Origin of the sequence: Methyloversatilis universalis FAM5 (genome assembly GCF_000214035.2) — a bacterium.
GTDB classification, from domain to species: domain Bacteria; phylum Pseudomonadota; class Gammaproteobacteria; order Burkholderiales; family Rhodocyclaceae; genus Methyloversatilis; species Methyloversatilis universalis.
In genome coordinates this window covers 57,179-110,023 of record NZ_AFHG01000044.1, presented here as the reverse complement: position 1 = coordinate 110,023, position 52,845 = coordinate 57,179, and the positions used below count along the sequence as shown (strand labels likewise).

The 52,845-nt window shown below is 65.8% G+C and carries 70 protein-coding genes (2 of these 70 only partly in view); 43 read left to right on the top strand and 27 right to left on the bottom strand.

The features are described 5' to 3' along the window. The 18 genes from METUNV1_RS08605 to METUNV1_RS08520 all read left to right on the top strand — a co-directional run. A protein-coding gene (locus tag METUNV1_RS08605; protein ID WP_008060830.1) for a DUF935 domain-containing protein crosses the window boundary here: on the top strand, positions 1–508 show its 3' portion. 1,079 nt of this gene lie to the left of the window's left edge; only the last 508 of its 1,587 coding nucleotides appear in the window; its start codon lies off the left edge, out of view; the stop codon is at positions 506–508. Positions 509–529: 21 nt separating this feature from the next. Next, on the top strand, positions 530–1,429 hold the full coding sequence (locus METUNV1_RS08600) for a recombination-associated protein RdgC (RefSeq protein ID WP_008060828.1): 900 nt from the start codon (positions 530–532) through the stop codon (positions 1,427–1,429). A 528-nt stretch (positions 1,430–1,957) separates the two neighbouring features. Continuing rightward, positions 1,958–3,277 (top strand): phage head morphogenesis protein, encoded by a 1,320-nt coding sequence (locus tag METUNV1_RS08595; RefSeq protein ID WP_081471345.1) that lies wholly within the window; start codon positions 1,958–1,960, stop codon positions 3,275–3,277. Between the two features lie 119 nt (positions 3,278–3,396). Then, positions 3,397–3,918, top strand: a complete 522-nt coding sequence (locus METUNV1_RS08590; RefSeq protein ID WP_008060824.1) for a phage virion morphogenesis protein — start codon at positions 3,397–3,399, stop codon at positions 3,916–3,918. 471 nt (positions 3,919–4,389) lie between these two features. After that, a complete protein-coding gene (locus tag METUNV1_RS08585; protein WP_051165250.1) occupies positions 4,390–5,475 on the top strand; it encodes a phage protease in 1,086 nt (361 codons plus the stop codon). Between the two features lie 45 nt (positions 5,476–5,520). Next, a complete protein-coding gene (locus METUNV1_RS08580) occupies positions 5,521–5,928 on the top strand; it encodes a hypothetical protein (protein ID WP_008060821.1) in 408 nt (135 codons plus the stop codon). Between the two features lie 49 nt (positions 5,929–5,977). Next, on the top strand, positions 5,978–7,015 hold the full coding sequence (locus METUNV1_RS08575) for a Mu-like prophage major head subunit gpT family protein (RefSeq protein ID WP_008060818.1): 1,038 nt from the start codon (positions 5,978–5,980) through the stop codon (positions 7,013–7,015). 90 nt (positions 7,016–7,105) lie between these two features. Continuing rightward, the gene (locus METUNV1_RS08570) at positions 7,106–7,573 is read left to right on the top strand and encodes a hypothetical protein (RefSeq protein WP_008060817.1); all 468 of its coding nucleotides are present in this window, start codon (positions 7,106–7,108) and stop codon (positions 7,571–7,573) included. 64 nt (positions 7,574–7,637) lie between these two features. Further along, positions 7,638–8,021 carry a hypothetical protein gene (locus tag METUNV1_RS08565; RefSeq protein ID WP_008060816.1) on the top strand — a complete coding sequence of 128 codons (384 nt, stop codon included), beginning with the start codon at positions 7,638–7,640 and terminating at the stop codon, positions 8,019–8,021. Beyond that, positions 8,018–9,505, top strand: a complete 1,488-nt coding sequence (locus tag METUNV1_RS08560) for an SGNH/GDSL hydrolase family protein (RefSeq protein ID WP_008060815.1) — start codon at positions 8,018–8,020, stop codon at positions 9,503–9,505. Before METUNV1_RS08565 ends, METUNV1_RS08560 begins: the two co-directional genes overlap by 4 nt. Then, the gene (locus tag METUNV1_RS08555; protein ID WP_008060814.1) at positions 9,505–9,936 is read left to right on the top strand and encodes a phage protein Gp36 family protein; all 432 of its coding nucleotides are present in this window, start codon (positions 9,505–9,507) and stop codon (positions 9,934–9,936) included. Before METUNV1_RS08560 ends, METUNV1_RS08555 begins: the two co-directional genes overlap by 1 nt. Positions 9,937–9,943: 7 nt before the next feature. After that, entirely contained in the window at positions 9,944–10,552 is a 609-nt protein-coding gene (locus METUNV1_RS08550; protein ID WP_008060813.1) for a phage protein Gp37, read from the top strand. Positions 10,553–11,378: 826 nt separating this feature from the next. Beyond that, a complete protein-coding gene (locus tag METUNV1_RS08545; protein WP_008060812.1) occupies positions 11,379–11,615 on the top strand; it encodes a hypothetical protein in 237 nt (78 codons plus the stop codon). A gap of 3 nt (positions 11,616–11,618) precedes the next feature. Then, a complete protein-coding gene (locus METUNV1_RS08540; RefSeq protein ID WP_008060811.1) occupies positions 11,619–13,043 on the top strand; it encodes a phage tail sheath C-terminal domain-containing protein in 1,425 nt (474 codons plus the stop codon). Between the two features lie 28 nt (positions 13,044–13,071). Beyond that, positions 13,072–13,446: a hypothetical protein gene (locus tag METUNV1_RS08535; RefSeq protein ID WP_008060809.1), complete on the top strand. Its 375-nt coding sequence runs from the start codon at positions 13,072–13,074 to the stop codon at positions 13,444–13,446. A gap of 3 nt (positions 13,447–13,449) precedes the next feature. Next, positions 13,450–13,800: a hypothetical protein gene (locus tag METUNV1_RS08530; protein WP_008060808.1), complete on the top strand. Its 351-nt coding sequence runs from the start codon at positions 13,450–13,452 to the stop codon at positions 13,798–13,800. Positions 13,801–14,008: 208 nt separating this feature from the next. Further along, the gene (locus METUNV1_RS08525; protein ID WP_008060806.1) at positions 14,009–15,862 is read left to right on the top strand and encodes a phage tail tape measure protein; all 1,854 of its coding nucleotides are present in this window, start codon (positions 14,009–14,011) and stop codon (positions 15,860–15,862) included. Then, entirely contained in the window at positions 15,859–17,124 is a 1,266-nt protein-coding gene (locus METUNV1_RS08520) for a DNA circularization protein (RefSeq protein WP_008060805.1), read from the top strand. The genes METUNV1_RS08525 and METUNV1_RS08520 overlap by 4 nt, the downstream gene beginning before the upstream one ends. On the opposite strand, the gene METUNV1_RS08515 is transcribed toward METUNV1_RS08520, so the two are convergent. Further along, the gene (locus METUNV1_RS08515; protein WP_157257854.1) at positions 17,057–17,926 is read right to left on the bottom strand and encodes a putative phage abortive infection protein; all 870 of its coding nucleotides are present in this window, start codon (positions 17,924–17,926) and stop codon (positions 17,057–17,059) included. The two genes, METUNV1_RS08520 and METUNV1_RS08515, sit on opposite strands and share 68 nt — an antisense overlap. A gap of 72 nt (positions 17,927–17,998) precedes the next feature. On the opposite strand from METUNV1_RS08515, the gene METUNV1_RS08510 reads away from it, so the two are divergent. From METUNV1_RS08510 to METUNV1_RS08475, 8 genes are all read left to right on the top strand, one after another. Then, on the top strand, positions 17,999–19,135 hold the full coding sequence (locus METUNV1_RS08510) for a phage baseplate assembly protein (RefSeq protein WP_008060800.1): 1,137 nt from the start codon (positions 17,999–18,001) through the stop codon (positions 19,133–19,135). Between the two features lie 165 nt (positions 19,136–19,300). Further along, complete coding sequence (locus METUNV1_RS08505) at positions 19,301–19,864, top strand: phage baseplate assembly protein domain-containing protein (protein WP_008060795.1); 564 nt, start codon at positions 19,301–19,303, stop codon at positions 19,862–19,864. Positions 19,865–19,937: 73 nt separating this feature from the next. Next, positions 19,938–20,285: a phage GP46 family protein gene (locus METUNV1_RS08500; RefSeq protein WP_008060794.1), complete on the top strand. Its 348-nt coding sequence runs from the start codon at positions 19,938–19,940 to the stop codon at positions 20,283–20,285. Further along, positions 20,285–21,343, top strand: a complete 1,059-nt coding sequence (locus tag METUNV1_RS08495; RefSeq protein ID WP_008060792.1) for a baseplate J/gp47 family protein — start codon at positions 20,285–20,287, stop codon at positions 21,341–21,343. The genes METUNV1_RS08500 and METUNV1_RS08495 overlap by 1 nt, the downstream gene beginning before the upstream one ends. Next, on the top strand, positions 21,340–21,897 hold the full coding sequence (locus tag METUNV1_RS08490) for a YmfQ family protein (RefSeq protein ID WP_008060791.1): 558 nt from the start codon (positions 21,340–21,342) through the stop codon (positions 21,895–21,897). Before METUNV1_RS08495 ends, METUNV1_RS08490 begins: the two co-directional genes overlap by 4 nt. 8 nt (positions 21,898–21,905) lie before the next feature. Continuing rightward, positions 21,906–22,637, top strand: a complete 732-nt coding sequence (locus tag METUNV1_RS08485; RefSeq protein WP_008060789.1) for a phage tail protein — start codon at positions 21,906–21,908, stop codon at positions 22,635–22,637. 9 nt (positions 22,638–22,646) lie between these two features. Then, positions 22,647–23,321, top strand: a complete 675-nt coding sequence (locus METUNV1_RS08480) for a DUF4376 domain-containing protein (protein ID WP_008060788.1) — start codon at positions 22,647–22,649, stop codon at positions 23,319–23,321. A gap of 61 nt (positions 23,322–23,382) precedes the next feature. Then, complete coding sequence (locus tag METUNV1_RS08475; RefSeq protein WP_008060787.1) at positions 23,383–23,709, top strand: hypothetical protein; 327 nt, start codon at positions 23,383–23,385, stop codon at positions 23,707–23,709. A 302-nt stretch (positions 23,710–24,011) separates the two neighbouring features. Here METUNV1_RS08475 and METUNV1_RS08470 read toward each other — a convergent pair whose 3' ends face one another. From METUNV1_RS08470 to METUNV1_RS08385, 18 genes are all read right to left on the bottom strand, one after another. Beyond that, positions 24,012–25,079 (bottom strand): site-specific integrase, encoded by a 1,068-nt coding sequence (locus METUNV1_RS08470; protein ID WP_008060786.1) that lies wholly within the window; start codon positions 25,077–25,079, stop codon positions 24,012–24,014. Between the two features lies 1 nt (position 25,080). Continuing rightward, positions 25,081–25,374 (bottom strand): DUF4224 domain-containing protein, encoded by a 294-nt coding sequence (locus METUNV1_RS08465; protein ID WP_008060784.1) that lies wholly within the window; start codon positions 25,372–25,374, stop codon positions 25,081–25,083. 9 nt (positions 25,375–25,383) lie between these two features. Next, positions 25,384–25,554: a hypothetical protein gene (locus METUNV1_RS08460; protein WP_008060782.1), complete on the bottom strand. Its 171-nt coding sequence runs from the start codon at positions 25,552–25,554 to the stop codon at positions 25,384–25,386. Further along, positions 25,551–26,687, bottom strand: a complete 1,137-nt coding sequence (locus METUNV1_RS08455) for a phage Gp37/Gp68 family protein (RefSeq protein WP_008060780.1) — start codon at positions 26,685–26,687, stop codon at positions 25,551–25,553. The genes METUNV1_RS08460 and METUNV1_RS08455 overlap by 4 nt, the downstream gene beginning before the upstream one ends. Continuing rightward, positions 26,680–26,934, bottom strand: a complete 255-nt coding sequence (locus METUNV1_RS08450) for a hypothetical protein (RefSeq protein ID WP_008060778.1) — start codon at positions 26,932–26,934, stop codon at positions 26,680–26,682. The genes METUNV1_RS08455 and METUNV1_RS08450 overlap by 8 nt, the downstream gene beginning before the upstream one ends. Beyond that, complete coding sequence (locus tag METUNV1_RS08445) at positions 26,931–27,305, bottom strand: hypothetical protein (protein ID WP_043359429.1); 375 nt, start codon at positions 27,303–27,305, stop codon at positions 26,931–26,933. Before METUNV1_RS08445 ends, METUNV1_RS08450 begins: the two co-directional genes overlap by 4 nt. A 62-nt stretch (positions 27,306–27,367) precedes the next feature. Next, positions 27,368–28,597, bottom strand: coding sequence for a DNA cytosine methyltransferase (locus METUNV1_RS08440; protein WP_008060776.1), 1,230 nt, complete (start codon positions 28,595–28,597; stop codon positions 27,368–27,370). Beyond that, positions 28,594–29,166, bottom strand: coding sequence for a DUF551 domain-containing protein (locus METUNV1_RS08435; protein WP_232416341.1), 573 nt, complete (start codon positions 29,164–29,166; stop codon positions 28,594–28,596). The genes METUNV1_RS08440 and METUNV1_RS08435 overlap by 4 nt, the downstream gene beginning before the upstream one ends. An 8-nt stretch (positions 29,167–29,174) precedes the next feature. Then, the gene (locus METUNV1_RS08430) at positions 29,175–30,371 is read right to left on the bottom strand and encodes a hypothetical protein (RefSeq protein WP_051165254.1); all 1,197 of its coding nucleotides are present in this window, start codon (positions 30,369–30,371) and stop codon (positions 29,175–29,177) included. Further along, positions 30,371–32,203, bottom strand: coding sequence for an ATP-binding protein (locus METUNV1_RS08425; protein WP_008060773.1), 1,833 nt, complete (start codon positions 32,201–32,203; stop codon positions 30,371–30,373). The genes METUNV1_RS08430 and METUNV1_RS08425 overlap by 1 nt, the downstream gene beginning before the upstream one ends. Next, complete coding sequence (locus METUNV1_RS08420; RefSeq protein WP_008060771.1) at positions 32,200–33,141, bottom strand: recombination-associated protein RdgC; 942 nt, start codon at positions 33,139–33,141, stop codon at positions 32,200–32,202. Before METUNV1_RS08420 ends, METUNV1_RS08425 begins: the two co-directional genes overlap by 4 nt. Before the next feature lie 6 nt (positions 33,142–33,147). Continuing rightward, positions 33,148–34,233, bottom strand: coding sequence for a recombinase RecT (locus METUNV1_RS08415; protein ID WP_197315202.1), 1,086 nt, complete (start codon positions 34,231–34,233; stop codon positions 33,148–33,150). Positions 34,234–34,244: 11 nt separating this feature from the next. Continuing rightward, entirely contained in the window at positions 34,245–35,195 is a 951-nt protein-coding gene (locus METUNV1_RS08410) for a YqaJ viral recombinase family nuclease (protein ID WP_008060767.1), read from the bottom strand. After that, positions 35,192–35,443 (bottom strand): hypothetical protein, encoded by a 252-nt coding sequence (locus METUNV1_RS08405; protein WP_008060763.1) that lies wholly within the window; start codon positions 35,441–35,443, stop codon positions 35,192–35,194. Before METUNV1_RS08405 ends, METUNV1_RS08410 begins: the two co-directional genes overlap by 4 nt. 93 nt (positions 35,444–35,536) lie before the next feature. Then, the gene (locus METUNV1_RS08400; RefSeq protein WP_008060759.1) at positions 35,537–35,749 is read right to left on the bottom strand and encodes a hypothetical protein; all 213 of its coding nucleotides are present in this window, start codon (positions 35,747–35,749) and stop codon (positions 35,537–35,539) included. Then, the gene (locus METUNV1_RS08395; RefSeq protein ID WP_008060753.1) at positions 35,746–36,138 is read right to left on the bottom strand and encodes a hypothetical protein; all 393 of its coding nucleotides are present in this window, start codon (positions 36,136–36,138) and stop codon (positions 35,746–35,748) included. The genes METUNV1_RS08400 and METUNV1_RS08395 overlap by 4 nt, the downstream gene beginning before the upstream one ends. Next, the gene (locus METUNV1_RS08390; RefSeq protein WP_139026330.1) at positions 36,135–36,476 is read right to left on the bottom strand and encodes a hypothetical protein; all 342 of its coding nucleotides are present in this window, start codon (positions 36,474–36,476) and stop codon (positions 36,135–36,137) included. Before METUNV1_RS08390 ends, METUNV1_RS08395 begins: the two co-directional genes overlap by 4 nt. Further along, positions 36,473–36,808 (bottom strand): hypothetical protein, encoded by a 336-nt coding sequence (locus METUNV1_RS08385; protein ID WP_008060749.1) that lies wholly within the window; start codon positions 36,806–36,808, stop codon positions 36,473–36,475. Before METUNV1_RS08385 ends, METUNV1_RS08390 begins: the two co-directional genes overlap by 4 nt. Positions 36,809–37,072: 264 nt before the next feature. Here METUNV1_RS08385 and METUNV1_RS08380 point away from each other — a divergent pair, with 264 nt between their 5' ends. After that, complete coding sequence (locus METUNV1_RS08380) at positions 37,073–37,339, top strand: hypothetical protein (RefSeq protein WP_008060746.1); 267 nt, start codon at positions 37,073–37,075, stop codon at positions 37,337–37,339. Between the two features lie 58 nt (positions 37,340–37,397). On the opposite strand, the gene METUNV1_RS08375 is transcribed toward METUNV1_RS08380, so the two are convergent. The 7 genes from METUNV1_RS08375 to METUNV1_RS08345 all read right to left on the bottom strand — a co-directional run bounded on the left by METUNV1_RS08375 (position 37,398) and on the right by METUNV1_RS08345 (position 41,124). Next, positions 37,398–37,892 carry a type II toxin-antitoxin system VapC family toxin gene (locus tag METUNV1_RS08375; RefSeq protein ID WP_008060745.1) on the bottom strand — a complete coding sequence of 165 codons (495 nt, stop codon included), beginning with the start codon at positions 37,890–37,892 and terminating at the stop codon, positions 37,398–37,400. Next, a complete protein-coding gene (locus METUNV1_RS08370) occupies positions 37,893–38,621 on the bottom strand; it encodes a hypothetical protein (protein WP_008060744.1) in 729 nt (242 codons plus the stop codon). Positions 38,622–38,720: 99 nt separating this feature from the next. Beyond that, on the bottom strand, positions 38,721–39,146 hold the full coding sequence (locus tag METUNV1_RS08365; RefSeq protein WP_008060743.1) for a thermonuclease family protein: 426 nt from the start codon (positions 39,144–39,146) through the stop codon (positions 38,721–38,723). Beyond that, entirely contained in the window at positions 39,143–39,376 is a 234-nt protein-coding gene (locus METUNV1_RS08360) for a hypothetical protein (RefSeq protein ID WP_043359421.1), read from the bottom strand. The genes METUNV1_RS08365 and METUNV1_RS08360 overlap by 4 nt, the downstream gene beginning before the upstream one ends. Continuing rightward, complete coding sequence (locus METUNV1_RS08355; protein ID WP_051165256.1) at positions 39,373–39,912, bottom strand: hypothetical protein; 540 nt, start codon at positions 39,910–39,912, stop codon at positions 39,373–39,375. The genes METUNV1_RS08360 and METUNV1_RS08355 overlap by 4 nt, the downstream gene beginning before the upstream one ends. A 52-nt stretch (positions 39,913–39,964) precedes the next feature. Then, a complete protein-coding gene (locus METUNV1_RS08350) occupies positions 39,965–40,426 on the bottom strand; it encodes a hypothetical protein (protein ID WP_008060741.1) in 462 nt (153 codons plus the stop codon). Next, positions 40,426–41,124 carry a S24 family peptidase gene (locus METUNV1_RS08345; protein WP_051165258.1) on the bottom strand — a complete coding sequence of 233 codons (699 nt, stop codon included), beginning with the start codon at positions 41,122–41,124 and terminating at the stop codon, positions 40,426–40,428. The genes METUNV1_RS08350 and METUNV1_RS08345 overlap by 1 nt, the downstream gene beginning before the upstream one ends. A gap of 73 nt (positions 41,125–41,197) precedes the next feature. Here METUNV1_RS08345 and METUNV1_RS08340 point away from each other — a divergent pair, with 73 nt between their 5' ends. From METUNV1_RS08340 to METUNV1_RS08290, 12 genes are all read left to right on the top strand, one after another. Beyond that, positions 41,198–41,419, top strand: coding sequence for a helix-turn-helix domain-containing protein (locus METUNV1_RS08340; RefSeq protein WP_008060738.1), 222 nt, complete (start codon positions 41,198–41,200; stop codon positions 41,417–41,419). 546 nt (positions 41,420–41,965) lie between these two features. Further along, positions 41,966–42,334 carry a hypothetical protein gene (locus tag METUNV1_RS08335; RefSeq protein ID WP_008060736.1) on the top strand — a complete coding sequence of 123 codons (369 nt, stop codon included), beginning with the start codon at positions 41,966–41,968 and terminating at the stop codon, positions 42,332–42,334. Beyond that, positions 42,331–42,459, top strand: a complete 129-nt coding sequence (locus tag METUNV1_RS20095; protein ID WP_008060735.1) for a hypothetical protein — start codon at positions 42,331–42,333, stop codon at positions 42,457–42,459. Before METUNV1_RS08335 ends, METUNV1_RS20095 begins: the two co-directional genes overlap by 4 nt. A 17-nt stretch (positions 42,460–42,476) precedes the next feature. Continuing rightward, on the top strand, positions 42,477–44,171 hold the full coding sequence (locus tag METUNV1_RS08330) for a class I SAM-dependent methyltransferase (RefSeq protein WP_197315201.1): 1,695 nt from the start codon (positions 42,477–42,479) through the stop codon (positions 44,169–44,171). Then, positions 44,168–44,326, top strand: coding sequence for a hypothetical protein (locus tag METUNV1_RS08325; RefSeq protein ID WP_008060732.1), 159 nt, complete (start codon positions 44,168–44,170; stop codon positions 44,324–44,326). The genes METUNV1_RS08330 and METUNV1_RS08325 overlap by 4 nt, the downstream gene beginning before the upstream one ends. Beyond that, positions 44,323–44,898, top strand: a complete 576-nt coding sequence (locus METUNV1_RS08320) for a hypothetical protein (protein WP_008060731.1) — start codon at positions 44,323–44,325, stop codon at positions 44,896–44,898. The genes METUNV1_RS08325 and METUNV1_RS08320 overlap by 4 nt, the downstream gene beginning before the upstream one ends. Then, complete coding sequence (locus METUNV1_RS08315; protein ID WP_008060729.1) at positions 44,895–45,809, top strand: YdaU family protein; 915 nt, start codon at positions 44,895–44,897, stop codon at positions 45,807–45,809. The genes METUNV1_RS08320 and METUNV1_RS08315 overlap by 4 nt, the downstream gene beginning before the upstream one ends. Then, positions 45,757–46,302 (top strand): hypothetical protein, encoded by a 546-nt coding sequence (locus tag METUNV1_RS08310; RefSeq protein WP_139026329.1) that lies wholly within the window; start codon positions 45,757–45,759, stop codon positions 46,300–46,302. Before METUNV1_RS08315 ends, METUNV1_RS08310 begins: the two co-directional genes overlap by 53 nt. A gap of 33 nt (positions 46,303–46,335) precedes the next feature. After that, a complete protein-coding gene (locus METUNV1_RS20210) occupies positions 46,336–47,040 on the top strand; it encodes an HNH endonuclease signature motif containing protein (protein WP_081471343.1) in 705 nt (234 codons plus the stop codon). 56 nt (positions 47,041–47,096) lie between these two features. Beyond that, positions 47,097–47,474, top strand: coding sequence for a RusA family crossover junction endodeoxyribonuclease (locus METUNV1_RS08300; RefSeq protein ID WP_197315199.1), 378 nt, complete (start codon positions 47,097–47,099; stop codon positions 47,472–47,474). Then, on the top strand, positions 47,471–48,052 hold the full coding sequence (locus METUNV1_RS08295) for a hypothetical protein (protein ID WP_008060723.1): 582 nt from the start codon (positions 47,471–47,473) through the stop codon (positions 48,050–48,052). The genes METUNV1_RS08300 and METUNV1_RS08295 overlap by 4 nt, the downstream gene beginning before the upstream one ends. Further along, positions 48,049–48,690, top strand: coding sequence for a hypothetical protein (locus METUNV1_RS08290; protein ID WP_008060721.1), 642 nt, complete (start codon positions 48,049–48,051; stop codon positions 48,688–48,690). The genes METUNV1_RS08295 and METUNV1_RS08290 overlap by 4 nt, the downstream gene beginning before the upstream one ends. An 18-nt stretch (positions 48,691–48,708) precedes the next feature. On the opposite strand, the gene METUNV1_RS08285 is transcribed toward METUNV1_RS08290, so the two are convergent. Continuing rightward, positions 48,709–48,987, bottom strand: a complete 279-nt coding sequence (locus tag METUNV1_RS08285) for a hypothetical protein (protein ID WP_139026328.1) — start codon at positions 48,985–48,987, stop codon at positions 48,709–48,711. 64 nt (positions 48,988–49,051) lie between these two features. Here METUNV1_RS08285 and METUNV1_RS08280 point away from each other — a divergent pair, with 64 nt between their 5' ends. The 4 genes in view from METUNV1_RS08280 to METUNV1_RS08265 are tightly spaced (at most 10 nt apart) and all read left to right on the top strand, a layout consistent with a single transcriptional unit that may run on beyond the window. Then, complete coding sequence (locus tag METUNV1_RS08280) at positions 49,052–49,588, top strand: terminase small subunit (protein ID WP_008060720.1); 537 nt, start codon at positions 49,052–49,054, stop codon at positions 49,586–49,588. After that, entirely contained in the window at positions 49,557–50,972 is a 1,416-nt protein-coding gene (locus METUNV1_RS08275; protein WP_008060718.1) for a terminase large subunit domain-containing protein, read from the top strand. The genes METUNV1_RS08280 and METUNV1_RS08275 overlap by 32 nt, the downstream gene beginning before the upstream one ends. Positions 50,973–50,982: 10 nt before the next feature. Next, on the top strand, positions 50,983–52,380 hold the full coding sequence (locus METUNV1_RS08270) for a DUF4055 domain-containing protein (RefSeq protein ID WP_008060715.1): 1,398 nt from the start codon (positions 50,983–50,985) through the stop codon (positions 52,378–52,380). After that, positions 52,380–52,845: the 5' portion of a structural protein gene (locus tag METUNV1_RS08265; RefSeq protein ID WP_008060713.1), read on the top strand. It continues 611 nt past the right edge of the window; only the first 466 of its 1,077 coding nucleotides appear in the window; it begins with the start codon at positions 52,380–52,382; the stop codon falls past the right edge of the window. Before METUNV1_RS08270 ends, METUNV1_RS08265 begins: the two co-directional genes overlap by 1 nt.

The following is a 52,845-nucleotide window of genomic DNA, read 5'->3' as shown; positions in this document are numbered from 1 at the left end:
CCTGCGCCGCTGCCCGCGCCTGGTGTTCGACGTCGAGCAGCCGGAAGACATCGAGCTGCTGTCGGAAGCGCTGCCCAAGCTGGTGGCCATCGGCATGCAGATCCCGACGAGCTGGGCGCATGCCCGGCTCAAGGTGCCGCAGCCGGAAGGCGATGAGCCGGTGCTCGCCACCGTCGCACCCGCGCAGCCGGAGCCGCCGCCCGGCACCCAGCCTGACGCCAAGACCGGCAAGCCCGCCGCGCTGCGCGGTGAGGTGCCGGAGGGCGACCCCTTCCCCGACCAGACCGCGCTCGATGCCGCCCTGGATGCCATCCCGGCCGGCGTGCTCGACGCCGACATGCAGCAGCTGCTCGCCCCGGTGTTCGAGGCGCTGGAGGGCGCGGGCGGCTTCGAAGAGGCGCTGGCAAAGCTGGGCGAGCTGTACCCGCAGATGACCGACCGGGCGCTGGAAGAGCGCCTGGTGAGTGTGATGTTCGCCGCCCAGATGTGGGGCGAGGCGAGCGCCTGAACCATCAGAAAGGAATCCGACGTGTTCTTCAAGAACCTGCAGATCTACACCCTGGCTGCACCGCTCGCCCTGAGCGCCGCCCAGCTTGCCGAGAAGCTGGCGGCCAAGGCGTTCCAGCCCGGCAGCAGCGTCGAGCTGCAGCGCATCGGCTGGATCTCGCCGCGCGATGACGACAGCCTGGTGCATGAGGTGGGCGGGCAGTTCCTGCTGGCGCTGCGCGCCGAGAAGAAGCTGCTGCCGAATGCGGTGATCAACCAGGTCACGCGGGCACGCGCCCAGGAAGTCGAGGAGAAGCAGGGCTACAAGCCCGGCCGCCGCGAAATGCGCGAGCTGAAGGACGCGGTCACGAACGAGCTGCTGCCGCGTGCCTTCCCGGTGCAGCGCGACACGCGCGTCTGGATTGACCCGGCGGCCGGTCGCATCGTGGTCGATTCGGGCACCAGCACCAAGGGTGACGAAGCGGTGCAGCTGCTGAACGAATGCGTCGAGCAGCTGGGCGCGCGGCCGTGGCAGACCGCGCTGTCACCGGTATCCGCGATGACCGCCTGGCTCGCGGCCGATGAGGCCCCGGAGGGTTTCACCATCGACCAGGACACCGAACTGCGCGCCAGCACCCAGTCGAAGGCCACCGTCCGTTACATGCGCCACGCGCTCGAAACCGACGACGTGCGCCGCCACATCGAAGCGGGCAAGCAGTGCACGCGGCTGGCGCTCACCTGGATGGAGCGCATTTCCTTCGTGCTGACCGAAACCCTCGCCATCAAGCGCGTGACGCCGCTCGACGTGCTGACCGAGCAGGAGGACGACGCGGGCAATGAGGGCGAGCGTTTCGATAGCGATTTCGCGCTCATGGCGGGAGAGCTGGGGCGGCTGCTGTCCCGGTTGGCCATAGCGATGGGTGACATGAACATCGGTTCTTAATATCCTGATTCACCATTTGCAACAGCATTTCCGGCGCAGTCGATGCCATTTGCTCTTATTCCTATATTTGCAATTTCTGCAGGGGTAATGCCAGCAGTTATTTTGATTTGAATTAAATCCTTCGATTGATTGCATGGTAATTCTAATTAGCTCGATCGAAATTCCTGCAATTGAAATAATATCTTGTAAACTCAGTCCTTTAATCATTTAAAAGTCCTTTTGGTTGCCTGAGAGAATCGCCACTCTTACTTGTTATACAACCGATTCCTTCGTTGTCAATAGCTGGCTAAAATATTTTCTTCCTTGTGTTTTGGGATTTTAAGCGCGGCAGTTTGACGTATGGTTTTCATATAAAGACCCTACCCCAGAGTCTGAGATTGTCAAGTCGGAGGGGCGATTGTTTGGCTCGTGGCCCAATTTGGCAGGCGATTCTTCGTGGTATGACTTTATGAATAAGCCGCTACTGAGGAATTTGCGGTCGTCGCGTTTCAGACACGCCGCGGCGTTATCGATCTGAGTAGGTATGCGATGTCTTCAGCCCGTTTCTCCCTCGCAATGAACCTCGCGCCCGAGCGCGCCGTCGAGTACTTCCGCTCGCGCGGCATGCGCATCGGTGCGGACTGGCGTGAGACAGCAGCGGCAGCGCGTGCCGGCGCGTTCTCGGTCGCGGCCGTGACCCGCGCCGACGTGCTGCAGGACATCCGGGCGTCGATCGACCGGGCCGTGGCCGACGGCATCACGTATCAAGACTGGCTCAAGACGTTGCGCCCGCAGCTGGCCGCGAAGGGCTGGCTGGGCAAGCACGTCACCGATCCGGCTACTGGCGAGATCCTGCCGGGCCGTGGTCTGCGGCCGCGGCACCTGGAAACCGTGTTCCGCACCAACACCCAGGCGGCCTATATGGCCGGGCGGTACAAGGCCATGGTGGAGAACAGCGACCGCCGGCCGAACTGGATGTATGTGGCGGTGCTGGACAACCGCACCCGGCCGCGCCATCGCAGCCTGAATGGCCGGGTGTTCAGATGGGATGATCCGGCCTGGGCGGCGCTGTACCCGCCGAACGGTTACAACTGCCGTTGCCGCGTGCGCGCCCTAACCGATGACGAGATGACGGCCGAGGGCCTGGCGCTGTCGCGGGGTGAAGGGCAGATGGAGACGGTCGATATCGACCTCGGCCCGCGTCGCGGCAAGCTGGCTGTCACCGGCTACCGCGACCCGCTGACCCGCGAGCTGTTCGCCCCCGACCCCGGCTTCGACCACGCGCCTGCCGGCAGCTGGGGCCGCGACGTGGCGCTCGCTCGCACCGTACAGGCCATCCAGTCGCCCGACATCCGGATGCAGACCTGGCAGGCGTTGAACAACAGCCCGGCGCGTGCCGGCGCCTGGCGCGACTTCGTGTCGCAGGTGACCAGCAGCCGTGGCGAGGCGGTGCGCCGCGCTGGCCACGTCGGCCAGGTGCTCGGCTTCGTCGATGACGGCATCGCCGACTTCGCCCGCCGCATGGGTGACGCGCGGGCCACCCGCGTGGCGGTGATGACCGAGAAGCAGCTGCTGCACGCCGACAGCGCGCGGCACGAGGCGGGCGGCATCCGGCTGGAGCCGGACGACTACGCCATGCTGCCGGGCATCGTGGCAAAGCCCGATGCGGTGTTCTGGGATCGAGACCACGGCAACATCGTGCTCGTGCGCTGGCTCGAGGGCGATATGGCGGTGTTCCTGCCGATCACAGCGGGGCGCGCGGAGAAGAAGGTGGGGCGGGTGGATGCGGTGGTGAATGCCTACCGGGTGCCGGCGGCGCGCTTCACGGATACAGAGCGCTTCGTGCCCATGGTCATGGTGGTGCGATGAAGGGCGGGGGTTCCGTGGCGGGTGGCCGGCTGTCCACCATCACTTTGCCCTTTGCGGGCTGCGGTCGCTGGCTCGCCGTCTGATTCCCAGCGGTCACCACGGATGTCGGGAGGATAGCGATGTTTGAAGTCGAGATACAAGCGGCCGACGCCCTGGCCGCGCTGCGCAACGTGGTCGACAACACGCGCCGCCCACGTGAACTGATGCGTGAGATCGCCGGCACGCTGGAGAGCGAGACGGAGGCGAACTTCGCCGCCCAGGGCAGGCCGGCCTGGCTCGGCCTGCACCCCGCCACGCGGGCGAAGCGAGGCGCCGGTGCGCAGATCCTGCAGGCCTCCGGCCGCCTGGCGGCAAGCGTGCTCGGCGACTACGGCGATGATTTCGCCCGCATCGGCAGCAATGTTGCGTATGCGGCGATCCACCAGTTAGGCGGGGAGACCGCGCCGCACGTCATCCGCCCGCGCTACAAGAAGGCGCTGGCATTCAATGGTCGCGTGGTGAAGAAGGTGAATCACCCCGGCAGCAAGATCCCGGCCCGCCCCTTCCTGCCGGCGGACAAGAACGGTCGCCTGCAGCCCGAGGCCGCGAGGGCCATCGACAGCGACGTGCAGGCCTGGCTGCGGACGATCACCGATGGCTGACCGCATTCCGATCGCGCCGACCTGCGCAGGTTGCGGCGCTGGGCTCACGCTCGAAGAGATGCACTGGTACGACCACGGAAACGGGTGCGCGACGTGCGAAGAGTGTGAATTGAAGTGGGGGCGGGAGGTGCAAGCCTGGTTGCTTGGGGCGGCCGGTGACGAAATGCCTGCACGGCCGTGCGATCAGCTCGCAAACCCGCGCCGTTGAGCCGCAATCGATTCTGAGCCGCTTTACAGCCCCGCCAAGCGCGTTTGCTACCCCGCGCAGCTATCGTCGGCCGTCCAGACATCCGATCGCGCAATGGCGGCCCGAGTAACGGGGGAGTAACGGGGCATTTTCGGGCGCACGAGGGTCGTGGTGCCGGGTTGAGTGTCGTGATACGTTGACCGCAGTCGCAGCCGCGCGTGGTGATGACCCTCTGAACCCGTTCATGGGGTAAGCCTCCCGGCCTGTCGCACACGATGTGCGACATGCCTCGCAAAGCCCCTTCCGCACCGGTCCCGCCGGCCCGTTTCGCCGCCCTGAGCATCACGCTCGGCGCGGACGGCCGCGCGCCCACCGAGATCATGCTGCTGCCGGCCGGTCGCTTCCGTGCCACCGACGGCAGCGGCCGCCCGCAGGACGTGCCGGCCGGCTGGCGCATGGATGCCGCTGCGGCTGCGCGGCTCATCGCACAGATCGGCGCCCGCGGCGCCGACACCGTTATCGACTACGAGCACCAGACGCTGGTCGCGCAGACCGCCGGCGTGCCGGCGCCTGCGGCCGGCTGGTTCTCCCGTCTCGAATGGCGCGAAGGCTCCGGCCTGTGGGCCACCGACGTGCGCTGGACGGATCGCGCCGCAGCGATGATCGCCGCCAGCGAGTACCGCTATCTCTCCCCGGTTTTCACCTACGACCCGGACGGCACGCCGAACCGGCTGTTTCCGGTCGCCCTCACCAACAACCCCGGCCTGGGCGCGCTGCCGGAGTTGTCTGCCGCCCTCACTGCGCTCATCGCCCAACACACGGAGTTCCCCGACATGGATCTGCTCGCATCCCTGGTGGCCGCACTCGGCCTGCCGGCCGGCACCGCCGAAGCCACCGCGCTCACGGCCGTGACCGCCCTCAAGACCAAGCACGACGAACTGGCGACGCGGGTCGCCGCGCTCACCGGTGAGAAGACCACCCTCGAAGGCCAGGTGGCCGCGCTGACCGCCGCCGGCCCCGACCCCGCCAAGTACGTACCGGTTGCCGCAGTGACCGAACTGCAGGGCCAGCTGGCCGCGCTGACTGCCCAGGTCACCGGCGGTGAAGTCGACAAGCTGGTCGCCGACGCCATGGCGGCCGGGAAGATCCCGCCCGCGCTCGAAGCCTGGGCGCGTGACCTCGGCAAGAAGGATGTCGCCGCACTGCGCGCCTACATCGGCGCCGCTGCCCCGGTGGTGGTGCCCGGCCAGACCCAGACCGGCGGCAAGAAGCCGGAAGGCGGGCGGGCCGCGCAGCTCGATGCCGGCGAGCTGGCCGTCTGCACGGCCATGGGTCTGGACCCGGCCGACTTCGCGAAGGCCAAGGCGTAAGCCGAGCCCTGCGACGCCTCTATCACCTCAACGGAGACCGCCCACATGGCCGCCCTCACCGAAGAACGCCTCACCCCCCAGCGCGACGCGGACCGCTTCGAGTTCCCCGTCGCCGCTGCGACCAAGATCTTCCGCGGCGCGCTGGTCTGCATCAACGCGTCCAGCCTGGCCACCAAGGGCGCGGTCGCAACCACGCTCAAGTGCGTCGGCATCGCTGAAGAGACGGCCGACAACAGCGCCGGCGCCGCCAGCGCGATCACCGTCAAGGTCAAGCGCGGCTGCTTCCCGTTCGCCAACAGCACCTCGACCGACCTGATCGCGCTGAAGGATGTCGGCTCCGACTGCTACATCGTCGATGACCAGACCGTGGCGCTCACCAACGGCGGCAGCACGCGCTCGGTCGCCGGGAAGATCCGCGACGTGACCGCCGACGGCGTCTGGGTCGAGATCTGACCCGCCCCCTGAACCGCATCGCCCCCTCGACCACCAGGAGCTCCGCCTCATGAAACTCGCCCAACTGTTCCGCCAGCCCGCACTGTGGCTGGCCGTCTTCGCAGTGGCCATCGTCGCCGCGATCATCCACATGCCGGTGCCCGACGCCTCGGCCGCCGCGCTCACCCTGGGCGACCTCGGCCCGCTGGCCGGCCTCGGCCTGCTGGGCGTCACCGTCGACGCCAACGTGCTGCGCAACCTCTTCACCGGGTTCAAGGCCGCGTTCAAGAAGGGCTTCGACGGCGTAGCGCCGCAGTGGGACCAGATCGCTACCCGTGTGCCCAGCACCACCAGTCAGGAGGACTACGCCTGGCTGGGTGACATGCCGGCGATCCGTGAATGGGTGGGTGACCGGGTGGTGCGCGGTCTGGCGGAATCCGGTTACACGATCAAGAACAAGAGCTACGAGCTCACCGTCGGCGTGAAGCGCGACAAGATCGAGGATGACCAGTACGGCATCTACACCCCGCTGATGCAGGACATGGGGCAGCGCGTGCGCCAGTTCCCGGACAAGCTCGTGTTCGGCCTGCTGAAGGACGGCTTCACCACCCTGTGCTACGACGGCCAGTACTTCTTCGACAACGATCACCCGGTGGGCCAGGGCGTGGTCAGCAACGTGCAGGCGGGCGCCGGCAACCCGTGGTTCCTGCTCGATACCCGCCACAGCCTCAAGCCGCTCATCTACCAGGAGCGCAAGCCCTTCGAGTTCATCCCGATGGTCAAGCCGGATGACGAGATGGTGTTCACCCGCGCCGAGTACCGCTATGGCACCGATGGCCGCTGCAATGTCGGTTACGGCTTCTGGCAGATGGCCTTCGCCTCGAAGGCCGCGCTGGACGCGACCAATTTCAATGCCGGCTACGCCGCCATGGGTGCCTTCAAGGACGAAGCCGGCGAGCCGCTGGGCGTGCTGCCCAATCTGCTGGTGTGCGGCCCGAGCAACCGCGAAGCCGCGCTGACCGTGGTCAAGGCGGAGCGCAACGCGAACGGCGCCACCAACATCAACCGCGACGTCGTCGACGTCCTGGTCGTGCCCTGGCTGGCCTGATCCACCCCATACACCCCGCGAGAGCCAGTACGCACACCCGCCGGGCAAGAGGTACCCGGCGGAGTGGGCGGGCAGACAGGAGATCAGAGCATGGCCAAGACCCCCGCAGAAAAGAAGACCGCCGCCCAGCAGGCCGCCACGCAGGCGCCGGGCGCCAGTGCCGGCGACACCACGAAGCCGGCTGCTCCCGTCGCCGGCGCGGAGGCCGTTGCCGGCACCGCCCCGATGGCGACCGGCGAAGCGGCCGCCGAAGGCGCGCCTGCCGCATCCACCGACCCGGTTACCGAAACCGCGCCCGCGACGACGGGCAAGCAGCTCGACGCCGAGCCGGGCACGGGCGGCACCGTGACCGCCGACCCCGACAGCGAGATCAAGGGGGGGGAGGCCGTGCGCATCTCCGGCTGGGTCATCGAATGCAAGCGCCGCGACCGCGGCCTCTGGCGCGCCGGCCGCTTCTGGCCGCCCGAGCCGACCGCCGTGCCGGCCGATGAGCTGACCGACGATCAACTGCAGGCGCTGCTGGCCGAGCCGCTGCTGTCGGTGCTCGCCATCGAGTAGTCCGCATCACGTCCCCGACACACCAGGCCGCCATAAGGCGGCCTCACACCATCAGGAGCCGCCCTTGAAATACGTGGACAACTTCGGCGGTGCCAAGGCCGTAGGCCTCGGCGCCGCACTCAGCCTGGTGCGTAGCTTCGAGGTCGCCAACCTCGACGTGTTGTCGCTGCGCCTGGCCAACACCGGCGCCTCCCCGCTCACTGGTTTCGAACTGCGCGCCGCGGTCGCCAAGGGCGCGCCGGCCGACCCGCTGCCGGTCGGCAGCTGGACGGTTGAGGACGGCCTGGTCATCTTCCGCCCGGCTGCGGTTGCACTGAACACCCTGGGTGCGGGCGTGGCGGCACGTCTTGGCGTGAATGTCTCGGACAGCGCGGAACTGCAGGTCTGGGCAAGTGGTGCGGGCGCTGTGCTGAGTGTCGAGGCGGGTGGTTATGAGGTGAAGTCGTGAGCGGGCTGGATCGGTTCGGGCGGCCGGCGCTGCGTAGCAGCCCGCGACAAGCTCAAGATGTAGTGCGCGCTGCAGGCGCCACCCCGCAGGGCGCAGACCGGAAAAGGCTACTGATCTACGGGAACAGTATTGCATCGCAGTCGACGTCATCGCTGGCACAGCAAACCACGTACACGACCGCCGCAGCCAATGCCGGCTCAAATGTGTTGGCGCTCGCATCAGTCGCGGGTATCACGGATGGATCGAAGATTGCTGTCGGTTTGTACGAAGGCAGTGTGTTTGCCACGACAGTTTCCGGAGCCCCTGCCGGTAACAATGTCACGCTGGCACAGCCCTTGCCAAAGCTGGTCCGCGCCAGTGCATCGATCAGCGCTTACACGACGGCACGCGCATTTCCGATTCGTCAGAACATTGGTCCGATCTCCGCTGCGGTCATGTTGCTCGGCATGCCGGTCGAGGTCTTGCGTGGGTATGGCTATGGAGGATCGCGGCTGGGGGAAATGCTGTTCGACCTGGCCGATGTACTGCAGCGCACGCGACCGAATTACGTCGCTCTGCATCTGTACGAGAACGACATCGCGGCAGATGCAACGCTTGCACAGCTGATGGCCTGGACGCGCTTCGCGGTCTCTCTGGTGCGAGGTTTCGGTGCGGTGCCGATCATCTGCACCAGCGTTCCGTCGACGTCGTTCAACACCACCGGGCGCGCAGCCGTTTTTGATGGCCTGCTTGCGTATGTCAAAAAAGATCTGGGCGAGGCGTACATCGACTTTTCGACGCCGTGGCTTGATGCCACTGCTGTCACCAGCCGACCTCCGCTTGCGGGCTGGGCGACCGACGGGATACACCCCAACGCATCGCGCCGGGTGAGTGCCGCAGTCTATGCACTCGACACGCTGCACGGCCTGTTCGGTGAGGGTGGCTCATACGCGGACCGTGACCTGTCCGCGAACACCCGGCTGGCCGGCTCAGGCGGTACCGCGACCGGCCTGCAAGGCGGCTCTGTGGTTGCAGCCGGCTATACGATCATCGCTGATGCTGGAGTCACAGCAACCGCGAGTAAGACTACGGACGACCAGCAGCGGATCGTCTGGAGCATCCCAGGTGCCTCGAACATCACCTCTAATCAGCTGACAGCCAGTAAAACATTCGCTCTGCCGGCGAACGCTGGTGGGTCTGGCGTCGTGCGCTGCGTATGTCGAGTGCGCATAAACGCGCTGGTCAATATCAGCATGCTCTACCTGCAGGCATCGTTCTCAGGTGGCGAGGTTTACGGGGTGGAGCAGAGCGCTGATTTCGGTGCTGACCCGGCATTGATCGGTCGGACCCTCACATTCGAGACGCCCGCGATTGTGATTCCCGAGGGTGCGACGACTGTCGCGCCACAGTTCAAGGCCCGCCCGTACACGTTGGCGAGCCCATCAGGAGTTGCCGGCGACGTGATCATCGAGGAGATGGCAATTATTCCGGCGACGATCCTCTGATGCCCTACGCCACCCCCACCCAGTTCGAGCTCGCCCTCGGCGCCAAGGAAACCGCCGCACTGGCCGACCCCGAGGCCACTGGCACGCCAATCACTGGCCGAATCGACTACGCGCTCACGCTGGCCAGCGCCGACATCGACGCCATTCTGGGCGACCGCGCGCCGGCGATCGCAGCCGCTCAGCCTGCATTCATGCAGGCCGCGTGCATCCATATTGCCCGCTGGCACCTCTCCGGTGCCAATACGATCGAGAACGACCCGATCACGGCGCGGCACGAGTACTACACCGCGCTGCTGCGCGACATGGCGGACGGCATCATCGGCAACAGCGGCTCAGGCTCGGGTGGCAGCACCGCACAACCGCACTACGGCGAGGCCCAGATCGTCTCGCCGGTGACCGCCAACCCCTTCAGCCGCGCGAACCGGCGCTGAGGTCGACGTGCTCATCTACGCCGATATCGAAGACGCGATCATCGCGCGCGTCCAGGCCGCTCAGACTGCCGGCGCCCTCGGCTATCGCCTCGCGCACATCGGCAGCTACGGCGGTGAGTTTGACGACGATGCATTCTGGACCCAGTTCCGGTCTTTCCCGGCGGTGTGGGTGACCATCGGCGGCGAGACCGTGGAACGCCTGGGCCGCCGTGCCCGGCGCGCAACGGTGCGTGGTGCGGTGATGGTCGGCGCCCGCAGCGCTCGTGGCGAGCGCTTTGCCCGCCGCGGCGTGCAGGGTGAGCCGGGCAGTTACCAGATACTGGACGACGTGCGCCAGCTGGTGACCGGCGCCGGGCTGGTCGCCGAGTGCGAAGCCTTCGAACCGGGCCGGGTCACCACCCTCTACAACACCCGCGTCGGCCGCGATGGCTTGTCAGTGCTCGCGCTGGAGATCTCGACCCGGTACGACTTCGAGGTGCCGGAGCCGGCACCGGGCGACGCGCCGGACATCACCAAGATCGCGCTCAACTACCGGCTGCAGCCGGGGGATGAGGTAGATGATGCGCAGGACCTGATGGTCAAAAATACTGATTACCCGCATTCGACGATTCGGTAATCATTTTTTAATGATGGATTTCGTGAGATTTTTGTGTTGCAACGCTATCGAGCGAGTGCCTGCACACAAGGGCTGTTTAATACCTCGTGGCCGATTTGTCGAAGATCTGCTAGATGAGCGTCTTTCGCGGCGGATGAACAGATCTCTCCATCCTTAACGTGCGAGATGGTAATTATTCCGTCGATGATTTTCATGTAAAGCTGAGGAAGTTCTATATCAACATGTGCGCCGCCATCCTTGTTTGCGGCCCATAATACGATATCTGAGCGAGATATTGATTGGCCGTCTATTACATACACCTGTTCATTCCACCATTGATGTAGAGGGACGAGGCGGTGATTCGCGTCGGCCTCTGATTGCAGGTAGGGGGTTGATTCGATTCCGACAATACATCCATCTTTAAATTCAACTGAAAGCTTTGATAGGTTGCCAGTTAAAAGTATGTAGGGTATTCCGCTTGGCGCTTCTATGGTGGAAAGAAGATGTAGGTGCGGCCGATGAAAATAGCTTATTAGTGATTTCGTGTTTTTTGTGTTGTGAAAGAGGGTTCTCACATGAGTCGCAATACGAATTGCCTCATCGCGGTCGCCGCTGTCGAAGATCCTGCAAGATCGCTCGATGTATGTGAGCTGGCGTTTAACCTGTTCTATCAGCCGTTGCGTGGTCAATGCGCGCTACCCCACGATTGAGATTTGAATAACGATCGCACGTGTATGTCTTGATGAGAAGCCCCCCCCTCTGAACTCGTTCATCCCCCCAGCACCTCGCGCGCGCGCGGACGATGTGGGCTCCTGCACCGCAGAGCCACATCGCCCCGGAGGCGCCCATGTCCCAAGCCACTGTCCGCGTCACCTGCGCCCCCGAGCGCCTGGTGCCGCGCGAAACCAACCCGCGCAAGCACTACCCGCCCGCCGGCGCAGAGCCGGTCGAGATCGCGCGCACGCCGCACATCGAGCGACTCCTCGCCACCGGTGACCTCATCGACGCTGCCGCGCCGCCGGCCGAAGCCGCTGAACCTGCCGCCGCTCCGGTTAAGTCCGTCGCCAAGAAAGCGAAGGAGTAACCGATGGCCAGCCCCAATGTCTCGTTTGACCAGGTGCCCGGCAGCATCCGCACGCCCGGCACCTATATCGAGTTCAACAGCCGCCTGGCGCTGCGCAATCTGCCGAACAACCGGCAGACGGTGCGGCTGATCGGCGGCCGCCTGGCGTCTGGCTCGGTCGCCGCTGGCGTGCCGACTCAGGTATTCACCGACGCGCAGGCCGCCGACTACTTCGGCGCCGGCTCGCATCTGCACCTGATGGCGCGCGCGCTGCTCAGGGCCAACCCGTATGTCGATCTCACCGCCATCGGCGTGGCCGACAACGCGGGCGGCGTGGCGGCGACCGGCACGGTGACCATCGCAGGCACCGCCACCAGCACCGGCACGCTGTCGGTGCGGGTGGGCGCGCAGCAGGTCGACATCCTGGTCGAGTCTGGCGATGCGGCCGCCGCGGTGGCCGCCGACCTGAAGGCTACGCTCGATGCCCGTCCGGATCTGCCGGTCACTGCGGGCGTGGTGTCTGCCGTCGTGACGCTCACCGCGAAGAACAAGGGCACGCCGGGTAACGACATCAGCGTCGCTGCCACGCTCACCGGCGTGGCCGGCATCACCGCGACCATCGTGGCCATGGCCAGCGGCGCGACGAACCCGGACGTCGCGGCCACGCTCACCGCCATACAGTCCGCAGGCGACGAGATTCTGGTGATGCCCTGGACGGACTCGACCAACCTCACCAAGCTGCGCGACCACCTCGAACTGGTGGGCAACGCGCTGGAGCAGCGCGGCGCCATCGGCGTCGTGGCCACGCATGGCACCTACGGCGCTGCCGTGGCGCTGGCGGCCGGCATCAACGATGAACGCGTGCTGGTGCCCTGGCTCGCCGGCAGTGCCTCGCTGCCCTGGGAGACGGCTGCGGCCGTGGCCGCCATCGCCGCGTTCGAAGAAGACCCGGCGCGCCCGCTGAACGGTCTTGAGCTGGTGGGTCTGGCCGTGCCGCCGATCGCCAGCCGGCCCGGCCGCACCGAGATCGAGAACTGCCTGCACAACGGCGTGACCCCGCTGAAGGTGAATCCGGGCGAGCGCGTGAGCATCGTGCGCGCCGTGTCGACCTACACCGTCAATGCCCAGGCGGTGGCCGACCCGGCCTGGCTGGATATCACCACCATCCGCACGCTCGATTACGTGCGCTTCGCGATGCGCCAGCGCATCACCGCGCGATTCCCCCGCGAGAAGGCCACGGCGCGAGTGCTGCGCGATATCCGCAGCGAGGTAATCGATGTGCTGCTGCGCCTTGAAGAGCTGGAGATCGTCGAGAACGTGCGGGCCAATCTGGCCGGCATCATCGTCGAGCTCGACAGCCAGGAGGTGGGCCGCGTGAACATCCGCATCCCGACCGACGTGGTCAATGGCCTGCACGTCATCGCAGCCGTGATCGACCTGATCCTCTAACAGCGCCTCTGACCACCGGAGCACAGCCATGGCAGAAAAGTTTGTCGGCCACATCGTGATGACGGTCGATGGCCGCGAGATCGAGGTGGTGAGCTTCAACGCGAGCCGCAGCACCGGCAAGAAGCCTGTCGCGACCATGAACCGCAAGAAGCGCATCAGCGGCCACGCGCAGGGGCTCACCACCTTCGAGCTTTCGCTCGAAGTGGCGATCCCGCTCGACGGCAGCGAGCCCGACTGGGCCACGATCGAAGACGCGAAGATCACCCTCTACCCGGAAGGCCACGACGATCAGCGCGAGAGCTACCTGGGTTGCGCATGCACCTCGGTGAGCGCCGCCTACCGCGTAGATGGCGAGGCAGTGCGTTCGCTGTCGATGTTCGCCCTCGACTACGTGCGGGAGTAAGCGATGAATCTCGTGACCGAAACCGTTGAACTGCAGTACGGCCTCGCGCCCTGGTCGGCCACCGCAAAAGTGGTGGTGATGCGCCAGGCGACGCTGCAGGACGTGTATGAGGCGGTGGCCGCGGTCGATATGCCGGAAGACATGACCGGCGGCCGGCGTATCGCCTACCAGATGCGCATCGACGACGCGCAGCTGCTGGCGCAGATCGACAGCATCGACGGCGCCGAGCCGCCGCCGCTGGAACGCCTGGCCCAGCTGCTGCACCCGGACGACATGACGCTCATCCGGAACGCGGCCGAGGTCATCAAAAAAAAGCAGAAAGGCGAGAGCGCGCCCTCGCCGAGTTCCGACTGATCGAACTGGCGCTGGTCGGCCGGGGCTTTCGCCTGGACGAGATCCGCAGCGCCGAGCGCACCGCCATCGAAGCCTGGGTGGCGACGCTCACCCGCACCCGGCCGCCGGGCAGCACGCAAGCGCAGGCCGAGGCCGTGCCGACCCGCAGCCGCAACTGGAAGCAGCGGCTGCACGCCCGCGCCACTGGACATGGAACAGGTGACCCGACATGACTGACCAGGTCATCAACCTCACGCTGCGCTACCGCGACGGCGGCAGCGCCAACGCCAAGCGCGCGCTGGAGACGGTCGAGCGCGCACTGGCCGGCACCAGCCGCGAGGGCAAGGGCGCCGCGCAGCAGGCGGCGCGCGTGGTCGAGCAGTTCCGCAACCTGGGCAACCTGCGGCCCAATGACCGCGTGCCGCGCTGGTTTCGCGCCATCGGTACCGAAGCCGCCGCAGCCGCCGGACGGATCGAGCAGCTCACGCGCGGCATCGGCCGGGCGGTCACCGCCTGGGGGCAGGGGGCTGCAGGGCTGGCCGCGGGCCGCGCGGTGCTGGCGGACCCGGTCCGCCAGGGCATGGATTACGACCGGCAGCTGCGCAACGTGGCGAACACCGCTTATGCCGGCCAGAGCATCGACGCCCGCCGCGCCGGCATGGCGCAGGTCAACACCGGTGTGATGGCTGCGATCCGTGCGGGTGGCGGCACGCGCGAGGGCACTCTCGGTACGCTCGATCGCCTGGTGGCCAGCGGCCAGTACAACGCGGCGGCGGCGATCGCCGAACTGCCCACGCTCAACCGCTTCAGCACCGCCTCGGCCGCCGACGCCGGCGCACTCGCCGACATCGCGATCCGGGCCCGGCAGAACTTCCGCATGGGCAACACCAGCGACACGCTGGACATGGCCATGCGTGCCGGCCAGCTCGGTGGCTTCGAGCTGCGTGACATGGCGCGCTGGCTGCCGCAGCAGATGGCCGCCGCCAGCACGCTGGGCATGGGTGGGGCGGGCGATTTTGCGGCGCTGCTGGCTGCGAACCAGGCTGCGGTGACCACGGCCGGCTCGCGCGATGAGGCCGGCAACAACCTGGTGAACCTGCTGGCCAAGATCAACAGCCAGGACACTTCGAACGACGCCAAGAAGCTGGGCATCGACCTCTCGGGCTCGCTGGCCGCCGCGCGGGCGAAGGGCACCAACGCGCTCGATGCGTTCGTGAACCTTACGGACCAGGTCGCCGGCCGCGACAAGCGTTACATCGCCGCGCGCGACCGCGCACGTAACGCCAAAGGCGACGATCAGCGCGCGGCCATGGAATCGATGGCCGACCTGCTGCAGGGCAGCGCCATCGGCAAGGTCGTGCAGGACCGCCAGGCGCTGATGGCGCTGGTCGGCATCCTGGGCAACCGCGACAGCATGCAGGGCATCCGTGGCGAGCTCGGAAATGCGCGCGGTACCGGCGCGGATGCCTTTGCCCTGATGGCGGAGTCGCCGAGCTATAAGGCGGAGCTGCTCGCAGCGGAGAAGGCGAATGCGATGCAGACCGCGCTGGACCGCATCAACCCGTCGCTCGGTGCCTTGGCCGAGCGCACGGCGGCGCTGATCCAGGAGTTTCCGAACCTCTCTGCGGCGGTGATCGCAACGACCACTGCGCTCACGGCGCTGGCCGCTGCGGCAGGCGTTGCCGCGGGCGTCGGCGTGCTCACCCGCGGCGGTGGCGCGGCTGCAGCCGCCGGCGCCGGCGCTGCCGCAGCGGCGACGGCCGGCCGGCTGCGCACTGCTGCGGTGCTCGCCGGCGGTATGCCCCTGTCGGCCTGGGGCGCGAGCGCCGGTACCGCGGCCGCCGCGGGTGGCGGCGTACTCGCCGCAGGCGCCGCCGGCTATGGCGTGGGCACGCTCATCAACGACAACCTGGTCACCGGTACCGCGGTCGGCGACGCCATCGGCGAAGGCATAGCGCGCCTGATGGCCTTCTTCGGCAGCGACGAAGCGCGCCGGGCTGTAGACGTGAATGTGCGCGTCGAGAACGGCAATCTGGTCGCGGAGGTGAATGACACCAACGCGCGGCAGGCGAGGCGGCAATGAGCTGGGCCGACAACCTGCAGGACGCCAGCTTCCGCGGCATCCCCTTCGAGGTACGCACCACGCGCGACGCGGTGCAGCGCGCGCTGGTGCAGTACGAGTTCCCGTACAGGGACGGCGCGCAGATCGATGATCATGGCGCCGGGCCGCGGCAGATGTCGGTCGCCGCCGTGATCTACGGCGACAACTACCTGGTGAGGCTGGAGCGCCTGCTCGAAGCGCTGTCCGCCGGCGGCTACGGCGAGCTGGTGCATCCGGTTTTCGGCGTCGTGTCGCGTGCGCAGGTCGTCGACTACGAGATCAGCCACGACGCGGAGCACCCGGACGCGTGCGAGGTGCAGATCCGCTTCGTTGAAGGCGATCAACCGGTGGTGTTCTTCGCGCGCGCCAGCACCCGGCAGAGCGCCCAGGCGGTCAGCACCTCCGGGCAGGCCGCACGCGACGTCGGCCTGGGCGCCTTCGGCCGCACCATGAGCGCTGTACGCGGGCAGCTCACCGCGCTGCGCGATCGCGTGGCGGTGCTCGGCCAGCTGGACGCCATCACCCGCCAGGTGCGCGGCACCGTGCAGGGCGTGCTTACCGCCGGCATGGATGCGCTGACCTACCCGACGAGCTGGGGCAGCGACATTGCGACCGTGATCACCGGTGTGACCAATGCCCCCTCGGCCGCGCTCGATCGCCTGCGCGGCTCGCTCTCGGGCTGGTCGCTGGTGCGCCGCGCGCTGTTTCCGAGCGACGCGCGCTCGGGCGCGCTGGCGCGGCCCGTGATCTCACACAGCCCGTTGCCTGCGCTGGCTCGCACTGACGTGCCGGCCACGGTGCAGGCCCGGCTGCTGGCGCTGGACCACGTGGAGCGCGAACGCGCGATCGCACTGGCCGAGGCGGCCGGTGCGCTGCTGGAGCTGGAGAGCGACGCCGGCACGCTCACGCCCGATGACCTGGCCACCGTCGCCGCGCAGACCCGCGAAGCCCTGCAGGCCGCCATCACCAGCGCCCGCGCCGTACTGCCGCTGGAAGATGCCTACCAGGTGGGTGAGGCACTGCGCGACCTGGCCGCCGCCGTCCAGGCCGCGGCCGAGGCCGTCATCGTCGCTCGCCCGCCGCTGATCGAGCGCACCGTGCCCGCCGACGGCAACCTGCAGCTGCTGGCGCACTGGTGGTACGGCGACCAGGCGCGGTGGGAGGAGCTGGCGCGGCTTAACCCTTCTGCTGCGAAGCAGCCCATTCTTCGAGAAGGGTGCCGGTTGAATGCTTACTCAAAATAGGTGGCAGGTCGTTACGAAAGGCGCTCCGGTGATACGCCTTGAACAGTGGTTGGTGATCGAAAAGAAACTGGCTGGGCACATGCTTGAGCAGCTTGTACCTCTCGATCAGCGGCTTCAGTTTTGCTCTGCCGATATCGGTCAGTCCGATATACGCGAGCAGCACACACTCGTCCTCGGTGAACTCGGAGCGGATGAGGTTGGCGTAGAACCTCGGATCGTCGACCTGGCTGCGATCCACGTAGCTGAGCACGCTGTAGAGGGCCCGGTAGTACCTTGGAAGAAAGGCAAATGTACGGTCATTGAGCACTGTTCGGTAGGCTGCAGAAACGCAGTCCTCGAAAGTTTCGTGCGCGCTCATCTCGGCCAGGATCTCGCTATTCATCCGCATCCTGGTGAGTTCCATCAGGTTGCCCTTGCGCGCTGTCGGCTCGCGTCTAAGGGTTGCGTCGGCGATCGTCACATAAAGGTTGAACAGCTGAAAGAAGGTGCCCTCGAACCTCTGCAGCAAGAACGTTGCGCTCTGAAGCTCCAGCTGTTTGCGCTGCCCGCGAAACTCCTCGCGCGTCTCCTGAAGTTCCTGAGCTTGCCTTTTCAGGTCAAGCCTTTGCAGCAGGATCGTGGCGATGACACCGACGAATGCAAGTCCGGTGAAAAGCGCGTTGGTCCCGCCGAACATATCTCCAAAAGTGCCTCTTTGCTCCTGATTCCTCAGGAAGTACCAGGTCGCACACCACGTTGCCGCAACGAAGCCAAACGCCAGCAGCGTCCAGAACCACACGCCGGATTCCGAGCGGTCGCGCATTTCCTGCCTCATCGCCTCATCCCTAGAGATTCTTGTGATGCTGGATTCTAGAGCGCGGAAAACGAGGTTCTGATGGCATCGGTCGAACGGGTGAACCTACTCTTGGCCGGCCTCGCGCACGCCGACTGGCTCCGCTACGAGGTCGACGGCGACCTGCTCATGCCGGCGGACGCCTGGTCGGTTTCGCTGGCGCTGGACGACGCCCGCAGCATTCCGGCGGCCGTGCGCTCCGGTGAGCCGTGCGAACTGCGCCTCGGCGATGACCCGCTCATGGTCGGCCGGGTCGATACGGTGCGCCTGCGCACCCGCAAGGGCGAAGTGCAGCTCACCATCGACGGCCGCGACAACTCCGGCCTGCTGCTGGACTGCTCGGCCCCGGTCTTCACCAGCCAGAACCTCACGCTCGACCAGGTGGTGGCGAAGATTGTGAAGCCGCTGGGTGTCACGAAGATCCGCATCGATGCCGACAACGCGCTGCGCCGCGAGAAGGTGAGCGTGGAGCCCGGCGACACGGCTTGGGACGCGCTCGCGCATGCTGCCGAGGCAAACGGTCTGTGGCCGTGGTTCGAACCGGACGGCACGCTGGTGGTCGGCGGCCCGGACTACACCGCCGCACCGGTGGCCACGCTGGTGCACGAGCTCGACGGCGCCCGCAACAACGCGCTGGACCTCGAACTGGTCGATAGCCTGGCGCTGTCGCACAGCGAAGTGACCGTGCTGGCCCAGACCCACGGCGGCGGTGAGCTTCGCGTCGCGCGCGCCGGCGTGAAGGCCACCTACACCGACCCCAGCGTGCGCGGCTACCGGCCTCGCATCGTGGTCGACCACGAGTCGGATACCCCTGCGCACGCACGCGAGCGCGCACGCAAGCTCACCCTCGACTCGCGCCTGGCGCGCTGGGAACTGAAGGCCTTCGTGCCCGGGCACCGCATCAACGCGCCGGGCTCAGCGGCGCATGGGCTGCCCTGGCGGCCCGGTCAGCGTGTGGCGGTGCGCAGCCGGCCGTACGGCCTGGAAGGCATCTACTTCCTGATGGCGCGCACCCTCCGCGGCGGCCGTGGCCAGCCCACGATTACCGAGCTGACGCTGAAGGAAGATGGCGTGTGGATCGTGAATGCCCACCCGCACAAGCGCCGCCACCGTCGCGGCCGCAACGCCGGGCCGGGCGTGGTGCTCGATATCTCGGGCCAGCCGGAAGCCGCCCGATGACCCTGCCCGACCAGAACCTGCTGGTGAAGTGTGCCGGCTGCGGCCTGGTGCATCGTCGCTCCCGACGTCGTTACGCGGAGTCCGGCAGTCGTCCGGGACGTTTCGTGTGGGTCTGCCCGCAGTGCGGCAATGACAGCTGGCGGGAAGTGAAGGAGGCGAGACCGAATGCAGCCCGTTGATCTGATCCGCCGCGAGATCGGCCGCGCGCTGGCATCGACCCGTCAGGCATTTCGCGGCGTGCTGAGCAGCTACCGCCACCGGACGAACGGCGGCCCCATGCTGGCGCGCGCCGAAGGCCTCGCCGACGAGCGCCTGGCCGACATCGAAATCATGCAGCAGGCCGGGCTGGCGAGCGGCCTGCCGCCGGGCACACCGGTCATCCTGCTGCCGATCGGCGGCAAGACCGCCCAGTCGGTGGTCATCGCCAGCGAGCACGGCGCCTATCGCGTCCAGGTCGCGCCCGGCGAGGTGGCGCTGTATCACCTGACCGAGCCCGACTGCAGCGTGCACCTGAAGGCCGGTCGCATCGTGGGCATCAAGTGCGACAAGCTGGAAGTCACGGCGGATAGCGAGATTCAGCTGACCGCGCCGATCGTGAAAGTGAGCCACGACGTGCAGGTACGCAGCGCATCGACACCTTACAGCCTCAACGCCCTCCTTGCGGCCTACAACGGCCACAAGCACACCGAAACCGGCTCGGTAACGAACGGGCCGGATTCGACCGTATGAGGTCGGGCCTCGCACACCCCCTGAACGTGTTCAAGGGGCTACGGCCACGCGCGCGCGCGTAACGTCCCGCCCCATGCAACCCCGCATCGATCCCGCTACCGGCCAGTACGACGGCACCCGCATCGGCCATCTCGGCAATGCGGTGTGGCTGCGCATCATGACGCCGCTCGGCAGCTGGTGGGCGCGGCCTGATGTGGGGTCGCGACTGCATGAGCTGCAGCGGCAGAAGTCCTTGCCGCGCGTGGCTTCGCTCGCCGAGCAGTACGCCCGGCAGGCACTGGCCGATCTGGTCAGCAGCGGTCGCGCGCAGTCGGTGGCCGCTACGGCCACGCTCAACGCTGGCCGGCTCGATCTCAATGTCACGGTGATCGACGGCACCGGTCGCGCCTGGTCCTACCCCTTCACCCAGGTGCTGCACTGATGGCCATCGCGCTGCCCAACTTCGAGGATGTGCGCGACGCGCTGCTGCGCGACATCCGTAACCAGTTGCCGGCGGCCGACGTGTCGGTCGACTCGGACTGGTACGTGCGCGCCTGTGCTGTGGCCAGCGCGATCACGGGCCTGTATCAACACCAGGCGTGGATCGCCCGCCAGATCCTGCCGGACACGGCGGATACCGAATACCTGGAGCGCTGGGCCACGCTGTTCGGTCTGCAGCGCCTGCCGGCGTCGGCCGCCACCGGCACGCTGCGCATCAGCGGCACGGTCGGCAGCGTGATCGCCGCCGGCGCCGAGGTGCAGACGGCTGCCGGCACGCTCTACACGGTGACCGCTGGCGGAACCGTGGGCGGTGGCGGCACGGTGGATCTGCCGATCGAGGCGGCCGACGCAGGCGCGGCCGGCAATCTTTCGGGCGCGGTGTCGCTGACGCTCGCCGCGCCGCCTGCCGGTGTGCAGGCCGCCGCATTCCTGGTAGCCGACCTGACCGGGGGCGCTGACGTTGAGGCCGACGCCGCGCTACTGGCCCGCCTGCTGCGCCGTATCCAGAGCCCGCCTCACGGGGGTGCTGCCCACGACTATCAAGCGTGGGCGCTCGAAGTGCCCGGCGTGGCGGGCGCCTGGGTGCTGCCGCTGCGCCGTGGCATCGGCTCGGTCGACGTCGCCATCATGGCCGTCGGTGGCCTGCCAAGCCCTTCGCTGGTCGGTGACGTCCAAGCCTACATCGAGGCGCGCCGCCCGGTGACCGCTGACTGCCTGGTGGTTGCACCGACGGCGGAGCCGGTTGCGGTGACCGCGGCGCTCACGCTGTCGGGTACCACGCTGGCCACCGCAACCGCGCAGATCACCCAGGCGCTGGCCGAGTACTTCGCCGCGCTGCCGCCGGGTGGCACCGTCATTCGCAACCGCATCGCCGCGCTGATCGCTGACACGGCGGGCGTGGTCGACTTCGTGCTATCGGCGCCGGCAGCGAACGTCACGACGACAGCCGACGACACGGCGGTTGAGATCCCGACGCTCGGCACGGTGACCATCACATGACGCATGCGGAACTGCTGCGCCTGCTCATGCCGGCGCCGTACGACCTCACCGGCGAGCGCCTGGCGGCCGAACTGGATGCCGAGGCGCGCGTGCTCGATGCAGCGCAGGGCTGGGCTGGCCTGCTTCTCACCGAGGCCGACCCGCGCACGACGGCCGCGTTCCTTCCTGACTGGGAACGCGTCACCGGACTGCCGGACACCTGCCTCGGCGCTGGCCAGAGCTTCGCCGAACGCCGCGGCCAGGTCGTGCAGCGCATCACTGCGCAGGGCGGTGCCACGCCGGCGTACTTCGTCCAGCTCGCGGCCCGTATGGGCTACACGGTCACCGTGACCGAGTTCGAGGTGCACACCTGCGAAGACAGCTGCGAAGCCGCGGTGCTCGATGACATCTGGCGCCTCGCCTGGCAGGTGAACAGCACCCTCGAAACCATCCGCGACTTCACCACCGAAGACGACGCCGAGATGCCCCTGCGGGTGTGGGGTAACGCCCGCCTCGAATGCGGCCTGATCCGCTACGCACCGGCGCACGGCGTACTAATCTTCAGCTACACCTAGGAGCCACGATGCAACGTGTGACCCGATCGACGGCCGTGGCCGTCCTGCCCGCTCCGCCCGCCGGCGCCGGCTCACCTGGCTTCTTCACTGGAGGTAACCCCGGTACCGGTACGCCGGCCACCATTCCCGGTTACGAATGGTTCAACATGGTTCAGGAGGAGTTGATTTCGGTCGTGCTCGCGGCCGGCCTGACACCTTCTGCGGCGTCCTTTGATCAACTGCTCACGGCAATCCAGTCGCTCGTTGCTGCCGGCACGGTGCCCACCGGGACAATGGTCTCGTTTCCTGGCACGGTCCCGCCTCCGGGCTGGGCGAAGCGAAACGGCATCCTCGTACCGCGGACAGGTGGCTGGGCAAACCTGTGGGCGTACGCGCAGGCCAGCGGAAACCTTGTCTCCGACGCGGCCTGGTTAGCGGGGCGGCCCGGATCATTCTCGACCGGAGACGGCGCAACTACGTTTCGCATCCCTGAAGGCCGAGGACTCTTTGATCGCGGATATCACGATGGGAGTGGCACGTACGAGAGTGACACGGCGGTGCTGCTGGGTGCCTATGGTGACAGCCAGAACAAGGCTCACACCCACAACATCGCGACCAATGGCACGGGCAACGGGAATAACTCCAATTACCGACTGGGCGGTTCCGAGTACTCGGCGCCTTACACCGATGTTACGGCGAGCAGCGGCGGGGTTGAAGGATTTCCCCGGCACGTGCTGTCGCTGCCCTGCATCAAGCTCTAGGAGCGCCACATGAAGGCTTATGAGTACGACCGCACTCCTCCGCACCTCTACATCGGCGAGATCGATGCCACCCCTGACCCGTTTGAACCCGAGGTCTGGCGCGCGCCCGCGTTCTCGGTGTTCGAGGAACCGCCGATTCCCGCGCCTGGCTATGCCGTCGTTCGTGTCGGCTTCGATGACGGGGAATGGCTGCACGTTGAGGATCACCGCGGACAGATCGGTTACCTCGCAGACGGCACCCCGGTTGAGATTGTGGCGGTAGGTCCTGTTACGGCGCCTGTCGTTTCACTGGATCAGCCCCCAGGGCCGCATTACGCCTGGTCAGAAGGCGCTTGGCACCCTCAGATCGACGATATGCGCGCCGCGAAACTGGCCGAGATTGACGCGGCCCGTGATCAGGCGATTCTGGGCGGCTTCGAGTACCAGGGCACGCGATTCGACTCGGATGCAAAGTCGATTCAGCGCATCAGCGGTGCCGTTACGCTCAGCATGCTCAACCCCAGTTATCAGACCGAATGGATCACCTTCGACAACGATACTGTGGTGCTGGATGCCGCCGGTCTGGCCGGCCTCGGGGCCGCTGCAGGTTTGCACGAGTCGACCCAGATATTCAAGGCTCGGGCGCTCAAGAATGCGGTGCTCGCAGCTACAACGGCAGAGGCAATAGCGGCAATCCGGTGGTGACAGGCCTTGCAACGAATGCTGTATAAAAATACAGTTAACAGCCTTCTTCGGAGGCTGAATCGTGGCAAGCAAATGGGAGTGGCACTGGAGTAAGCGAGCGCCGTTCTACTACGAAACCACCGGTGGGTACGGGAACGCGATTGTTGATGCAGAAGGTCGGCGTGTCGCCAGTCACATGCCGGAGGACGTCGGGCTGCTTCTCGCTAGTTCGCCGACGATGTTCGCGACGCTGGTGTGGCTGCGCGATGGTCTGCCACCGGAAGACCCGCGAATCGCGGTGATTGATCGGGTGATCAAACGGGCGTCGGATATGAGCACCAAGCCCGTCCGCCCACCGACGCCAGAAGAACAGGCGGCGTTACGAGCGCGGCGCGAGCGGAAGGGGTAATCGCAGCTGTGCCAATATGCGCGCAAATCAGTGCCAAATCGCTCGCGCGGTTACAGTTACCAGACGGATGCTTATTGTTCGCCCTGGAGACGATACAAATGAAAAAGGCCCGCATCGCTGCGGGCCTTCTTGTGTCTTGGCTCCCCGACCTGGGCTCGAACCAGGGACCTACGGATTAACAGTCCGGCGTCGGAATGCCCGGAAAGCCACGCCGGACAAGGAATAATCGTTTCAGCGGTCTAATATTCGGCGGTTTGGCGCTGCCCGGAAACCCGCTTCCAGCCGTGGTCCAGTGCGCTCTATTAGACGGCCGCCTTGACCTTGTTCGGCTGCACAACACCCCTCCAGCGCTGCTTCACGTAGCGCTCTGTCGTGGTCACCGAGTCGTGGCCACACAGCACCTGAATGACCTCCAGCGGCACGCCGCTTTGCCACATATCGGTGGCTCCCTTTCCCTTCAGGTCGTAGAAGCCGAAGCTGGCCACCTTCGCGGCGGCCTGCCGGCGCTTCAGCATCGCGCACAGTCCGTCGTAGCTGTAGGGCTTCCCGTCGCGGCGATGCAGCAGCGTCATGCCGCGCAGCTTGCCGGCACCGGCCTTCAGGTTGATCAGGATCTCATCGATCTCGGCCGTGACCTCGATGTCCACCATCGCGCCGGTCTTCGCCTGGTTGTTCCGGATGACACGCACCTCGCGGCCGTCCGGTAGCCGACGGCGCACGATATCGCGCTCGGTCCAGGTGATGATGTCCTCGGGCCGCTGGAGCGTGCGATAGACGAGGTGGGCGAGGGCCCAGACCATCAGCGGCGCGTTCTTCAGGGCCTGCGCCATTTCCACGTCCTCGACGTAGCGCTCCCGCTTCTTCTCCGGGTTGCGGCGGACGCCGCGGCATGGGTTGGTCGTCACGCCGGCATGCCCCTTGCGGATCAGCCACGTGAACATCGACGACAGGCAGGCTTTCTCGCGGTTTGCGCGCACGCCTCGGCCACCCTCAAGGTTCGTATCCAGGAACTCGCCGACGTGGCTGGGCGCGACGGCGGCCGGGTAGAGCGGGCCGAAGAAGATCTTGAGCACCTCCGCATCGGTCGTGTAGTCGTCCAGCGTTCGCTGGGCGAGGTCGCCGACGGAAACGCGCTTCCGGCACCAGATCAGAAACTGGTCCAGCCAGTAGGCGACGGTCCCGAACCCCTCGTCCAGCTGCTGCTGGATCCGGTTGGCGCGCTCCTTCGCCTGGCTCACATCGGTGCCAAGGCGCTCCCACCGGCCGGCCGGATGCGTTTCCGTGGGCCGGTGAAAGTAGTAGAACGCCCCGTGCTTGGCATACACCCGGTCCGGCAGGTCGAGAGGGTTGTGCTTGCGACGACGACCCATTTCAGGCGGCTCGCCTCCGGTTGATGAACTCGATCAATCCTGAGCGGTTCGGTGCCGCAGCTGGCGCGGTTGTGCCCTGCTGCGGTTCGGCATGCTTCCGCCCGGACAGTACCGCTTCTGCATGGCTGCGAACAACCAGCGCGCGGCCGTTCGGCTTCGTGGCCACGGTCAGGCCCAGTTCGCGCAGGAACCGCACCTGTGCCGCCGGCTGGACCAGCGGTTCGCAGATGCGCGCGATCTCGGTATCCGTCAGGAAGAGTCCGCCGCCGCTTGTGTTCTCGTAGGGTAGTGGCATCGTGAATCCTCAGAAAAGCGACTGCTGTGCCGTGGCATCGCGCAGCGCCATGGCCTTCCGGCGCTGGTTTCCGGCCCAGTCGAGCAGCCGGAAGCTGAAGCCGCGGTGGCGGCCGGTGAAGTGCCGCGACTGCGCGAGATAGACGCGCGCGCAGTGGATGCAGGATTGGCGGTCGGTCATGCCCGCACCTCCGGGAACCTGTTGTGCTCGACACCGTCCAGCAGGCGGCCGGCGGCCTTCTTGCCGATGCGGTGCATCCACAGATCACGAGCCTCAAGCGCGCGAAAGTTCTCCCACGCGTATGTGTTACCGCTTACGGGCACCAGGCGTGACGTTGCTGGCCAACGTTCTCCGGGCTTCACAGAGGCTGGCGGCGCTGCCGAGAACTCTCCCCACTGCTTGAACAGGAACGGCACGCCGGCTGCTGCGCACTGGTCGCGCAGATCGCGAGCCCACTCCGGGTGCATCGGCCGGGCGTGCGGGCCGCTCTCGCCGCCGACGATGATCCAGTGCAGGCCGCTCTTGGACAGCGCCTGCTCACGCGTCGGCCAAAGCCCGCTCTTACCGTCGTCGGGTCCGACCATGTAGCCGATACGATCGGGTCCGTCCTCGTCTGGCGCGATGAATCCGTGGCTGGTAAGCGAAATAGGCCCCAGCATCGGCTCGATGCTCAGGAACCGCACCGCCGCCGGCACCTCAAGCAGCTTCGGGATGTCGCGGTCGGCCTCGTCTTGGTTGCAGATCGTGGCGCCCAGCCAGACGTTCGGAAGGGGCCATATCCGGCCTTCTGCCTGTGCAGCAGGATTCAGGTGGAGCGCATCGGCCATCATGGTCTTTGCGTTCCCGATGCGCTTCGTCAGCAGCAGCCAGTCAAGGTTCGGCGTGGCCGCGATCAGGTCGAACAGGTCGCGGCGCCACTCCACCGGCACCTCGTTGTCGAACACGTCGGCGAGGCTGGCGCAGAACACGCGGCGGCGGGCCTCGTTCATGCTCCGGCTATTGCATCGCGGGCAGGCGTATCCGCTATCGGTCAGCCCCATGTTCGGGCCGACTTCCCTCCACTTTTCGCCCTCGCTGCGGTGTCCGCAGTCCTCGCACTGGAAGAACGGCTTTGCATTCCACTGCCGCGGCAGCTTCCAGTTCGCGTAACTCGTCCGCTTCCGCGCCTGTCCCGCGCCCCACTGCACGACGCGCAGGCGCAGGTCGAAATCGCGCTCTGCATAGCAGTGGTCGCAGGCCGGCGAAACCTTCGTGCAGCCGATCCACGGATTGAAGGTGGCGTCACACCACTCGATTGCGCTGTTCTCAGCCATCGTGTTTCTCCGTTTCGATCTTCGGCTTCGGTCCGCGCAGCGATTCGTTCCACGGCGGGGCGTTTTTCTCGCCGTATTGACGCACGGTCTCCGCCCACTGGGAGGCGAACTGGCAGTCGGCCCATTGGCGGCGGTGGCGCGCAGCAGCCTCTTCGGTGGCGGCCTCATTGGCCTCGAATGCCAGCGACCGCAACCGCGTCAGCCGTCCGGCCAGGTCGTGCATCTGGCGTTCGGTCAGTGCGCTCATGCCGCCTTCTCCCCACCCTTATCCCGCAGCCTGGCCCGGCGCAGTTCCTCCCGCGCGAGCCCGTACAGGTGCCCAGACTGGGCGAGCCAGTAATTCGTGTAGGTATCGACCAGCAGCGCCAGCGCAGCCAGCTCGTCGGCCGAGGCGCCAAACCGCCCGGTATCGCGATGGCGGTCGCGGATGTTGAGCAGCGCGATCTCGGCCGCCTCCAGCGCCTCGCGCAGACCGTCGACGTGCCGGCCCTGCATGTTGTGGGCGATGGCAGTGATGTCGCGGGTGTCACACAGGTCCAGGAAGTGGTCGGCCGTGGCCTCGCCGCGGCGGAACGCCTGAACCGCTGAGTACATGGCGCCCTCGTGCTTGTTGTTCATCCCGACGGCGATGAGGCAGGGCGGGGTCTTCGGGCGGCGGGAGCGGGGTGTGCGCTTACGCATCAGGCGGCCCTCCGGATCTGATTCACGGTGCTGATTCGATGCCCAATCCAGCGCATAACCGGAACTGCCATGCTGTTGCCCAGTGCTTTGTAGCGCGGGCCATCGGCTGCCGACCGGCCTCTTACGAGGACCGCGGTGTAATCGTCTGGGAAACCCTGAAGGCGTTCGCATTCGCGCGGGGTGAGGCGGCGGACGCGCATGCCCAGCTGAATCGCCGGCATCACCCCTGCGTTTGCATGGCTTCCAGCGTGGCCACCAGCGCGCAGTGTCGGCGCCAGATCCTGCTGCGCGTCGGCGCCGTGGTCCTTCGCACTGAAACAGATGGCCGGCGCATGCGACCCGGCGGCAAGGGGATGACACGGATCGCCGGACTGCGGGTGGCTGTAGTTCTTCGCGCTGGTGATCTGCGTGGTATCGAACGGCACTGGAACAAGAGGCGTGCCTCTTCCAGTTCCGTCCTCGCTGGCGTCGAATCCCTCGCCCCTCAGCGCGTGCGTCACCTCGGGAACAGGAATCAGGTTGTGGTGCTCATCCCCTGCCGGCCCTGCCGTGCCCTTCGACCATTTCGCACTCATGGCCTGGGCAATGATCACAGGGATATCGTCGGTGCTGTACCCGCCACTCTTTCGAGCGCCGCCCGCAATGGTCCCGGCAGCACTTTCCCGCGCTTCTCGGCGCGGCGCAGGATTCCGTTGCAGGCTGTGGCGCTCAAAAAGAACCGCTGCGGCACGGCGCCAGTTTCCAGCACATCCGACAACGAACACACGGCGGCGTCGCTGGGCCACTCCAAAGTACTGAGCGTCCAAAACTCGGTAGGCGAACCCATACCCGAGTTCGCCCAGCATCCCGAGGAAGGTTCCAAAGTCCCGTCCTCCGTTGCTCGACAAGACGCCGGGGACGTTCTCCCATACCAGCCACTCGGGCCTATATCGGTGAGCAATTGCGCCAAAGGTGAGCATGAGGTTGCCACGCGGGTCGCCCAATCCCTTTCTGAGTCCTGCGACGCTGAAGGATTGGCAGGGCGTTCCTCCGACAAGAACATCGACATCTGCATCAGGCCAGTCCTCGAACTTGGTCATGTCGCCCAGATTGGGCACGTGAGGGTAGTGGTGGGCGAGGACGGCAGACGGAAAAGCATCGACCTCCGAAAACGCGACCGGCTGCCATCCGAGTGGATGCCACGCCGCTGTCGCGGCTTCAATGCCCGAGCAAACGGATAGGTACCTCATGCCGCACCACCCTTCCGCGCCTCGCGGGTCTGCGCCACCAGGTCGAGCGGCTGTTTCGGCTGCGCTCCTTCATCGAGTGCGACGCGGGGCGGAACTGGCAACGGCATCCAGTGCGTCACGTCCTGATGATCTGCAATTTGACCGCAGCATGGGTCAAAGTAGCCGTGGTCACGCAGGTCTGACGGCCCTTCGCGCCAAGAGCAAAAGTCAACTTGTGATACATCTTGCTGGTACCGCTGGCCATCGTCCGTCTCCCCGTAGCGCACGGCATAAACCCAGCACAAGAACAGACTGCCATCCTTCGGCGCCGTTTCAATCGGCTGCCACCGCATCCGCGCCTCGCGCTCACGGCTGGCGGCGAGTTCCCGCACCGCACACTCATAGTGCGCCGGCCCCCACGTCTCGCACCCCGGGCCACACGTTCCGATGCGCCCTGCGCGGTGCTGTTCGTAGCGCAGGCAGGAGTTCAGGCGTTCGATCTCGGCGCGCAGGCGTTCGATTTCATCCGCCCCGGCCTGCGCCGTCTTGTCGCCTTTCAGCACGCAGCGCAGACGGCTCACGATGTCCATGCTCACGGCTACACCTCCCCGCGCAGGGCGGCGTCTGTTCGAGGGATATTCGCCTCAACGATTCTGACGCGCGGCCGGTACATTTCTAGCGCCTCTGTCCAGCCGGCATGCGTCAAGTGCTTCTCTGCGGCGCCGTCAACCCACTCAGCATCAAGACCGAGTGCCCGGCACATGATCTCAATTTCGCCAGCGATTGCGCTTTTCCCGCTCCCTGTAAGGCCCGTGACAGTTACCAACACCTCCCCGTTTTGAACCACTGGGGCCGTATCCCGCCCGGCCTCCGCCAGCCCCCGAGCGTATCCCGCAGCCTCGCCAGCAGCACGGCAGGCGGCGCCGTATTGCCGCGCCTCGTCAGCCAGCACGAGCGGCAGCCAGAAAGCTCCTGCGTACTGGTCATCAAGGGGAACGTCGAGGCGCACCATCATCAACCGATTGGTGTGGCCGGTTATCGCTGTGTTGCCGAAGCCATACGCTACGGGCTTCGGCATCGGCACCCCTGCCGTTACTGGCGCGGCGCAATCGGGGCACGGGTCGGCCTGATAGCCCCCGCCGTTGGGCAGCAAGCCGCCGACCATTCCGTGACCACTGCAAGTCATGCACGCAGGTTGGACGGCCATCATCTTCGCGGCAGCTCGAAATCGATCGGGCGCTGGCGCGGCGTAGAGCACGAATCCATCTGCATTGGGGATCGGCTCTGATGTGTGCTCATAGACGATCCGGCCGTCGTGCTCTGTCGGCGTGCAATGCACCGGGGCCATTTTCGCGGCGTCACGAAAATGGTCGGGCGCAGGGGCGGCGGGCTCCCCCATGTGCGAGCGGCCGCAAAATTCTTCTTGATACCAAGCCCCAATTGCGCGGGCGATGCCCTTGGCTTCAAACCGCCTCCCACGAGCGAAATCGCCAGGTTCGTCGGAGCACTTGGCCTCTGTGTCTTCACACAGTGCGAAGACTTCCCGCAGTACGCGCTTGCCGTCGTCGCACTCCGGCACCACTCCGCGCTTCGCCTGCGCCGCCTTGACCATCCTCTCCAGGAGCGACTGGTGCGGCTCAACAGGCACGCCAAGGGCGTTCCGCATCACGTCCATATCCGCCCGCGCGCTGTCCAGCATGTCGCGCAGAGCTTCGATCTGGTTGGCAGCTTCTTCGCACTCCGCGCGACGGCCACCGTTCTGATGGTCACGGAGGCGATCCACGATGTCGTCCATCACGCCGCCTCCCGCATCTGGCCCACGACACCGCCATCGATCCAGTGCGCCTGCATGCTGTCCGGCAGACCACCGGGCAGCGCCTTGAGCGTCCCGAACACCAGTGCTGTGTCGATCTCGTCGGCCTCGGTCAGTGCGTCCAGCCATTCCAGCGCGTCCGCGCGGCCGGTCAGGTCCAGCACGTCGAACCGGTCGAGCACCAGCAGGCGCAGCCCGGAGAGGTAGCTCACGGCCTCGGCGATCATTGCGTCGGCGCGCCACTTCTCGGACTCGCTGAGCAGCGCGTAGGGGCGCAGGCCGCAGGTCACGCGCATGTCCGTGTGGATGACGACCCGCTCCCAGTTGCTGGCTTCGCTGCTCCGCAGTAGGCGCTGGTTGATCGGGTCCAGCGCCTCGGCCAGCATCTCGCCCGGGATGCCGTCCGGCGACAGCGCGTCGGCGATCTCCAGCCATGCGAGCACGTCGGTGTGGTGCAGGGCTGCTTCGGTGACGACCTTCTCCTGCCGCGCGGCCTGCTCGGTCAGCGCCTGGTACTTGGCGACGTCGGCCCGCCACGCGTCGCGCGCCTCGATCTTCTGCTGCACGTCCTCGCGCAGCTCGTCGAAGTTCTGCGCATCGCCGCCGGCAGCGGCCTTGTCCAGCTCCACCAGCTGCGCTTCGGCGGCTTCGGCTGCGGCCAGATCGCGGCGACCGTTGGCCACCGCGCTCTTCAGCAGGTCGCGGGCCTTCTCGTACTCGGCCAGCTTCGACGCCGACTGCGCGTCCTCCGCTGGCGCGGCGCCGCTCTGCGCGCGGTACTCGGTGACGTGCGCACGGGCACGGTTCATCAGCCCCTGATCCCATTCGAGGATCTCGCCGGATTCGCTCACGACGATGCCGGTGCTGGTCTCGGCGATGGTCAGAAACTCGGCGGCAACTTCGGCCAGGCCGCGCAGCACGGCATCCTCGAGCACGGCGCGCACCTTCTTCGCGCCGCCGGCTGCGGCCTTCGCATCGGCGACCTTCTGCTCCCAGTCGGCCAGCTCCGCTTCGTCCTTGGCGAGCTTCGCGCGGATGCGCTCCAGGCGGCCGGCGCGCTCCTCGAGCTGCACGCGCTGCTGCTCCTGCTCCTCGCGGGCCTGTGCTGCGGACCGCGCAGCGCCCAGCGCCTGCTGGGCCGTGGCCAGTGCACCGTCGGCCTCCGCCAGCTTGGCGCGGGCGTTCTCCAGCAGCCCCGGCGCCTTCGCAGCACCCTCCGGCAGCGCAGCGGGCCGCCAGCCGGCCGCCTTGTCCTTGCCCCAGGTCTCGCCGCCGGTGACGGTCTTCCACGCTGCCTTCGCATCGCGGGCGCGGTTCTGGGCTTCCTTGCATGCCGCTTCGAAGCCGGCGCGCAGCAGCGGCATCACCAGCGCGACGCGGGCGCCGTCGAAGCCCTTGTCGGCCAGGCGCTTCTTCACCGCGTCGCCGGACGAGGACAGGCCCATGAGCCCGAACAGGAAGGCGCGCCGCTCATCGGGCGACAGGCTCGCGAAGCGCTGGGCGTCCAGCAGGTACGGCAGCGCAGTTTCGCCGCTCGCCGCGCCCTTGCCGCTCGGCAGAGCCACGGCGTAGGCGCCGCCATCGGACAGGACTTCCACGAAGCCGGATTCGGCGCCCTCGGTGAGCAGCGAGCCGTAGTCCTTCTTCAGGCTGACGCGGACCGTTTCACCGGTGAGCGCGTGGCGGATGCCTTCCATCAGGCTGGACTTGCCGGCGCCGTTGCGGCCTGCGAAGAGCTGGACCGGGCGATCGAGTGCGATATCGGCCGCGCGGATGCCCAGGTAGTTCTGGGCGGAGATGCGGGTGATTTTCATGCTGCCTTCCTTTCCTGTTCAGCGCGATCAACGAGGTCATCCCGTTGCGGCGCCTCGATGCCGCCGTGCGCGTTGATCAGCGCCAGATAGGCCTGCTCGATCTCGCTGGCTTCCAGCAGGAACTGCGCGTCGAAGTGCTCGATCTCGTTGTCGGTCGGCTCTTGCGACTCGGTGAGCACGTCCAGCATCACGATCCGCTTCAGCTCGAGTTCGCTGCCGAGGATGAAGCTCATGCGGTCGCGGAAGGTCAGGCCCAGGTGCTCGGCGCGCTTGCCCTGGTAGATGTGGTGACGGATCTCCTCGGCATCGAGCGCGTGCCGGGTGTAGCTGACCGCGGCCTTGCTCTCGGCTGACGACACCAGCTTGCAGTCGCGGTCGATCGTGAAGTGCTCCGGCGCCTCGTCGGCGGCCAGCCACGAGGTCATGGCGCTCGCCGGCGTGAGCGCCGTCTTCACCAGCGACACCGGCATGTTCTCCAGCGCCTCGCGCATCGCGCTCAGCATCTCGTCGGCCTTGTTCGCACTGTTGGCGGCCACAATCAGCAGGCCGCGCTGACGGCAGATCCACGCGAAGGTCTGGCGCTTGCGCGTGAAGGCCATCTCCAACAGTTCGCGGGTGACGGCGTCCTTGATCTCGCGCACCTCGCGGCGGCCGGGCTTGTAGCCTTGCTCCGCCTCGATGTCGGCGACACGGATGTCGACGTGTTCCTGGATGACGGCCGACGGCAGCAGCTTCTCTTCGACCTGGAAGCAGACGAGGTAGCGGCCATGCACTTCGTGGCACAGCTCGGCCTGGTCGCGGGGCGGCACGAAGCCGCTGGATTCCGTCTGCGACGGCGAGCACGGCTGGAAGACGCGGCGCGACAGCAGCTCGGCGGTGCCGGCGGCATCCCACGGCCAGCCGGACGGGAGGTGGTAGGCGATTGCGGTCCGGATCATGGCGGCTTACTCCAGGCTCATCGAACGCTGGCCACGGCCGCGCGGGGCGCTGGCACGCTGCTGATCGGCGGCGGCCTCGGCCGCTTGCTGGCGCTCCAGTTCGGCCGCTTCCTCGGCGGACGGCTGCCACGCCTCGGCCGGCTGTTCGACCTGCACCGGCGGAACGCGGGCGGGCTGCGACTGTTCAAGCGCGCGGAGATCCTCATCCTGCTGGTCGTAGCTGGTGGGCTCCTCTGCCGGCTCCGAGGACTCGAAGGCCACCTGCTCCAGCGGCGCAGGCTCGCGGATCGCCTGGCCATCAACGGCCGACGCGAAGGCCAGCGACTCGATGCTGATGGGCAGGTACTTGAACAGGCGGCGCAGGACAGTCTTGCGGCCCATCTCGACGTAGTTGTCCGCCCACGGGCCGGTGATGATCGGGTTGCCGGCCGCGTCCCGCTTGGCGCGGTTCTTCTCGGCCGCCTTGTCGCGGATGTGATTGACCTCATCCACGCTCATGAACTCGAACGAGTAGCCACCGCCGGTGAGCTTGGCCACAGCGTAGAAGCCGATGACCGGGCCGCGGTCCTTCATGGCCGGCCGATGGACCAGCTCCTCGTTCAGGCCATAGGCGAAGACGAATTCATCGTTCTGGCACACCTCATGGGCGGCGATGCTGACGATCTGGCCGCTGCGACGGGCGAGGTCCAGCATGCCCTTGTAGCCGATGATCACCTGCACCTGCGTCTCGACGGTCACCCACTGGCCGTTCTGCTTTTCGCGCTTGTCGAACGGCAGCAGGTAGGCGTGGCCAAGCGGCGTGTTCGGCTCCAGACCGAGCTGGGCGCAGGTCACGACCGAGCCGAGCAGTGACGACAGGCTGGCATTGGCGAGCTTCGGCGTGGTGCGCAGCGCGCCCAGCGCGAGCTTCAGCATGCGCTCGCTGTCGAAATGGCGCGGCAGCAGCGCTTCCAGCGTGCCGCGGTTCGCCTCGAAGAATTTCTTCACCGTGGCGGAGCCGGCCTGCTGCGCGGTCTGCTTTGCGGCAGCAGCCAGTTCCGGACCGGTCATCGCGGTTGCGACCGCGCGGAGTTGTTGGGTTGCGGTGGACATGTTCTCTCCTGTCATTTCACGAGGAAGGGGCGGGCGCCGGTCTTCACGGACTGGAAGCCCGTGATGTGGGTGGGTTCGGGGTTGAGATCGAGATAGGCGGCCTGCCAGTCGGTGGTCGTGCCGTCCTTGTTGGTCTTCCAGGTCGCCAAGGGCTTGCCATCGGCGCCCAGCAGCACCGCGGCCGAACCCATGCGCGCCTTGATCTTGGTGGCGAGGATCTCGATGTCGCCGTCGATGATCTTGGCGTCGCGCTTGAGCACCTTCAGTTGCGCGCAGGCGTTGATCAGCTCCTCATCGGCTTCGATGGAGACGCCGCTGTCCTTCGGGTACAGCCACTTCACGTCCTCGGGCGTGACCGGATCGGGCGGCATGCCGTCCTGGATGCGTTGCCAGAACTCGACCTCTCGGGCACGAATGGCGGCGATCGTCTCCTCGTCGCGGTCGATCCAGCGCACCATCGGGCTTTCATCGAAGCCGGTGACGGCAGCCACAACGGCGCGCCGGCGCGGCTTGACCATCAGCCCGTGCATTACCTGCGCGGCGTAGTAGATCGGCACTTCGTTGCTGTCGCGATCGCCCCAGGCGCCGGACGCGAAGTAGCTGGCCGTCTTCATCTCGGCGTTCGTTTCTTCGCCGTCGATCAGCAGCTCGGCGTCGAGCTCGCAGGCGAGGAACGGCAGCTCGGCGTCCTGGTAGCGCTGGCCGGTGGCGAGCACTTCCACGTCGTGGCCGCGGTCGCGCAGCTCGTCGACCAGCATTTCCAGCACGATGGGTTCCCACCGGTGGCCGCGATCCAGAATCCGCTGCTTGGCCGGCGTGATCTCTTCGACGTAGGCGCCGGTCTTCTTCTGGAAGAGCATGAACGGCGTGACCCACGGCGAGACGCCGAGGATGGCGGCGGCGTCACTGCCGCCGATGAACTTCGAGCGGTCCGGGACCGCAATCCTTTCAGGCGCATTCATGCCCGGTACTCCTTCAGGTGGTTGAGGGTGCGGCGGGTGCGCCGCAGCTGGTGCTCGATCTCGCGCAGGACGTGCGAGGTCTCGATCTGGAAATCGGTGGCGCGCATGCGGGCCAGGCCGTCGGCGCCGAGGAAATCCGTCTGCGCGGCGATGCTGTCGGCGGCCAGCACGCGGATCGCGGCATGGGCACGGCGCCAGCGCAGACCAAGGATTCGCGCGCGCAGGGCGAGGGGAGAGGGCTTATTCATCGTCGCCGGCCCCCATCTCGTCGATGCAGCGGCCCACGGCGCGCGCCACGGCCCAGCACACGGCCACGTAGGCGGCGATGTAGAGCGCGGCGATCATGACAGTCGCTCCCTTCGCAAGAGAGACTGGGCGGCGAAGCTCCATGAGTAGGAGGCCATGCACATGCAGCCCCCCGCCGGTATGAACTCCACCGCATCGATGAAGCCGATGCGCGCGTCAATCAAGACGCCCTCGTGCTCTTGATGCACGTGGCCCTGGAAGATGTCGTCGTAGATGACGACATTCCCGATGATCGCCGCCGCACTCATGCCGCACCCCGCGCCAGCGCGTCCGACGCGCAGTCGGCAACCGCAGCGCTGCGCTCGGTGGTGTCGTAGCAGCCGTCGCGGCTGACGATGCCGAACAGCCGGCCGGTGCCCGGCGCCGCGACAACGATCTCGCCGTTCTTGCGGGTCACCAGCGCGAAGCCCAGCACGCGCGCGGCCTCGGCGACCTGTGCCACGGTTGCGTCCGGGTCCGGGTCGATGCCGTGCATGCCGCGGACGTACATGCAGCCGGCCACCAGCAGCGTCTGCATCACGGCGTCGAAGCCCTGGTCCTCACCGATGGCTTTCAGCGCAGGGTTCTCGTTGCACACGGCGACGACGAGGCAATCCACGTCGTCACGCACCGTGAAGTCGTAGCGCGGGGCGTTCATGCCGCACCTCCGGCCTTCTCGATGGCTGCGGGGATCAGTTCAAACGCGCACGAGAGGCGCCGGCTCCAGATGTCGCGGATGCGGTCGATATCGCCGTCTGCAAGCGCGTCGATCCAGCCTTCGAACAGGGCCGCTTGAAAACAGCCGTCGGCATGCAGCAGTGCCGCGTTCTGATCCGGCGCGGCGGCGATCAGGCGGGCGTTGGCTTCTTCTTTGCCGTCATCCAACCCGCCTATCGTCTCCGCCACGAAGAACCCGCTATCGGAGTCAATGTCGAAGTTCCCGTGGTCATTCCGCATTCTTTTTGCGACCCACGGCCCCGGCGTGTGGGCGCTCATGCCGCCACCCCGTACCGCGCCAGTTCAGCCAGACGCGCCAGCTCGGCGGCGCGCTCCTCGGCGATCTTCGCGGCCAGGTCGTCGGCGCGCGCCTTGATCTCCGCCCGGGTGATCTGGTCGATCAGTTCGTCGCGCAGGTCGCGCAACAGGGTCATCGTCGTGCTGGGGCAGCCGCCGGCCGCCATCACCGCCAGCGTGTGCCGCGTGAAGTACTCGCAGTCGGCGCCGTGGTACTCCAGGCTGCCGTCCCGCTGGTTGTACTGGCCGGTCGACTCGATCTGCTGCCGCACTTCGGCCGCGATCTGCATCTCCGCTTGATCCCTGCTGTCCATGACTGCCTCCATCGTGAGTGGGGCACCAGTGGTGGCCGGTCGCCTACGGATGCCAGAAGAGGGCAGAGCCGGATCGGCTTAGGGCGCTGGCCCGCTCGGGGCTTTTGCTGGTGCTGCGCAGCGGGTGCTGCGATGGGTTGAACTATACGAAAGCGCATAGTTCGTGTCAATGCGAAAGCGCATAGTTTTTCAGGCTCATCCGTTCGGATGACGACGAAGGTCGTACGCTGTCGAACACCGACGCGAATTCAGGGGGAAGGGCAGATGGCGGGGAAGTGGCAGAACCGGTGGTCGATGGCGGCGCCGTTCAGGTTCTCGAAGGTGGGCGTGGGCGACGCACGGCACGTGGTGTTCGATGCTGAGGGGCGCGTGATCTGTTCGCAGGTGCGCGAGGACGTCGGTGTGCTGTTCGCGTCAGCACCGACGATGTACGCGACGCTGGCGCAGCTGGGCGAGACGTTCGAAGAGGGTGATCCGCGGCGGGAGCTGGTCAGGCGGGCGCTGGCCAGGGCGGATGGAGAGCAGGTGTAGCGGGCGGGCAAGAAAAAGCCCGCGCGGGGCGGGCTGATTGGTGAGTTTCTATTCCTTCTCAGTCTTCTCTGGTTTCGTGCGCATCCTTCAGCGCAAGCGGCATCTGCCGTTCGTCGTCGGGAATCGGGAGGTCTGACAGATCGACGCCTTGGATGCCAAACTGGATGGCGCGCTTGCGGAGCTGCTCATCGTTAGTGACAAGGCGCTGCGCACCTTGCGCTTTCGCAATTGCGAGGATCTGCAAGTCGAACTTGATCTTCTGCCGGTTCTTTTTGCCATCTTTCGCGAATACATCGCGAATCAAAAAACCGCACTCCAATGCGGTGACGGCATCAAATGGGGCGATCTTGAATATCGACTGCGAATTCAAGAAGTCGAGTTCTGCATCGGTGGCGCCAACTGAAAATTCCGCAAGCGCAGGGCTCGGGATGATCAGTCGCCCTCGTGACGAACGAGTATCTTTAATTAGCCCTCGGATACGAGCGTCCCGCTTGTCTTCGCGGTCCTTCGTGAAAAGCGCAATCAGGACGTTTGCGTCAATAACGGTCGGCATTCAGTCCCCGTAGCGAATGCGGTGGAGCACTGCGTCGATGTCTTGTTCTGTGTCCCAGCCAGACCCACTCATGCGCACCTTTTCGAGAGCCTCGTCGAATCCGTCGTACTGCAATGGATAGCATTCAGATATCTTGAAATCTGAGGCCTCCCATAGCCCCTCAGCGGTTCTTGTCCAGCGACCCACTCCGTTGAGTACAACGTCGACCGGCTCCAACAAGTACTGCTTCAATTGCCGTGCCAGTTCGACCGTCGCTGTGCAATTGATCACCGTTCCGTCGGACTGCTGCAACCCGACAGGGATCGTGTCGTCCTTTCCCCCGAGACGTATGATGCGGCCGTTGAGTTCTCCGTACTCACGCACAGACGCGATGCGTTTCGGTGGGGCTTTCTTACCCCCTGGGAAAGCCAAGATGACGGCACCGTTATCTGGGCGGAACTCAGCGCTGGTCTGATCCTCTCGAAGCAAGCCTTGAATCTTCTCGTATGCCCGCCGAGGTTCGCTGTTCGGCTCTGCGACTGACGCAAGTCGAACCCGAGATTCAATGTTCGGAGCGGCATCCTCCGAAATTTTCACCTTAAGCTTGGCGCTGCCCTTCGTGACCCGGTCGAAGTGTACCGGGGCATCCGGACCGACCAAGTCCGATAGGGCCGATAGATACTGCCCCAGCCGACTTAGCGGCAGGGTATCCGGCGTAAAGCCCTTGATGCGAAGAACATACGTGACCATGAAGGAATTCTAGCGAAGGACTCATGGGCTTGGTAGGTTGATTTGGTCACGCTCGATCGCGATTGCTCCCATCCGACCAAGAAAGATGTAGCGGCACCTTCAGCGATGGCGTGATGCTTGGCGCCACTCCCACGGCGCCACCGGAGCCGGCTCAGACCACAGGCCCCGGCCGGCGGCCTTCGCCTCATCCTGTAGCCGATACAGCGCGTGGTCCGTCACATACCGATCGAACACCCACGCCATCCCGGTCCGCACCTGGTGCGCGCTGGCGTCCTGCCCTCGGCAGGTCACCCGGGCGACGGTGCGGCCGTACCGGTCCGTCTTCTGCGGCCGGATCTCAGCGCGCTCGCGGAAGCACAGGTCCGACAGCGAGCGCTTCGCCGCCGCGCCAAACGGCTGCCGGCTCTCCGGTGCGTCGATCTCCGCCACGCGCACCCGCAGCTGCTCGCCGTCGTCGGGGCGCACCGTGAGCGTGTCCCCGTCGGAGATGGCGACGACGAGGGAGAGCACTACCGCTGCGCTCACTCGATGCTTCCGTCTCGGATTAAGACCGGCTTTAACAGGCCGATACCGAATATCGCCGCTGTCATCGTCCAAAAGAAGTGTTCGGCAAAAACCGGCGATACGAAGTAAATCGGCAGCAGCAGAAGAAGGGAGGTAAGGCCGACGGCGCCCACTACGCGATCAATCGTTTCTCCAATGATCCGCCGGCGCCGCACTTCCGCCTCATCCAGATCCTCCCAAGGGTTGCTCATCGATGCTCCAAGCCCAGTATTCTGTCCGGCGCTGGTGCATCCACGGTTGTCAGACTGTCACACAGCGGCTCGTTGAAGCCCCAAACCAGCCGGCTCTTCTGCCGGGCATTCGATTCCACGCAGGACATCCAGTCGTCCCTCTGTCCGAGGAGGTATTCGACACGCGCCCAAAACACGTCGTAGATGGCGGTGCCGTCGACGGTAGGCGTCTGAGTTGTGCTGGTAACCGGGATGGCAGCAGCTCCGATCACTGCCGCGTTGGTGTCCGACGTCAGCACCGAAACATGCACTCTTGCGCGAACGACGCCGCCGATGTCCTTGGCCGTGAGATTCCAGGTGTCCGTTCCCTGCGTTGCGGCGATCAGGAGAAACCACGACCACTTTCGTGTGGCCAGAATGCCGTCTTCGGTTGGAACGATCCGGAAGTCAGCAGGATCGGCCAGTTCGAAGACGCGGCGCGCGGCCGCCAGAACCTGATCTCGGCTCACGCCTGAGAAGTCACGCACCAGCGATGACTCCCACTCGGCCTGGGTCATGGTGCGCGGCGCCGCGCAGCCTGCAGACGCCAAGGCGACTGCGACGGCCAGCCTAGCGCCGGCAGAACTGATTCCAGACCTTATCGAACCCATCTGCTGTGCTCCGCGACTCGATGAATGTCGCTTCCCGTCCGGCGGAAACGAATCGTTTGAATCCCGTGTATCCGCCAAAACTGTTCTTGGCATTCACTTCGCCGCAGGGAACGCCGCTGCTGCCCACGAACTCGTTCCGGAACTCTGCCGATGCGGGGTCTTTCAAGACCCCCTTCACGAACTCCCGTGCGCCGTACTTGTATTGAGCTGCGGTCGGCTTGCCGTCGTTTGCCGGACGAGATTGCTCGCCGCTTCCAGAAAAGGCGGCCACGATGATCAGGCCGACTGGAAGGATCACCAGCAAGAACAGCGACCACCCAAGGCAGCCCATCGGCTTCTTCTGCGTGGCCCCGCACGCCGGGCATGATTCGGCCTTGGTGCTGACCTGACCTCCGCACTCCTTGCACTTGATGATCGCCATCAGAGCTTGATCCCTTTCCAGACCCAGACCACGCGGCCGAGGATCTCCAACTTGTTGCGGTCCCCGTTCTCGACCACCATCGGTTCGTAGTGCGGGTTGTCGGACTTGATGATGATCGCCTTGTCGGGCAGCCGGCGCTGGACGCGCTTCACGTAGAGCTCGTCATCCAACGCGATCACGAAGATGCCATCCTCGCGAATCTCGCTGACCCCGCGATCCACCAGCATGGTGTCGCCGTCCTCCAAGGTCGGCTCCATGCTCCGTCCGAAGGCAGTGAGCACAGCCAGCCGCGAGGGATGGCTGATGCGCGGAAGAGAGTGCCGCACCCAGTCCATGCTGACTGTCACCCCGGAGACGATCGCCTCATGCTCAGGCTGCGGGGCTCCCAGCCCCATAGAGCCCCACGCATCAGTGACCGGGATCGATAGGGAGTCTCCCCTTGATGTGGTGGAAACCGGCGCGCCTTCGCCCCTTCTGGTCAGGTCGTCGTCAAACAGAGCATCGACCGAGACGCCATAGTAATCGGCGACTGGTTGCAGGCTTGACCGGCGCGGTTCTCTGGATGTGCCATCGAGGATTCGCGCAAGCGTCGGCTGGGTCGGGCTGGTGCCGTACCGCGCCTTCACCTTGCGCGCCAAGGAGTAGGGGTTATCGCCGCTGCGCTCCATCAGCGCCGCCAGATTCTCGATCAGTTTCATTCCCCAAGTATTCGCGAATGCATAATGCGATAGCGCATTGACAAAGCTATGCGTGATCGTATAGTTTTGGTTCATGGATACCCAACAGATCATCGCCGCCCTGCGGCAAGAGTTCGGCCTGAGCCAGACCGAGATCGCCAGCCGCGTGAAGGTGCCTCAGCCGCGCATATCCCGATGGGAGAACGGGGAAGTCCCGACTGCCGCGGATGACGCGCTTGCGCTTGCTCGGCTTCTCGATGACCTCCGCGGCACCGCCGAGAAGGGCGCGTCCGGCACCGACCAGGCCGTCGCCTGATGAAGCCGTCCATCCAGTGGCCATCTAAAGCCGAGGGTCTGTTCCGGCTGGCCCGTCATCTACGTATGGAACCAGTCCGTTCCACGCATCCCGAAACGCTTCGATCGAGCGATCCGGAACGCCCATGTGCAGCAGGAGCGAGAGTGATTCTTCGCCTTCGCGCTTCAGCACGGGCAATAGCTCGTCTATTTGGGGGTGCGCTTTGAGTAACGCTCTCAACGCCGTCTGCATGGCGAACGCTATCCCTGCGGACGACGCCTTCTCGTCGTCTCCTGCGGTACCTGCTTCCATGGTTTCCCCTTTGTCATTCGGTGGTTGGTGGAACTTCCATTCTATCGGCATCGCGGGAAACCGCCCTTCAGCCAACACCACACCGACCTCCTCCCGGCGTGGCCTTCAACCCCTGCCTGTTGAGATTTGGTCCGTGTCGGCCGGTTTCTGTGGAGCGGGCAGGGGTCTTTCTCTTCCCCGCCGTCGAAAAAATTTTCGGCAGCTTCCAACCTGTAACGCAACCTGTAATCAGGGCGCGTTGCATCAATTCCGCTGATGGTGGCAGCCATGCAACGTGAAATGCCGTTCCTCGACGCCTTGCCGAAATCCAGATGGGTGGCCGATTCCATCGTTACAGGTTGGCAGACCTACCGTGACGCGGTGGTCTGGTGCTGGCAGAACCGCCGGCGGAACAGCCGCGACGAGATCGGTGACCAGTCGATGTTCGCCCGCTCGTCCGGTGCGCACCGCCCGCACGTCAGCCGCATGCTGAATCCGCACACGAAGGCGCCGATGGATCTGCCGCCCGACCTGGCCCCGAGCTTCGAAGCCTTCACGGGCTGGCGCGGCGTTACGCAGTACCTGGCCAAGATCGGGCACACCACCGTGATGGAGCAGGTGATCGCGGAAAGGAATGCGGCATGAGCCAGTTCCTGCGTCGCTACCTCCAGGCCTTCATGGACGCAGGCTCGATGGTGGGTCTCGTGATCGGCACCGTCGGCATCCCCGTCGCGGCTCTGGCGTTTGTGTGCTGGAGGGTGTTCGGGTGAGCCACGCTGACCATGATGTGATCGCGGCCGCGCGCGACGGCGACCTGATAGACGATGTCTCGGCCTTTTTCGCGCCGACCTCGACCGACATGGTCGACGGGCTGGTGGCCGGCTACCGGCAGGACCGCGCGCGGATCGAGGCGGCTGCCGCCTTCATCAACGGCCCGGAGTGCGCCGGCGTCCTGAACTACTTCCTGGACGGCAATTCCGACCCAGACCGCGGGCGCACGTCGCTGTCATCGGCAGCTACCCAGCTGTTCGAGCAGGCCGGCGCCGTCGCGGCGCTGAACGCGGCCTACTGGTCGAAGGCGCTGAACCTGACTGACGTCTACGACGCCATGCCGCAGGAACGCCGAAACCAGTGGAACGAACAGATTCGCTATCCGCAGGGCCGAAAGGCCGCTCGGCACAGCAGCGACAAGGATCTTCCGCCGCTCCCTGACTTCGAGGAACAGACCGTCCGCGCGACGCTGCTGGACCTGCTGAACAGCCGCGCAAAGTTCCTGGCCGAGCGCGTGGACGGCATCTTCCGAGCGCTGTCCGGTGAGCACGTGACCAACTGCCCGGAGGGATTCGGCCGGCGCATGATCATCGCGCGGCTGATCAACGGCTACGGCAACACGGACAGCGACCGCGTCGGTTACATCAATGACCTGCGCAAGGTGATCGCGAAGTTCATGGGGCGCGACGAGCCGGGCTGGAACGCTACATCCAGCGTGGTCGACATTGCGCGCCGGCAGCACCGCGGCGAGTGGCTGACGCTGGATGGCGGTGCGCTGCGTCTGCGCGCCTACAAGTGCGGTACCGCGCACCTCGAGGTGCACCCGGACATGGCGTGGCGCCTGAACTGCGTGCTGGCGCATCTCTACCCGCTCGCGATTCCCGCCCAGTTCCGCCAGCGCCCGAAGAAGAAGACCAAGGACTTCGTGATGATGGGGCGGCCGCTGCCGTTCCGCGTCGTCGAAGCGCTGGGCGGAATGGAGGAAGCCTACCTGCTGGAGAAGAACACCGGCCCGCAGGCGTGGCGTCAGGAATACCTGCGCACGAAGATCAGCCACGGGCTGCAGCTGAAGTACGGCCGCGTGGACGACAAGGCCCTGCAAGCCGACATCGACCGCGTCATGGCCTACCTGGGCGGCGTGAAGACGCCGAACGGCCGGAACGGGCACTACTACGCCTTCGACTACGACGCCCGCGATGCGGTGTCCGAGGTGGTCGCATCCGGCTGCCTGCCAGATCAGAAGGCGCATCAGTTCTATCCCACGCCTGAGAACGTCGCCGCGGCTGCGATCGAGGCCGCGCAGATCGGCCCGGATCACGCCTGCCTCGAGCCCAGCGCTGGCACCGGCGGCCTGGCCGACCGGATGCCGAAGGATCGGACGCTGTGCGTCGAGATCAGCGCGCTGCACTGCAAGGTGCTCGAGGCCAAGGGCTTCTCGGTGACCTGCGGCGACTTCCTCACGATGGCCACCTCTCTGCGGGTCGATCGGATCGTCATGAACCCGCCGTTCAGCGAAGGCCGGTGGCAGGCGCACCTCGAGCACGCTGCGGCCATGCTCTCCAAGGACGGCCGACTCGTCGCCATCCTGCCGGCCAGCGCCAAGGAAAAGGACGTGCTGCCCGGCTGGTCGTGCGAGTGGTCGCGCACCTACGACAACGAGTTCGCCGGCACCAGCGTGTCGGTGGTGATCCTGACGGCGGTGCGCGCATGAACCTCGCCTACCAGCTGCGCATGCACCTTGCGGCCCACATGCGGCAGTGGCCGCGCGCAGACCGCGAGCAGGTTCGTCGCGATATCGAGCGCCGCCTGCGCGCCGGCGAATCGTGGCTGTGGCCTGAGCCGGTTCAGATGGAGATGTTCGCGTGAGCCAGTGGTCTGAACACTCCATCGCCCGCGCCATCGCGCTGCAGACGCTGGCGCGAAAGTGCGTCGTGCTGGTCGACAACTGCGGCTGGACCGGTCACGAGTGCGACGTTCTGGGCGTCACCACCGACCTGCGCATCATCGATGTCGAGGTGAAGATCAGCCGTGCCGACCTGAAGGCGGACGCCAAGAAGGACAAGTGGTGGCACCGACAGTACGGCGCATGGATACCGGGGCAACGCCGGCAAGAGGTAACGACTACCGCCCGCCAGCACCCGCCGAAGGTCTGGAAGCACTACTACGCCATGCCGGCCGACATCTGGAAGCCGGATCTGCTGGACTGCCTGCCGAGCAAGGCCAGCGGCGTGCTGCTGCTGAGCTACGGAAAGGACTACACCGACCTCCACCACCGGCCACACGTCATCGTGGAATGCATCCGCCGCGCCACGCCGAACAAGGACGCCACGCGCCTGACGCCATCGCAGGCCATTGACATCGCACGGCTGGCGAACCTGCGCATGTGGGAGGCCTACCACCGCCGCGACGAAGCACAGAAGCATGGGGTGGCCGCTTGAACTACTACGAACGGCACATCGGCGATTACGTGCGCGACACCGCGCACCTGACGATGCTCGAGCACGGTGCCTACACCCTTCTCATGGACCGCTACTACGCGACTGAAGCCGGCATTCCGGCTGATCAGGCGCACCGGCTGGCGCGCGCTCGCACGCGGGAAGAGAAGGCTGCGGTGGATGCCGTTCTGCTGGAGTTCTTCACGCGGACCGACGGCATCTGGACGAAGCGCCGGATCGAACAAGAGATCGAGAAGGCGCAGGCCAAGATCAACGCTGCGAAGGAAAACGGACGGAAAGGCGGACGACCGAAACGGGTGAAGAAAACAGACGAAGGCGAAACCCAACAGAAACCCAGTGGGTTATCTGCGGGTTCAGAAAACGAAACCCAGCAGAAAGCTCACCAAGCACCAGACACCAGACACCAGTCAACAACCTCTCTCCAGCAAGCAGCATCAGAGACTCAACCGGAGACAGGCCAGGCCGTCGCTGCTGCTGCTGCGCCGCCTGACGCTGTGACCGAACGAGCCCTCCAGCTGGTCCTGCTCCTGCGCAACCGCGGCGCGGCGCTTCAGACCGGCGATCCCCGTGTTCGCAGCTGGGCTGAGCGCGGCGTCACCGACGCGCAGGCCTTGCAGGCGCTGGAAATCGCCCAGCAGCGTCGCCACGACGCCGCGGACCCGAGGCCGATCAACGCCGGCTACCTCGACGTCTTCCTGCCCGAAGTGATCGCCGCTCCAGCCGGCCGCAGCCCGCCCCGAGACGGCCCCATGACCCGCGAGGAAAGCCGCCGCATCGCCGCCGGCTCCCGACTTTCCGACTTCCGCGAGGCCTGTGCCGCGGAGCAACGAGGACAGCACGATGACCACGACAGCCGAACAATCGACGGCAGCGCTACCCGACTCCTGGGTTGAGCGGATCTTCGACCGCATGCAGGGCATGTACGGCTCGCTGTGGGTCGACCGCTGGCGCAGCGGCGAGACGGTGCAGCGTGGCGGCCGGCAGTTCGACCGCGGGCTGCTGAACGCGAAGGCAACGTGGGCGGAGGCGCTCGCCGGATTCGCAGGCCAGCCGGAGCGCATCGGGCGCGCACTCGAGTCCTGCCGCTCGAAGTCGCTGCCGCCGACCCTGCCGGAGTTCATCGAGCTCTGCCGCAACCAGGTCGCCGAGCAGCGCGTGGCGTTGCCGCCGCCGGTACCGGATGCCGACCGCAGGGCCGCGAACCTGGAGCGCGCCGCGACCGTGCGGATTCGCGAGTCGGGTGACCGGGACTGGGCGCACCAGCTGCGCCGGATGTACCTGGCCGGCGACCGGCTGCTGCCGTCGCAGATCGCCATGGCCTCGGAGGCGCTGGGTGAGGTGTGGAGCGGCGGCCGGTGCGCGCCACGGGTCAGCGAGGAAGCGTGACGGACTGCGACTGCTGCGCGTACGACGCGGCGCATGGAGGGATCTCGGGATGGTATCGACAGGGGTGTTGGGAATGCAGGATCAGATGGATTTCGGAGCAGCCGCGGCACGTGCGGGATGCGGTGGCGGCCAGGATGTCGCCGGAGGAGCTGGAGAGGGTCAGGGCGGCGGTGGTCGAGCTGTGGCAGGCGCGGAAGAAGCAGGCCGAGTGATCCGCCTTCAGGTGCGCGGCACGCCGGGAAGGAACGTCTAGTGACCGCGCCGAAGCCTTTGAGTAAGTGGCAGGAGGACGTTACGCCTTCAAGCCTCCCTCGCCACATCAGAAGAAACATTGGACCAGGAGATGGCGGGTGCTGGCTATGGCTTAGGTCTCGGAGCCGTGACGGGTATGGGTGGGCCAGCCTGGGCAATAAAACATTCCAGGCACACAGGCTTGTCTATGAATTGATTCGTGGAAGTGTCCCGGCCGGTCTTGTGTTGGACCACCTGTGCAGGGTTCGTAATTGCGTGAATCCGGACCATCTTCAACCGGTTACCCCCAGGGAGAACCTGGTGAGGTCCGAGCTAACCCCTGCGGGGATGAGCGTATGCAAGCAGGGGCACGAATTTCAGAACAAAGGAGGTCAGCGTCGATGCTTGATTTGTTTGACGGAGTACCTGACGAGGACTCGCAACATCAGGATCGAATACCTCAGGAATTGGCATCAACGCCAGAAGACGGGGAGTGTGCGCGCGTGATTCGTCTCGTTGTAAGGGGCACTCCTGCTCCTCAAGGATCAAAAAGCTATATGGGCATGAGCAAGGCCGGCCGGGCAATCCTCACGGAGTCGTCGAAGAAGGTCCGGCCGTGGCGCCAGGACGTGAAGGCGGCTGCCGAGCAGCTCCTCGCCGTGTCCGGTGGCCGGCCGATCGATGCCCCGGTGGTGGTGCGCATGGTCTTCACGCTGCCGAAGCCGCAGAGCGCCCCGAAGCGCCGGCGCACGTACCCGATGCGCACGCCCGACCTGTCGAAGCTGGCGCGCTCCACCGAGGATGCGCTGTCGGATGCCGGCATCTGGGCCGACGACGCCCGGGTGGTGGAGTACTCGCGCCTGGCCAAGGTGTACCCCGGCGAAGACCCGGACGCGCTGAGTTCTCCGGGCGCAGTGATAGAGATCAGGGAGGTGGTATGAGCCAAGCCGCAGTGCAGGTCGAAGTGGAACCGCTGTTCAGCAGCACGCATGCCGCGCTGGTGTTCGCATTCAACTTCTCTCACCAGGCGTACGACCGGCCGGTGATGAACCGCATGGCCGACGGCCCCAAGCGCAGCGGGAAAGGCCTCGTTGGTCTGGACGGGGCAGGGCAGGCCGGGATGATCCGGGCGGAGGTGGCGACCCTGAAGCCCGAGGAGCAGCACCTCCTCATCACGAAGTTCTCGCCGCGCACAGAGCAATGCGAATGCCGCGCACCTTGCTGCGCTGGCCGCCGACCCGCGATCGAGTGGTCGGAATCCATCGAATGGCTGATCCAGTACGTGCTGCGCGCTGGTCTGACCGGACAGGTCAGCCACTACCAGATGCGCCGCATGCTCGTGATGAAGTCGTGTGGAGTGAAGACCACCCAGCTGGAGATAGCGGACCGCTGCGGCGTGAGCAGAGCTACGGTCGCCGAGTACATGGAGCGAATCGGGAAGCACTTCTCCGCTGCGATGAACCGCGCCGAGGCGGCGATCGACGCGAAGCTGAAAGCCAAGGGAATCGTCGAATCGTGAAGATGACGGCCGAAGAGCGACGCGCCCGCGAGCGCATCAAGAAGGAGGAGTGGCAGCAGGAGATCGCACGCCTCAACGCGCGGAAGCATCGGACAACTGAGCCTGATGCAAGAGACCGACGCAAGGCGGCGGAGCGCCGAGCCTTCGAACAAAAGCTGGCGGAGCACCTGCATAGTCAGGAGTTCAAGTCGTGGTACGAGTCGACCACCGGGGAGCCAGTGGGCGTCTTTCTCGATGCTGCGGCGGAGATCGAGGCAAGGCGTCTCGACTGCACGTCAAGAATCGACTGGACGGAGTGGGTGCAGGATCGAATCCAGGGCATCACCGAGCGGCACATCTGGACAAATCCCGAGACGAAGGCGTTCTGGGCAGAGCAGGTCGCTGCTGCAAGGTCACCACGGGAACGAAGGTTCCTGCTTCATCGCTTGGCCACTCCGATATGGGCAGACCGCGCAGCGATGCTGGAGATTTACAGGCAGCGCGATCAACTTGTGGCCCAGACAGGGATTCCTCATGACGTCGACCACATCATCCCGCTGGTCAGCCGATATGTCTGCGGGCTGCACTGCGAATTCAACCTCAGAGCGATACCAGCGACAGAGAACAGAAGGAAGTCGAATCGCTTCACACCGGGTTGAAAAACGGAAAATGTACGGTTATAGTAATTTCAGATAGGCACCAATAGCCCGCCCGGAGAAATCCCGGCGGGCTTTTTGTCGTCTGTCGTCTGTGACATCTCCTCCCTGTTGTCCTTTGCCGGCGCCGTTTTCGGGCGGTTCCGGCTTTTTCACGCGGTCAAGCGCAAGGTGTGCCGCCGGCCTTCCAAGCCGCGCAGTGACGGGTTCGATTCCCTCTGACCGCTCCACGATTTCAACACCCGCCACGCCTAGAACGCTGGATTGCCGGTAGTGCTGGCCCGACAGGGCGACGCGCACCAGGCGGGTTCCTCTATGCCGTGATGGCATCCGCAGCACATGCGGACACCGAAAGGGTGCCGACATGGACCTCACCCCGCGACAGCAGCGCTTCGTCGATGAGTACCTGATCGACCTGAACGCCACCCAGGCAGCAACCCGTGCCGGGTACAGCGCGAAGACGGCCGCCTCACAGGGCGAGCGACTGTTGAGGAATGTTGATGTGGCCGCCGCCATAGCCGCGGCGAAGAAGGCGCGCACAGAGCGCACCGAGGTCGATGCCGACTATGTCCTGAAGCGGATGATCGAAATCGACCAGATGGACGTTCTGGACATCATGGACGACGACATGGCGATCAAGCCGGTGAGCGAGTGGCCGAAGGTCTGGCGCCAGTACCTGAGCGGGTTCGACCTGGCCGAAATGTTCGAGGGCCGCGGCGAACAGCGGGAGATGATCGGCATCCTGAAGAAGATCAAGTGGCCGGACAAGGTGAAGAACCTCGAGCTGCTGGGCCGGCACTTCGGCATGTTCAAGGACAAGGTGGAGCACAGCGGCGAGATCAAGACGCCGGAACTGAAGCTGGTGCTGAATGGAACTCGCCCTCCACCCGCAGCAGAGTGAGGCGTACCTTTCCGAAGCAACGGAGATTCTCTACGGCGGCGCGGCGGGCGGCGGAAAGTCCCACCTCATGCGAGTCGGTGCCATCGCGTGGTGCACTGACATCCCGGGCCTGCAGGTCTATATCTTTCGCCGGTTGTCCGATGACCTGCTGAAGAACCACATGGAGGGAGTGAGCGGGTTTCCTGCTCTGCTCTCCGAGTGGATTGACTGTGGTCTGGTCAAGATCAACTGGTCGAAGGCCTTCATCGAGTTCTGGAACGGCTCGAAGATCCACCTCTGCCACTGCCAGTACGAGAAGGACGTGACGAAGTACCAGGGCGCCGAGATTCACGTCCTGATGCTCGATGAGCTGACGCACTTCACCGAGAAGATCTACCGGTACCTGCGCGGCCGCTGTCGTATGGGCGCGCTGAAGCTGCCGAAGAAGTACGCCGGACTGTTCCCGCGCATCCTTGGCAGCGCCAACCCGGGCGGTATCGGCCACAACTGGGTCAAGGCGACGTTCATCGACATCGCGCCGCCGCGGCAGATCAACCGGCAACCGAAGTCCGAGGGCGGCATGCTCCGCCAGTACATCCCGGCGAAGCTCGCGGACAATCCGACGCTGCTTGAGAACGACCCGGATTACGTGGATCGACTCGAAGGCCTTGGCAATGCTGCGCTCGTGAAGGCAATGCGCGACGGCGACTGGAACATCGTGGCCGGCGGCATGTTCGACGACGTGTGGGACGAAAATCGGCACGCGCTGCAGCCATTCGATATCCCCGCCGGCTGGCGCATCGACCGGTCCTTCGACTGGGGTAGCAGCAAGCCATTCAGCGTCGGTTGGTGGGCGGAAACGGACGGCACCGATGCGGTAATGCGTGACGGCACCAGGCGCAGCTTCCCGCGCGGCACGCTCATTCGTGTGGCCGAGTGGTACGGTTGGAGCGGGAAACCGAACGAAGGCCTGCGCATGCTGGCCGTGGAGGTCGCGAAGGGCATCGTCAAGCTGGAGAAGGAGATCGGCCTCGCTGGCCGCGTCAGGTCCGGACCTGCCGATTCGGCCATTTTCGACACCCAGAACGGCGTGTGCATCGCAGACGACATGGCCCGCGCCGGCGTGAAGTGGGAGAAGGCGGACAAGGGTCCCGGCAGCCGTCGCAATGGCTGGGAGCGCATGCGCAAGATGCTGAAGGCGGCGCTTCAGCATCCGATGGAAGAGCCTGGCCTGCTGGTGTTCGACACCTGCCGGCAGTTCATCCGAACGGTCCCTGTGCTCCCGCGCGACGAGCGTCAGCCTGACGACATCGACACCGACGCCGAAGACCACGTTGCGGACGAGACGCGCTACCGCTGCACGATGCCGACTCGATCTGCCACTGTCGCCCCGCTGCGCATGTGAGGACTACCCGATGACCGATGCTGTCCGCAATGAATCAGAAGCTGTAGCCGAGATGGCCAAGCACTGGCCGCTCGTGCGCGCTCTGATGGGCGGCACATCGGCGATGAGAGCCGCGGCGAAGAATTTCCTGCCGAAGTGGCCCAACGAAGAACAGAAGTCGTACGACGCGCGGCTTGCCGTCAGCACGCTGTACCCGGCATTCAGCCAGACCGTCCGCGTGCTGTCGGGAAAGCCTTTCAGCAAACCGCTACAGCTGGGCGATAACGTGCCCGAGCCTATCAAGGGGTTCGCACAGAACATCGATCTGGAGGGCCGCAACCTGCATGCATTTGCAGGCGACCTGATGGTCGACATCCTGTCCGTAGGAATCAGCGGCATCCTGATCGACTTCCCTCCGGCAGAAGGCGTGCGCACCCGGGCTCAGGAGCTGGAGGCTGGTCTGAGGCCTTACTGGAAGCGCTACCCGGCCGGAGCCGTCTTGGGCTGGAAGACCCGTCGCACGAATGGCGTCATCACGCTCGCGCAGATCCGCCTGCTTGAGAACGAAGCGGAGGATGCCGGAGAGTTCGGTGAGCGCGAGTTCGAGCAGGTCCGTGTGCTGGAGCCCGGCCGGTGGCGCACGTACCGCAAGGTTCGCACGGCAAACGGCCAAGAAGAATGGCAGCTGCACAACGAAGGTCTCACTACCTTGAATGCGGTTCCGTTCGTGTTCTGCTACGGACAGCGGACAGGGTTCGGGACTTCAGCGCCGCCGCTTCTCGAACTGGCGCACCAGAACGTGGAGCACTGGCAGTCGAAGAGCGACCAGCAGAACATCCTGCACGTGGCGCGTGTGCCAATCCTGGCGCTGGTCGGCGCGGAGGGAGAGGTCGATATCACGGTGGGGGCATCTTCGGCCGTGAAGCTGCCGAAGGACGCCGACCTGAAGTTCGTGGAGCACAGCGGAGCCGCGATCGAGGCTGGCCGCAACGACTTGAAGGACATCGAGCAGCGCATGCTGCAAACCGGTGCCGAGCTGCTCGTTCGAAAGGAAGGTGCAGCAGTCACCGCCACCCAGATCTCCAGCGAGGGCGAAGGAAACAAGTGCGCGCTCCAGCGGATGGCGGAGGATCTGGAAGATGCCATCGACCAGGCGCTGCAATTCACGGCCGAGTGGATCGGGCAACCTGAAGGCGGCCACGCGACGCTGCACAAGGACTTCGGTGCAGACTCACTTGGCGAGGCCTCGGCGTCTCTGCTGCTGGAACTGCAGGCCGCCGGGATCATCAGCAAGAAGCGCGTGATCCTTGAGCAGCAGCGCCGCGGCGTGCTCTCCGCGGATATCGTCGCGGACGACGAGCTGGAGGATGCCGGGCAGGACGGGCCGGCCCTTGGCGCCATCACTGACCCGGCGCCGGCCGGCGCCTGATGTCGGCCCAAGAACTGCTGGACGCGACTGTCCGGCACCAGATCGACCTGCAGCGGTACTCGAACAACGTCGTGCGGCGGATCGTCGCCGTGCTCAACCGTGCTGATGCGGACATATCGGCGGCTCTCATGGCCATGCTGGAGCGCGCTCCCGATAACCTGACCGTCGAGTACCTCGATAGTCTGCTGTCCAGTGTTCGGCAGCTGAATGCTGCGGCCTATGCGACGCTCCAGACGGAGCTGGAAGGCTCGATGCGAGAGCTCGCGAGTTTCGAGGCGCGCTGGAACCAAGCGGCCTACACGGCGGCTCTTGACACGCGATTCGCGCAGGTGACGGCGGAAACGGCCTACGCCGCCGCCATAGCCAGGCCATTTCAAGGCCGTCTGCTTCGCGAGTGGGGGAGGTCGCTGGAGGCCGACCGCATGCAGCGCATCCGGGACACTGTCCGTATGGGCTACCTGGAAG

Coding starts and splice junctions, on each gene's coding strand:
- METUNV1_RS08595 (WP_081471345.1), top strand. CDS start 1,958: ATGTCTTCAGCCCGTTTCTCCCTCGCAATGAACCTCGCGCCCGAGCGC.
- METUNV1_RS08590 (WP_008060824.1), top strand. CDS start 3,397: ATGTTTGAAGTCGAGATACAAGCGGCCGACGCCCTGGCCGCGCTGCGC.
- METUNV1_RS08585 (WP_051165250.1), top strand. CDS start 4,390: ATGCCTCGCAAAGCCCCTTCCGCACCGGTCCCGCCGGCCCGTTTCGCC.
- METUNV1_RS08580 (WP_008060821.1), top strand. CDS start 5,521: ATGGCCGCCCTCACCGAAGAACGCCTCACCCCCCAGCGCGACGCGGAC.
- METUNV1_RS08575 (WP_008060818.1), top strand. CDS start 5,978: ATGAAACTCGCCCAACTGTTCCGCCAGCCCGCACTGTGGCTGGCCGTC.
- METUNV1_RS08570 (WP_008060817.1), top strand. CDS start 7,106: ATGGCCAAGACCCCCGCAGAAAAGAAGACCGCCGCCCAGCAGGCCGCC.
- METUNV1_RS08555 (WP_008060814.1), top strand. CDS start 9,505: ATGCCCTACGCCACCCCCACCCAGTTCGAGCTCGCCCTCGGCGCCAAG.
- METUNV1_RS08545 (WP_008060812.1), top strand. CDS start 11,379: ATGTCCCAAGCCACTGTCCGCGTCACCTGCGCCCCCGAGCGCCTGGTG.
- METUNV1_RS08540 (WP_008060811.1), top strand. CDS start 11,619: ATGGCCAGCCCCAATGTCTCGTTTGACCAGGTGCCCGGCAGCATCCGC.
- METUNV1_RS08535 (WP_008060809.1), top strand. CDS start 13,072: ATGGCAGAAAAGTTTGTCGGCCACATCGTGATGACGGTCGATGGCCGC.
- METUNV1_RS08530 (WP_008060808.1), top strand. CDS start 13,450: ATGAATCTCGTGACCGAAACCGTTGAACTGCAGTACGGCCTCGCGCCC.
- METUNV1_RS08525 (WP_008060806.1), top strand. CDS start 14,009: ATGACTGACCAGGTCATCAACCTCACGCTGCGCTACCGCGACGGCGGC.
- METUNV1_RS08520 (WP_008060805.1), top strand. CDS start 15,859: ATGAGCTGGGCCGACAACCTGCAGGACGCCAGCTTCCGCGGCATCCCC.
- METUNV1_RS08515 (WP_157257854.1), bottom strand. CDS start 17,926: ATGCGCGACCGCTCGGAATCCGGCGTGTGGTTCTGGACGCTGCTGGCG.
- METUNV1_RS08510 (WP_008060800.1), top strand. CDS start 17,999: ATGGCATCGGTCGAACGGGTGAACCTACTCTTGGCCGGCCTCGCGCAC.
- METUNV1_RS08505 (WP_008060795.1), top strand. CDS start 19,301: ATGCAGCCCGTTGATCTGATCCGCCGCGAGATCGGCCGCGCGCTGGCA.
- METUNV1_RS08500 (WP_008060794.1), top strand. CDS start 19,938: ATGCAACCCCGCATCGATCCCGCTACCGGCCAGTACGACGGCACCCGC.
- METUNV1_RS08495 (WP_008060792.1), top strand. CDS start 20,285: ATGGCCATCGCGCTGCCCAACTTCGAGGATGTGCGCGACGCGCTGCTG.
- METUNV1_RS08490 (WP_008060791.1), top strand. CDS start 21,340: ATGACGCATGCGGAACTGCTGCGCCTGCTCATGCCGGCGCCGTACGAC.
- METUNV1_RS08485 (WP_008060789.1), top strand. CDS start 21,906: ATGCAACGTGTGACCCGATCGACGGCCGTGGCCGTCCTGCCCGCTCCG.
- METUNV1_RS08480 (WP_008060788.1), top strand. CDS start 22,647: ATGAAGGCTTATGAGTACGACCGCACTCCTCCGCACCTCTACATCGGC.
- METUNV1_RS08470 (WP_008060786.1), bottom strand. CDS start 25,079: ATGGGTCGTCGTCGCAAGCACAACCCTCTCGACCTGCCGGACCGGGTG.
- METUNV1_RS08465 (WP_008060784.1), bottom strand. CDS start 25,374: ATGCCACTACCCTACGAGAACACAAGCGGCGGCGGACTCTTCCTGACG.
- METUNV1_RS08460 (WP_008060782.1), bottom strand. CDS start 25,554: ATGACCGACCGCCAATCCTGCATCCACTGCGCGCGCGTCTATCTCGCG.
- METUNV1_RS08455 (WP_008060780.1), bottom strand. CDS start 26,687: ATGGCTGAGAACAGCGCAATCGAGTGGTGTGACGCCACCTTCAATCCG.
- METUNV1_RS08450 (WP_008060778.1), bottom strand. CDS start 26,934: ATGAGCGCACTGACCGAACGCCAGATGCACGACCTGGCCGGACGGCTG.
- METUNV1_RS08445 (WP_043359429.1), bottom strand. CDS start 27,305: ATGAACAACAAGCACGAGGGCGCCATGTACTCAGCGGTTCAGGCGTTC.
- METUNV1_RS08440 (WP_008060776.1), bottom strand. CDS start 28,597: ATGAGGTACCTATCCGTTTGCTCGGGCATTGAAGCCGCGACAGCGGCG.
- METUNV1_RS08435 (WP_232416341.1), bottom strand. CDS start 29,166: ATGGACATCGTGAGCCGTCTGCGCTGCGTGCTGAAAGGCGACAAGACG.
- METUNV1_RS08430 (WP_051165254.1), bottom strand. CDS start 30,371: ATGGACGACATCGTGGATCGCCTCCGTGACCATCAGAACGGTGGCCGT.
- METUNV1_RS08425 (WP_008060773.1), bottom strand. CDS start 32,203: ATGAAAATCACCCGCATCTCCGCCCAGAACTACCTGGGCATCCGCGCG.
- METUNV1_RS08420 (WP_008060771.1), bottom strand. CDS start 33,141: ATGATCCGGACCGCAATCGCCTACCACCTCCCGTCCGGCTGGCCGTGG.
- METUNV1_RS08415 (WP_197315202.1), bottom strand. CDS start 34,233: ATGTCCACCGCAACCCAACAACTCCGCGCGGTCGCAACCGCGATGACC.
- METUNV1_RS08410 (WP_008060767.1), bottom strand. CDS start 35,195: ATGAATGCGCCTGAAAGGATTGCGGTCCCGGACCGCTCGAAGTTCATC.
- METUNV1_RS08405 (WP_008060763.1), bottom strand. CDS start 35,443: ATGAATAAGCCCTCTCCCCTCGCCCTGCGCGCGCGAATCCTTGGTCTG.
- METUNV1_RS08400 (WP_008060759.1), bottom strand. CDS start 35,749: ATGAGTGCGGCGGCGATCATCGGGAATGTCGTCATCTACGACGACATC.
- METUNV1_RS08395 (WP_008060753.1), bottom strand. CDS start 36,138: ATGAACGCCCCGCGCTACGACTTCACGGTGCGTGACGACGTGGATTGC.
- METUNV1_RS08390 (WP_139026330.1), bottom strand. CDS start 36,476: ATGAGCGCCCACACGCCGGGGCCGTGGGTCGCAAAAAGAATGCGGAAT.
- METUNV1_RS08385 (WP_008060749.1), bottom strand. CDS start 36,808: ATGGACAGCAGGGATCAAGCGGAGATGCAGATCGCGGCCGAAGTGCGG.
- METUNV1_RS08380 (WP_008060746.1), top strand. CDS start 37,073: ATGGCGGGGAAGTGGCAGAACCGGTGGTCGATGGCGGCGCCGTTCAGG.
- METUNV1_RS08375 (WP_008060745.1), bottom strand. CDS start 37,892: ATGCCGACCGTTATTGACGCAAACGTCCTGATTGCGCTTTTCACGAAG.
- METUNV1_RS08370 (WP_008060744.1), bottom strand. CDS start 38,621: ATGGTCACGTATGTTCTTCGCATCAAGGGCTTTACGCCGGATACCCTG.
- METUNV1_RS08360 (WP_043359421.1), bottom strand. CDS start 39,376: ATGAGCAACCCTTGGGAGGATCTGGATGAGGCGGAAGTGCGGCGCCGG.
- METUNV1_RS08355 (WP_051165256.1), bottom strand. CDS start 39,912: ATGACCCAGGCCGAGTGGGAGTCATCGCTGGTGCGTGACTTCTCAGGC.
- METUNV1_RS08350 (WP_008060741.1), bottom strand. CDS start 40,426: ATGGCGATCATCAAGTGCAAGGAGTGCGGAGGTCAGGTCAGCACCAAG.
- METUNV1_RS08345 (WP_051165258.1), bottom strand. CDS start 41,124: ATGAAACTGATCGAGAATCTGGCGGCGCTGATGGAGCGCAGCGGCGAT.
- METUNV1_RS08340 (WP_008060738.1), top strand. CDS start 41,198: ATGGATACCCAACAGATCATCGCCGCCCTGCGGCAAGAGTTCGGCCTG.
- METUNV1_RS08335 (WP_008060736.1), top strand. CDS start 41,966: ATGGTGGCAGCCATGCAACGTGAAATGCCGTTCCTCGACGCCTTGCCG.
- METUNV1_RS20095 (WP_008060735.1), top strand. CDS start 42,331: ATGAGCCAGTTCCTGCGTCGCTACCTCCAGGCCTTCATGGACGCAGGC.
- METUNV1_RS08325 (WP_008060732.1), top strand. CDS start 44,168: ATGAACCTCGCCTACCAGCTGCGCATGCACCTTGCGGCCCACATGCGG.
- METUNV1_RS08310 (WP_139026329.1), top strand. CDS start 45,757: ATGACCACGACAGCCGAACAATCGACGGCAGCGCTACCCGACTCCTGG.
- METUNV1_RS20210 (WP_081471343.1), top strand. CDS start 46,336: ATGGAGGGATCTCGGGATGGTATCGACAGGGGTGTTGGGAATGCAGGA.
- METUNV1_RS08300 (WP_197315199.1), top strand. CDS start 47,097: ATGAGCAAGGCCGGCCGGGCAATCCTCACGGAGTCGTCGAAGAAGGTC.
- METUNV1_RS08295 (WP_008060723.1), top strand. CDS start 47,471: ATGAGCCAAGCCGCAGTGCAGGTCGAAGTGGAACCGCTGTTCAGCAGC.
- METUNV1_RS08280 (WP_008060720.1), top strand. CDS start 49,052: ATGGACCTCACCCCGCGACAGCAGCGCTTCGTCGATGAGTACCTGATC.
- METUNV1_RS08275 (WP_008060718.1), top strand. CDS start 49,557: ATGGAACTCGCCCTCCACCCGCAGCAGAGTGAGGCGTACCTTTCCGAA.
- METUNV1_RS08270 (WP_008060715.1), top strand. CDS start 50,983: ATGACCGATGCTGTCCGCAATGAATCAGAAGCTGTAGCCGAGATGGCC.